This window comes from Hydrogenobacter subterraneus (assembly GCF_055390195.1).
This window is the reverse complement of the sequence record NZ_AP042473.1, coordinates 1,267,845-1,320,632: the sequence shown is the minus strand read 5'-3', so window position 1 is coordinate 1,320,632 and position 52,788 is coordinate 1,267,845. Positions and strand designations below refer to the sequence as shown.

The following is a 52,788-nucleotide window of genomic DNA, read 5'->3' as shown; positions in this document are numbered from 1 at the left end:
TTTGCTCTTCAAGCTCCTTTAGCCTTGAGACACGGACAAACAAAAGGAAGGAAGATACCACAAGGGCGATAAACCATGTCAAAGGTGCTTCAAGGACGGTGAGAAAGACAGGCAAGGCTTTGAGTAAGATAAAGGCTCCCACGGCTCCTGCGATGATAAGGATAAGAGTTTTGTTATTCATGGCCTTCCTCAAAAGATAGGTTTTAAAGGCTCCTGTGAAGGTCTTTTGGGCTCTTCCTGTGGTTGGACGATGATAGGCGCAGGGCGGTTAAGATACTGAGAAATCTTCCTCTGCTCCGCTATAGCTTTTGCGGACAGAAACATAAAAACCGTTCCTGAGATTAGCACAAACACGGAAAGGACAAGAGTTATGGCATCTACTCTTGCATACCTAAAAACATCTCTCACAAACTCCTTCATCCTTTGCACCTCCTTAGTTCCACAGGCACTCTAAAGACTTCTCCTTTCTTGAGAGTTAGGACATAAGCGCTTCTTGTGTGCAAGGCACTTATCGCCAAGGTTATAGGCGGTGTTTTTCCTTCATCAACGCCTTCAACGATAAGGTCTCCTCCAAGCACCCATAAAGTTTGGACGGAGTTTAGCTCAACCCTTGCGCCATTAACAGAGACCACATCACCATCAATCTTACCCCAGTCTTGGACTAACAAGATATTCTCCACATCTTCGCAAAGTATTAAAGGAGCCTTTCTGTCAGGAACAGGCAAACCCTCTGCGGTTGTAGTGGAGCTTGCAGACAGACTGCGCAAAGCTAAAAAGCCAAGCACAAGGCTTACAACTGCCACCAAAGCTACCTTCTTACTTTCCTTTAGCTCCCGCATTTTCATTTTTGTCCTCCAAAAGTTTTTCTTTTACAGGAGAAGGTTTTCCAGCGTACTTGTCGTAAAGCTTCTTCTCTACAAAGACTTGAGAGGGCACTTCAGGAGTAGATAATCCAAAGCCTACCTTCAAAGAAAGACGGTTAAGGAAGGCAAGATTGCCCAGTCGTTTCTCTGAAAGGAACCGGTCAACAGGATGAGAGCCAGTTATAAGCACTTGCACCTCGTGATAGCCTTTGGATACCGCTACCTTTCCTGATACAATACCGTCCCCTGTCCTTCCTAAACCTATGAGGGCTTTGTCCACATAAATAAAGACAGGAAAGTTTACTAAGGATGCGTATCCTTCTTCTATTGTGCCTTCCCACACATTCCACCCCATCTCTCGTAGCTCTTTGTAGGTTGGAATAGCCTTTGCACCTTCCACTATCACATTTAGCGTAGTGTCTTCTGGAGCGTAGACATAAAAGACAAGCCCCGCTATTTGATTTGACGAGCTTACCACCGCTTGTGGCACCTTAGGAAAGCGTCGCAGGTCTACAGGAGGAGACTGAGCCCATATCTCCACAGGCACAAAGTTATCGGGCGTTCCTGTGTAGGTTCCTGAGAAGGCTATCCACCCGGGCACAAGCTCAATAGTTTGCTGAGCTTGAGATATCCTTACTTCTGTTTGCGGTTGAGATATTTTGACTTCCGTTTGCGGTTGCTGTGGCTCTACCTGCATTTGACTTTGCACCTGCATAGGAGCCTGCTGTTTTTTCATGGTAAGGAAGCCTAAGACGGAAGCTCCTGCCGCACCTACCAAAAGCAAACCTAAGAACAAGCCCTTCTTCTTCATTTTTTACACCTCCTAACTCCTATTAGTGCATTTCCTTTCCAACTGTCTTAGAAAAGGAAAGACTTCATGCACCTTCTTGCGGTATCTCTCAAGCTTTAACCTAAGATGTAGATAATTCATGAGCATCCTTACCTGCTTACTGCTATAACTCTGCAAAGGAAACTCAGGCACATCGCCGTAAACACCTTGAAGAAGAAAGTTAACCGCCCTTAACTGCCTTTCAGTTGCAGAGCCCTTGCGCAAAAACCTGAGATAGTGGTATATCCTTCTCTTGGAAAGTGAAAGCTCTTGCGCTATCTCTTCCACACTCTTACCCGCCAACATAAGCTCTTCCACCTTCTTTAAAGTCTGCTTAGTTCCGTATCTCATGGCATTTATAAATAGTGCAAGGAAGGTGAAGTAAAAACTTGCACAAGAGATAGACCTTGAAGGAAAGTGCGATTAAATGATTTGATTAACCTCTAACCGCCAAAACCGTCAAAAAGGTAAAGGTGCAGTTGGACTTGAGTGTATCACACTCAACTACCGAAAAATCTCACATGGGAAAAATCGGTGAAATGAGAATTTTTCTCAATAAATAAAGCAGTTGGTAAAGAACTTTACCAACTACATAGAAGCCCGCCCGAGCCTGTTTTCTTTGGTTGGTAAAGACCTTTACCAACTCACCAAATCCTTATCTCAAGCCCATTTCCTTCAATTTAATGTGTGTGAGTGTGTGAGTGTGCGAGTGCGTGAGTGTGTGAGTGAAAGCGCTATAAAATTAGACCGCAGAGCCAGAATGAATTGCTTTGGTGAACTATGAAGGCTATATTTATATTAACTTTTAGGACGAGAGGAGATTTAGGTATGGGTATTGTAAAAGAAGAGAGCGTTTTTGATAGGGACAAAGCCAAGGAGGTTATTCAGTATATACTCTATCTCACAGGAAAAGCTCCAGCCAACTTTGGTAAAACTAAGCTCCATAAAATTCTATGGTTTTATGAGGGTCTTATGACGCTTGCTAAAGGAAGGAGGTCTATAGGTGGAAGGTTTGTAAAAAATAGATTTGGGCCTACACTAAAGGAGCTTGATGAGATAATTGAAGAGCTTGAGAAAAATGGGGTGCTAAAAACTAAAAAGGCAGTCAAGCGTGGTTTTAGTGAGTGGATATTTAGAGTTTCTCCTCCTGAGCTAAAACACTTAACAAAAGAAGAGATAGAGCTTATCAGTTTTCTTGTATACAAGTTTGGAAATTTGAGAGCAAAAGATTTGAGTAGATACACTCACACGCCTGCCTTTGAGATGAAGAAGGAATACGAAGAACTTAATCCACTAATGATACTTCATTACTTTGTTAGGAAGCCTACAGATAAAGAAGTAGAAGGTATGCGGAAATTTATTGAGCTTACTGAAAAAGGAGAGTATGAAAAAATAGTTGATGAGATAAAGACAGAGTTAAACCTGAAGTAGATGCACTGGAATGGCAGAATTTATGAATCGCATATCATCAGAGAGCTTGTGGAAACTTACGCTAATTATCTTACAAACATTCATAACATAGACAGCCTTTCCGCTTACAAGTTTATAGATGAGATTGTTATGACGCTCATAGATTACATAATAAGCAACCCACACGGGGGCAAGGCAGTATCCGCAGGAGCCTCCCAGAGATACATCGCAGTAATAAAACTTCCTAAAGCCATGAACCTATCTCCACTGTTTAAGGAAATTCAATTTGAGTGGACTGTGGACCAAAAAAATAAAACCATCGTCCTTGAATGGTTTAGGCTTGTTAGTTGGTAATAATGTTTTGGCGTAATTCTAAGGCCTGGTTGGTTGGTAAAGAACTTTACCAACTCCATAGTAGAATACTCTTCACAGCTTCTTACAAAAGGCTTTTAGCTCTTCAAAGCTTATGGGCTCTCCAAAAACTTTCACAAGCTCAAGTTTGTAGCCGTAAAGCTCTAACTCCTTTCTTGTCTCTTCAAACTCCTCTAAGGACACAGACACAAAAAATCTCCCCGCAAGCAAACGGGGGGCTCCATTAATTAGAAGGAAATACCTAAGCCCCATAAGGTTTTTGTTCTCGCAAGCATAAAACTTGTAGCAAGTGGGGTCTTCTGCATCCTTTACCGCTACAACCCTAATCCGCATCATGGTAGGCGTTCCTTTGTCTAATAGTGCAAGCGTCATGGCAACCACTCCTTTATTTAGTAGTGCAAGCGGTAAGCTTATGTTTGGAATAGCATGAGCCACGCAAGGAAAAACCTTACTCTCTCTTTGGGGTCTTTGATGGAGTAAAAAAACTCTTTAAAGCTTTCCCAGTCTATCAAGCCTAATTCTTCAAGCCTTTTTGCGTATTCTTCAGGAGAAAAGCTCTTGTGCAAAGTAAAGTCTTCAACTTCAGGTTTAGTGCTTACAGGTTTTTCTTGTCTGTTTGGGCTTCCTGCCTTTCTGCCTACACGGAGGAAATACTCTCCAAGCGGGTCTTCTTCTACCTGCAAAGCTTCCTTGACTTCTTTAAGTGTTATCTTCCTTTTCTCCTTCTCTGTCCGCAGGTCAGACTTGTCAAGTAGTTTTACATGCCGAGCGGTAAAAAATTACCGCTTTCGGTAAAAAATTACCGCTTGTGCACAGAAGATGATTACAGGTTTTCCGCCATGTCCACACGAAGTGATTACATGTCCACACGAAGTGATTACATGTCCATCTTCGCAAATCATTGATAGACAAGGCTTTGCGCTTTCAAGCGTGCCCCTATAGAGATTATTATTTTTTTAGAGACTTTATTTTTATAGAGGGAATACATCTTCTTACTTCGTAAGAAGATATTTTGCTTCGCTACGCTTCGCAAAATAATTACCTCCTCTAAGAAAGTTTCTAAAAACAGTAAAAGACAAAAAAGCACTATGGTGCAATCCACAGATAAAAGCTAAACGCAGTCTAATGCTTGAAGCACCACCTAATGTTTAAAACGCCTTACGGCGCTAAATACTCAGGGGGCGCAGGCGTGGTTGGTAAAGTTCTTTACCAACTGACTTTTAGAAATTTCCGCCAACCTTCCAAAATTCCCAAAAACGAGCCTTGATTTTCAACGCTTTGAAGGGGGTCAAAACGCAAATCCGCACCTTCCCCACGCCCCCCTTTTCTATGTTCATAGGAACAAATGGTTTGAGTAATGATTTGATTGTTTGTGCTTGTGATTGTGATTTGATTGGTTGGTTGTATGATTGAATGCCTGCGTGATTGTGCATAGTGGTTTGATTGCTAAGTTGGTTAAAAAACTCTTTATCAAGGTTGGTTGGAGTGTCTTATCCTACATCTCAAAATGTAGGATAAGAAATCTTTTTACTTAGCCAATTTATCAAGGTTGGTTGGCGGGGGTAAGCCTTTCCTACATACCTTCCATTCATACCTTTCATACTTCCTTCCAAATAGGTATGAATGAGAAAGTTATTGATATACAATCACTTGCAGACCTTTCATACTTTTCATACCTAAAAAATCTTTTTTTAGGAAAAAATAAACCTGTCCGCCCCCCCTATATATACTCCTGTATACCTTCTATATAAGTGTGAAAAATAGGTATGAAAGGTATGAAGGTATGCAAGCGCCTGTCTCTCAATGCTTTCCTTGTTCATACCTATCTATCCCACAAGTATGAAAGTATGGTATGAAACGGTATGAAACCCCCAACGCCCTACCTTACTTTCTTGAGAGTATTGGATACTAATAAGTGTGAAAAACAGGTATGAATTGGTATGAAAGTATGCATCTTATTGTCTCTCAATGCCTTCCTTGTTCATACCTATCCATCCACAAGTATGAAAGGTAGGTATGAAAAGGTGTGAAACAAGTATGTATGAATTGGTAGGTGGTGAAGCTTACTTGTTGGACTAAGAGCTGTGCTATATCGTAGATAAGTCAAACCCTATTCCAAGCTTTCTTTGGGCTCTTCAATGACCGCCTTAGAAATTCTCAAAAAGGTAGGTCAAAATCGTTCGCCATCTCTGCCAAGTCATCCACAAGTAGCCTTGCTATTGCTTTCACTTCTTCCTCTGTAGCGCTAATATGGAGTGTGTACTCTTCTCTAAGCCCGTCAAAGTTCAATGCAATGATGATAGAGTTCTCGTCCTTTGGCACAATCTCAAGCTCATATCCTCCTCTACTTTCTATCTCTTCCTTTGTTTCCACTGGCAGGTTGTGATAAAGCCTTTCTACTTCGTTCTTGAAGCTCTTCAATGTCTTCGTAAGGTCTTTATCCTGCTTGTTTTCCTGTTCTTGCTTTGCACTGTCAAAGTCAAAGGCCTCTTCTAAAAGCTTGTTTACCACACGAAGGTTAATATAGTAATGATAAGCTTGCCCTGCAGGCCCGTAAAGCCTTCCGTAAAGGTTCTTTCCAAACTTCCTTATTGCTCCTTGTTTACTAAGGAAGTTCCGAAAATCCCTTACGTCTATGTCTCTTTCTCTACAAAAGCTCCTAAAAGCTTCCGTTGTAATCATCAACCATCCGTCTTCAATGCGTCCTTTATAGCGGTCTGCTGGCATTGGTTCATCCACTGCGCCATTCTGTGTTCTCACCTCCCTCTTGCGCTCAAAATCACGGATATTAGCATTGACCCATGCCATAAGCTCGTTCAACCAACCAATCTCCCGCTTTCCAATCTTCTCTTCCACTTCTTCCTTGACGCCCTCAAAATACCTATCCAAGGCTTCCGTGTTTACTTCAAAGCCAAACTGTCTTAAGAGTACAGCAGTAGCATATAAGCTTTGCCCTATGGTCTCCAAACCGCCTATGAGCTTGTGCCTGTTTTCTCTCCATGCATGGTCAAAAGCTTCTCTTATCTCCGCCTCGTTGAGCCCACTCAAAAACCTTATCCACTCAAGCCCTACATGTCCTATATGCTCAAGCGCTTCAATCATCTCACCAAAATCCACTCCCCAATCCTGCTTGTCTTCTACTGCAATCTCCAAAGCCCGTCTATAGGCTCCAAGCTTCACCCTTTTGGTTTGTAGGTTCTGCTCTAAGGAGTGTTCGCCCGTAAGGAAAAGCACGCCCCTTAGGTTTGCTTGCTCTACCTCAAGTGTTGCTTTAGCTCTCCGTTTGCCCCGCCCACTGTGAAACATGTAAATTAGATGTGTGAAAAGGTTTTCGTCCTTCCTTAGCTCGTCCTCGTCAAACAGGATTGGTAGGTCTTTTATGGAGCTCAAAGTCCTTTCTAATGCGTTCACGGTAGCAAACAGTGTAATAGGTAGCTTGTTATCGTAAAACAGATTACAAGCCAGTTTGCATGCGGTAGTCTTACCCGTTCCTGTTTTACCTGAAACATAGACCACATAATTAGGCATGCCTGCAAGATACAACACAGGTGCGCTGAAGCTTGCGAGAAATAGCACATTCAACAGCCCTGAGCTTGCTAAGACATTCTTGACAAAATTCCATTGAGCTTGAGCATCTCCTAAGGTCGTAAAGCGCTCCGCTTCTGTGATGTAGTAGTAGCCGTCTTCTCTTAGGCTTGGATGCCTAAACCCCTGAGCGTCCCAACCAAGCCACTTGTAAAGCTTTAGTTTCTTTTGCGGTGTTTGATAGGACAACCACTCCATGTAGCCTGAAGGTTTCACCACTATTATGCCCGTATGTGCCTTGATGGTCTCAAGGTATTTGCTATCGTTGACAATGGAAGCTAAAAACTCCTCCCCATCGTGCAAGAAAAGGTTATAAGCTTCCCCGTCTCCTTTTATCGTAGCCACAAGCTCCACATAAGGACCTAAAGGTTTAGGGTCTTTACCTTCCTTGAGCTCATAGACAAGTCCGTCATTGCCTACACCGTAATACCTGCCCGTCCTCTTTATCACTATCACATGCCCTGCAATGGGTTCAAATATGTAGATATCCTGCCTTAAGAATGCTAAGACCTTGTCTATCTCATCTCGGTATTCAGGATGCTCTTTTAGGATGCTTTCAAGCTTGTGGATGAAAGAGCCAAGCCCCCGCACTTCTTGACCGCTTTCAAGCCTTACCTTCGCCCTGTTTATCATGTAGTCCGTGAGACTTTCTTGGTATTGCTCACCATAAATTACTTGCAAAGCAAACTTGATTTCCTTGTCTCCGTAGCCCAGTTGCAAGAGCCCCGTTAAGAATGCTGTGTCTATATCCTCATAGCCGTTTAACAAGCCTGCTCTGTAAAGCTGTCCTACCGCCTCCGCAATCTCTTGAAGGTATTTAAGGTCTCCTGCCTGTGGTTTTGGAGCCTTGAAGGTGTTATAAAGCCTTTCCTCTTTGGTAGGTGCAAACTTCCGTAAGACCTCTAAAAGCTCAGGTGGTGCTTTTTGTGGTTCTGTGTGATAGTCCTTGATGAATTCATAGGTGCCTATCTCCCCCTGTTTGTTTGGTAGAGTGGTAGGCTCTAAGTTCACAAGCCCGCCATCGCTTTTGATATCAAAGCCCTTTAGTTGGGTTGTCTTTATGCTTGGCTCGTATCGGAAGAAGAAGTGATAGCCCCCGCTTTTGGTTTTTGCATATAAGGTAAGCTTTTTTAGGTCTTCTACTTTTAGCCCCGTCCTTTGTTCAAAGTCCTCTACCTTGTCCACATCAAGCACAAAGACCCCGCTCTTTTGACCGCATACAAGAGCTATACCACAGGTAAGCCAGTTCCTTTTGCCTTTTTTCTCCACCTTTTTAGCCCGCCCGTAGTGGTCTGCCTCGTCCTTAGAAAGTTCTTTAACCCTCGTGTAGCCATACCATAGCTCTTTTAGCTCTTCCTTGCTCTTTACTTCTACCTCCGGCCAACCTTTGACCCCTGGAACCGCCTTTAAGCCTTGTCCATCGTCTTTAAGCACAAGCGGTATGGTTATCCACCTGTAGTCCTCATAGTAGTGCTCCGCCACTTTGTGCCACTCAATGCCCGCTATCCGTTCTGCAACCCTGAGCCAAAGCTCTTGTTCCTGCTTGTCAAGACTACCGTTTGATGCTATAATAATGTTGTCTCTTGGTTTCATCTTTTTTTTACCTCCTTTTTAAAGCCTTTCTTTTTAGTTTTTAGTGCAAGCGCCAAAGCCAATATGTGTTTGCAAATGCGGTTGCGTGCGCTTTTGCAAGTGCAAGAGAAAGTCAAGTAGTCTGCGTTAGAGTTCCACCTTATGCTTGCTTTGTGCATTCCTACTCTTCCTTCCAGAGCGTGCGGTTGGAGTTTCAAAGCCCTTATCTTTGGCAAGCCCTTAGGCAAACCTATGAGTTCCTTATAGTCTCGTAAAAACCTCCCTAAGTCTTGCATGTTCTCCTCCTCCTTTAGATAGTGCAAGAGAGAGTGCCTGCGGTCTCTCCTTTTTCCTTTCACAACTCTTCTCAAGAAGCGCTCCAAACCTTCTTCTTTGGTCTTGCCAGTGCTCTTCTATCTTCTTTTGCTCTTCTTGAGTGATTAGCTCTATGCCAAGCTTTTGTTGAAGGTCAAGGAGCTCTTTTAGTTTGCGCTCTCTAAACTTGAGAGAAAGCATGCCCATCCAACGACTAAAGCGCCTGCCCCTGTGTGTAAAAGGAAGCCTGTTCTGTGGCTCCTGAGCTTCTTCTTTAAAACTCTTGACAAACTGAAAGAGCTCTTTTAAGCCTTTGCCTTCAAGCTCTTTCTTTAGCTTCTTTTCTGAAATGACTGTGCAACACCAACACCCTGAGCGCCCCCCACAAAGAGAAAGCTTCTTAGCGGGCACATCTTCAAAGCCCAAAGCGTAAGGACACTCTCCGTTGGAGTAAAAATCTCTGTAAAACCTTGCAAGCTCTGTGTGTCCGTTTTCAAGCAAAAACTCCCAAACCTGCTCCGTGCTCCAGTCAAGAATAGGCGCATACTTGCCGTCCATGTAGAAAAGCTCTTGGTGTTTTGCTCTGTGAAGGCTCTCTTCCTGCCTTATGCCCACAACTTCAATGACCTTTCCTACGCTTTTTAGCTTTTCTCTGAACTTCTTTGCGCTCTCAATCTTGAAGCGTTGGCACCACCTGAACCTATCTCTTGGAAAGCCGTAGCCTTTACCAAGAATGCCTGTCCAGAAGGTTTCTTCTGATTGCACATCCACCACCTGTAGGTTTTTGTGTCTTTGCCGTAAAAACTCCGCCTGTTTTTTCAAAAAGCTTCTAAGCTCATGAAACTCCGCCCCACCAAAGTTTATGTGCAAAGCCACAACAGGCTTATCAGGAAGAGCCTGACACACAAGTTCCACACAAGCGGTGCTATCTTTGCCCCCGCTCCAACCAATAAGGATAAGGTCAAAGTCTTTTAGGTCTTGTTTGATTTTTTCTATGCGATGCATACCTCTTCCTCCACTGACAAGCGCCTTTCCGTGTCTTCCAAAAACTCTCCCCTGCTCCTTAGGATGTTCAAAAGCTCACTTTGAAGCTCGTCCTTTCCTTCATCTCCTCTTTTTGCTTTGATGTAAAACTCCAAAAGCGTGCAAAAACCAAGAGTAGCAAGCTCTTTACAAGCTTCTTCATAGTTTCCTTGCACTACTAAAGCCTGTAGCTGTTCTCTCTTTCTTGGGGCACCACCAAACCGTGAGAAACAGAGCCTTCTTGTCTGAAGCTTTGCTACCAAAAGACAAACATCCGTCCAAAGCCATCCAAGCCTATTCCTAATGTCTTGGGTTTCAGGAGATGTCCACCAACACTCTTCCAAAGCAGAAAGCACCAACACCTCTACAACCGCAGGAGTAAGTCCATTCCTTAGGAGCGGAGCGTATGCGCTTACAAACTTGCGAAGCTTAAGGTTTTTCTTGACAGAGCGAAAGCTATGTTTGACAGGTGTCTTCCCCTTCCCGCTTACGAGCTCTCGTTTCAGCATAAGGTTAAGTATATATCTATTCTGAGATATGTCAACTTATTGAGCTTACTGAGATATGTCAACTTAATGAGATATATCAGCTATTTTGAGATATGCCAATTTTTATGCATTTTGGGATTAAAATACTTATAGCTATGGCGGCTGAGAAAAAACCATTTGAAGAGATGAGCATAGGAGAACGCATCCGCTATCTGCGGGAAGAGATTTTGGGAATTGATAAAGCTACGATGGCAAGAGAAATAGGTATGGGCTGGTCTGCCTTACACTACATAGAACAGGAAAAGGTAAAGGTTACTAAACAAGCTATTAACAGGATAGTCAAAGCCTACAGTGTCAATCCTGAATGGCTCCTTACAGGGCGTGGTGAGATTTTCATCGTAGAAGACCTACCAGAAAAGAGAAATATCTTTACATACATACGCTGGATACTTAAAAATGTTCCTGTTATCTTGAGAAAGAACCGTATAAGAATTACTTCTGAAGACTTGAAGGAAGAGCTTTATCTTGCCGTACATGACCACTTTTTTCAAAAGTTCTTCAACAAAGAAATGAGCAAGGAAGAAGTAGAGGAGTTTATTATAAACTGGGCGAAAAAGAGGGGGCGGTGGGTATTATAATATAAAGTAGAAAGTAGTATGGTTGAAGGAGGGTAAAACCATGAAACAAAATGTAAAGCAAGCGTTGAGTAGGAGAATTCTTCGCTCCAGCCTGTGGACTTCTTCCCCAAAATTCTACCTGCACTTCTTCCTTCCTGCCATCTTACTCACTCTCGTAGGAAATATTGCGGTCTCTTTGGAAAACTCCTATCTTCTTACCTTTAGCGCTCTTTCTCTTTCGTCCATCTCTTTCTATCACTTCTTCAAGTTCGTAAGGTTAGCTCTTCCTTGAGTGCTCCTTCCAGGCCTCCTTGCTTGCACTAATAGTAAGTAGAAACCTTTAAGGAGGCCTGGCATGGAGAAGAGGCTTTTGACCGTTAGAGATGTGGCTCAGATGCTAAGCACTACAGAGAAAGCGGTTTATACTCTTGTCCAGAGAAGGCGCATTCCATACAGGAAGTTTGGTAAGCGCTTGGTTTTTCTCAGAGAAGACCTTGAAGAGTTTTTGAGGAGCTTGCCTAAGGAGGAGCCTTTTAGGTCTTAATGGCTAAAGGCGAAGGTTATCTTAGGCAAAGGGGCAAGGTTTGGTATTTTGAGTTTACCTACAGAGGTAGGCGCTACTACCATCGCATAGGAGCGGTTTCCAAGAGCGTTGCAAAGGAGATAGCAAGCCAGATAAGGGCTAAGATAATCAGGGGAGAATACATACCAGAGAGTAAGGACGACCTGCTTTTTGAGGAGATAGCAAGGTTTTATGAAAAGCTCTACCTTAGCACTTCTAAGGCAAAAGAGAAAACCAAGAAGGAGCAAATGAGGAAGCTCAAAATACTTCTTGCCTTTTTTGGTAAGCGTCCTATCAAGAACATAACCACAAGCCTGATAGAAGACTACAAGAACAAAAGACTATCTGAAGGCACTACGCCTTTGATGGTGGAGAGAGAGCTTCATCTTCTGAGGAGCGTGTTTAAAAAGGCACAGGAGTTTGGATTGTGTGAGCACATACCTAAGATACCTTTCTTTGGAGTGAAAGAAAGGCAGGTAGTGAGATACCTTACGGAAGAGCAAGCACAAAAGCTTATATCCGCCTGCCCTGATTACTTTAGACCTGCGGTTATATTTGCCCTCTATACAGGTCTGAGAGCAAGTGAGATATTCTCTCTGAAATGGGAGCAGGTAGATTTGGAAAACAAAGTCATAAGGCTTGAGCACACACAGACAAAAACCAAAGAATACTACACTGTCCACCTTACAGAACAACTTGTAGAGCTACTCAAAAGCCTGCCCAAGCACAAGCACGGTTATGTGTTTACCAACCACAAAGGAGAGCCTTACTCTACACAAGGCTATAAAAGAGCTTTTAAAACTGCTTGCAAGAAGGCAGGTATTGAAAACTTTCGCTTCCACGACCTTAGGCATACCTTTGCATCTTGGATAGCCATGAAGAGCAAAGACCTATACCTTGTCAAAGAGCTCCTTCACCACAAAGACCTAAGAAGCACTCAAAGGTATGCCCACCTGACGGAAGACTACAAAAAACAAGTTTTAGAGAGCTTACCAAATTTCGGCATTACTACGGAAGAGAAAAAAGAGAAGTAAAGAAAACCAAGTGGAGCGGAGGGGATTTGAACCCCCGACCTCCTACACGCCAAGCAGGCGCTCTCCCACTGAGCTACCGCCCCTACGGTAATTAATATTTTAATGCATTTTTTGCTTTGTGTCAAAGGCTTTTTTATAGATCTCCAGCCTAAGCCTTAGGGCTTTTCTCTTCTTTTCCCTCTCTTCTTTGAATACTTTAATAGCCTCCTTTTTAAGAGCTGTGTATAGGTCCAGCATGGCCATGTTTTACCTCCAAAAGCTCACATTCCATATTAAAAGGTTTGGAGTTTATCACCCTAACCTTTACTATGCTTCCAAGGAGGCTTTCATCTCCTTTTAGGCTTGCCCACCTGTTTGTCCTCGTCCTTCCAATGAGCCTTCCTTCTTCGTAGCTTTCAATAAGCACCTCCTGCTCTGTCCCTTCGTAGGACTTGGCTATCTCACCAAGTATTTTCTTTTGAAGCTCTAAGAGCCTTGTCATCCTTTGAGCTTTTATCTCATCTGGCACTTGCCCTTCCATGGAGTAGGCTGGTGTGTCTGGCCTTGGAGAGTATTTAAAGGAAAAGACCTGTTCAAACCTAACCTTTTCCAAAACATCAAGCGTATCCTCAAAGTCCTCTTCCGTTTCTGTAGGAAAGCCCACTATTATGTCTGTGGAGAAGGTTATACCCTTTACATAGTGCCTTAACATGTCTATCTTCTCAAGGTATTCTTCCTTTGTATAACCCCTGTCCATAAGCCTTAGTATCCTTGTAGAACCGGATTGCACAGGAAGGTGGATATGCTCGCACACTTGAGGGATTTCTCCCATAGCCTTTGCAATGTTTTCTGTTAGGTCCCTTGGATGTCCTGTGGTGAACCTTATCCTTTCCACTCCCGGCACTTCTGCCACCCTGTAAAGAAGTTCTTCAAAGGGTATGCCAAGGTCTTGGCCCCATGCGGTCACGTTTTGGCCAAGAAGATGTATCTCCTTTACGCCATCTTCTACAAGGAACTTTACCTCAGAAAGGATACTTTCCAAGCTTCTTGACCTCTGCCTCCCTCTTGTCTTTGGCACCACGCAATAGGTGCAGTTCTTATCACAACCTTTCATAACGGTCACATAAGCACAAAACTGGTTATCTCTTACAGTAGGATATTCCCAAAGCTTATCCTCATCCTCCGGTGGGTTTTCCAAAATGGCTATTGCCTTGTAGCCAGCTTGAGCCTGATGGATAAGCTCTGGAAGCTGGTGCATGTTAAAGCTGGAAAACATTATGTCTACCATAGGAGCCTTTTGAATAAGCTCCTCTCCCATCCTTTGGGCAAGGCACCCACATACACCAATAAGGGCGTTGGGGTTTCTTTCTTTTATCTTTTTATATTCACCCAAATGAGAATAGACCTTTTGGTCTGGCTTTTCTCTAATGGTGCATGTGTTTATAAGGATTAGGTCAGCTTCTTCCCAGCTTTTGGCAGGCTCATAGCCCATGCTTTGGAGTATGCCCCTAAGCCTTTCCGAGTCGTTAAAGTTCATCTGGCATCCAAAGGTCTTTATGTAGTACTTCATAGTGATAAAATTTATCACATGGAAGAGAGAAAACCAGAGGTAGTGGAAGAGAGCATATGGGTGGCAGGAGAAGCTATAAAGAAGGCTCCAAAGCTTTATGGTGTGCCAACGGGCGTGGAAGGTTTGGATGACCTGTTTTTTACTTCAGACATCCAAGATGGAAAGCCTGTAAGAAAAAGCCTTGGTGGCATTCCAGCCTACTCGGTGGTAAACATAACGGGCGTCTCCGATACGGGCAAAAGTCTAATGGTGGAACAGTACGCCATAAAGCAGGCAAGCAGGGGTGAGGCGGTAGCTTTTATAACGGTGGAGGCACCAGCCCACTTTGTGGTGACGGGCCTTAGAGAAAGGGCAAAGGCCATGGGCATAGAGTTTGAAAATGTAGAGAACAACATAATCCTTATAGATGCGGCAAGCCACGGAAGGCTAAGGGACAATATACCAGACCTTTTGGCCACCCTTGCCCACGTTATAAAGACCTATAAGGTAAGGCACACCATCATAGACTCTGTAACCGGCCTTTATGAGGCAAGAGAGATGCAGGCAAGGGTGGTAGTCAGACAGCTTTTTAACTTTATGAAAAAGTGGTATCAGACTGCCCTCTTTGTATCTCAAAAGAGAAGCGGGCATGAGGAGCTAACGGCGGAAGCGGCAGGTGGCTATGCCATAAGCCACATAGTGGATTGTTCTATGGTGCTTTCTAAGGACCTTATCCTTACGCCCACTCAATCAAAGCTTTACAAAAAGCCCATAGGTGAGATAGTTAGGCTTTTTAGGATAGATGGTTGTAGGCTTTGCGGGCATGACACAAGAACGCATTTTATGGAGATAACAGAGCTTGGCCTTGTTAAAATTGGACCACCCCTTTCTGCATAAAGGAGGATAGAATGGACTACCATGTGAAGGACCTAAGCCTTGCCGAACTTGGGAAAAACAGGATAGAATGGGCCCAGAGGGACATGCCAGTCCTCACAAGCATAAGAGAAAGGTTTTCAAAGGAAAAGCCCTTTAAAGGCATACGCATATCCGCCTGTTTGCATGTGACCACGGAGACGGCAAACCTTGTTATTACCCTAAAGGAAGGTGGTGCAGAGGTCTATCTTACCGCTTCTAACCCCCTTTCCACACAGGACGATGTGGCCTCCGCCCTTGTAAAGTACTTTAATATTCCAGTCTTTGCCATAAAAGGGGAAGACACGGAAACCTATTACATGCATCTGAGAGAGGTAATAAGAAGAGAGCCGCACATAGTCATAGACGATGGCGCAGACCTCATATCCACCTTACATAAGGAATTTCCTACCTTGGCTGAGAAGGTCCTGGGTGGTATGGAGGAGACCACCACGGGAGTTATAAGGCTTAGAGCCATGGCGGACCAAGGAGTTTTAAAGTTCCCTATAATTGCGGTCAACGACGCCTACACAAAGCATATGTTTGACAACCGGTATGGCACAGGCCAATCCACCATAGATGCCATCATGAGGGCAACCAACAGGCTCATAGCGGGCTCTTACTTTGTGGTGGCTGGCTATGGCTGGTGTGGGAAGGGTGTGGCCCAGAGGGCAAGGGGTATGGGTGCCACCGTTATAGTATGCGAGGTGGACCCCATAAAGGCCCTTGAGGCAAAGATGGACGGCTTTTTGGTAATGCCCATGATAGAGGCTTGCAAGCTTGGAGACTTCTTTGTGACTGTGACAGGAAACACATCGGTTATAAGAAGGGAACACTTTGAGGCAATGAAGGATGGAGCCATCATATCCAACTCAGGACACTTTAACGTGGAGATAGATATAGAAGCTTTGGAAGAGCTAAGCGTTAGCAAAAGGGAAATAAGGCCCTTTGTGGAAGAATACACCTTAAGGGATGGCAAAAAGATATACCTATTGGCTCAGGGAAGGCTTGTAAACTTGGCCGCCGCCGAAGGCCACCCTGCTTCCGTCATGGATATGAGCTTTGCAAACCAAGCCCTCTCTGCAGAATACATACTCAAAAACCACCAAAGCTTGGAAAAGAGGGTGTATAAGGTGCCAGATGAGATAGACAGAGAGGTGGCAAGCTTAAAGCTAAAAAGCATGGGAGTAGAGATAGATGAGCTAACACCAGAGCAGATAAAATACCTTACCTCTTGGGAGTTTGGCACATAATGTTAAGCTTTGAGGACCTTTTGAAAAAGAAGGAAAGTTTATGCGTAGTGTGGCTTGGTTATGTAGGTCTTCCATTGGCAGTAGCCTTTGCCAAACATTTTAGAGTTATAGGCTTTGATAAAAATACCAAAAGGGTGCAAGAGCTAAAAGAGGGTATAGACAGAACTGGACAGGTACCAAAAGAGGAGTTAAAGGAAGTAGATATTAAATTTACCAGCGACGAGAAAGATATAGGAGAGGCAAGGTTTATAGTGATCGCGGTTCCTACACCGGTTGATAAACTAAAGGACCCAGACCTTTCCTTTCTTAAGCTGGCTTCTGCCACCGTTGGAAGGAATATGAAAAGGGGGTCTGTGGTTGTGTATGAATCTACCGTATATCCGGGTGCTACAGAAGAGGTGTGCGTACCCATACTGGAAAAGGAAAGTGGGCTTGTTTGGAAAAAAGATTTCTTCGTAGGCTACTCACCAGAAAGGATAAACCCCGGAGACAAGGAGCATACTTTGGAAAAGATAGTAAAGGTGGTGGCTGGAGATACTCCAGAAACCTTAGAACTTTTGGCTTCTGTGTATGGTAAGATTATAAGCGTAGGAATTTACAAAGCCAAGGATATTAGAACTGCCGAGGCTGCCAAGGTAATAGAGAATATACAAAGGGATATAAACATAGCTTTGATGAATGAGCTTGCCATGCTTTTTGAAAAGCTTGGCCTTGATACAAAGAGCGTTTTGGAAGCTGCATCCACCAAATGGAACTTCTTAAGGTTTGAACCCGGGCTTGTGGGTGGCCACTGCATTCCAGTAGACCCTTACTATTTAGCTCACAAGGCCCAACAGGTAGGCTATATACCAAGGCTTATACTTGCAGGAATGGGAATAAACGAGGAAGTGCCTTCCTTTATTGCCAAGCAAACCATAAAAATGCTAACTAAGGCTGGTAAGATGAAGGTAGGGGCAAAGGCCATAATCTTTGGTTTGGCTTTTAAAGAAAACGTGCCAGATATAAGGAACAGCAAGGTTTATGACCTATACAGAGAGCTAAAAGATTTTGGCTTGGATGTGTACATATACGACCCTCTTGTAGACCCGGAAGAAGCTTATGAAGAATACGGCCTTGAGGTTCTCAAGAACCCAAGGGAAAAGGCTCCCTACCATGTAGCCATTTTGGCAGTCAAACACAAGGTGTTTTTGGAAAAGCCTGTGGAATGGTATAAAGAACTCATCACGGAACCATGTGTTTTTATAGATGTAAAGGGCGTTTATCCAATGGAAGGCAAATGCCTATATTGGAGGCTTTAGATTATCTAAACCTTGCCAGTATGGCAAAAAAGGACCAAAGGTCTTTTGGAACGGTTATCCTTGGTAAAAGATAAGGATCATCACCTTGTTTTATCGTTCTTTTTTCTGTGGTAAAGGCAGAGAGGAAGCTTTTGGAAACTTCTTCCTTAAAAACTTTGTCGTAATCTCCAAAAGGATATGCAGAATGATAGATTTTTCCTCCGATTAACTCTTCAAGTTCCTTCTTAGCCTCTTCTATTTCCTTCTTTACCCTTTTTAACCTTTCCTCCTCGCTTTCAAAATCAAGAAATCGCTCAAAATGCTTAAAAAGCTCCTCTTTAAGGTCCTTTTTCCATTCTTTCCTTTCAAAAAAGGACCTTGGCAGGGAATTTATAAAGTCTTTTACCTCTTTCCTTAGCTTTCCTACTCTTATAGATAGAGAACCCTTCATGGGAAATATTGGAAAGCCAAGCTTTGGTTCTTCTCCATAAGCATGCATAAGGGACCAATGACCTTTACCATCATAAAAGCCCAATAAATCCTCAGAGTAAAAATCCTTGGTATGGTGCTTAGAATGCCAGCCTATATCAAAAACGTCTTGCATGGCTCTTAGCTCTTCTTGAGTTAAGAAATCTTGGCTTATTCCATCCTTTAAAAACTCCAAGTTTGCCTCGTGCATACTTTTGGGACCATAGAGTTCTCTAAGGGATGCCTTACCATTCCAGTAGTCTTCTAAGCTTTTTCTTTTGTAATCTTCTCTTATTATCCTTGAGGAAGCAACAAAGATCGTTGCCCTAAGTCCATGCTTTTTGAGAAGAGGATAGGCATATATGTAGTTGTCCGCATATCCATCGTCAAAGGTTATTGCTACAGTTCTTTTTGGAATATCCTTTCCAGAATTTAGAATTTCTATGACTTCATCCAAGGAAATTACACGGAAAAACCTTTTTAAAATGCCCAATTCTACGTCAAAGGTTTTCCACCAAAGGTCAAAGGAAGGGTATTTTATTACCTTATGATAAAGGAGGACTATCATTTTATAAGCTCCTCAAAAAGTTCTAAGTATTTTTTGGCTGTGGATTGAATGGAGAATTTTTGAGCTGTTTGAATAGCTTTCTCTGATATATTGTTATAATCTTCTTCCGATAGATGGAGTGCTATCTTCATTTTTTCCAACATGGCTTGGAAATTACCCACCGGCACTGTAAATCCATTTACACCATCTACTAAAAAGCTTCCAACTCCGCCCGCAAGGGTGGATATTACTACAAGGCCACAGGCCATGGCCTGAAGAAGAGCGTTAGGAAGTCCTTCAAGGAAGGAGGAAAGGACAAAAAAATCCGATGCATTGAGCAAGTCTTACACATCCTCTCTAAATCCAAGGCCCAAAACACCCTTTTCTGGTATTGACTTGTCCTGAGTATCCAGCCCTACCAAAAGCAAAAAGCAATCCTTACAATCAAGCTTTAAAAAGGTCTCTATTAGCTTGTCTTGGCCCTTGACCGGTGGGTTCCAATTGGCCACATTTATAAACACCTTTGAGTTTAGAGGTATGCCAAGCTCTTGTCTTTTGGCAGTCCTCACTGCCCTATTTTTCCTAAACCTATCTGTATCTATACCACTTGGTATAACCCTTAACTTCTCCGGAGGAAAGCCCGCATTGAGCATTACCTCTGCTACCTTTTCCGATACGGCCACAAGCCTATCAACCCTGCCATACTTAAACCGAAGGGAGAGGGGGTTTGGCAATCTTGCAGACCTTTTTACTGCCACAAGCTTGGGCCTTTTGGTAAGAAAGGGATATACCAAGCTAACAAAGTCCAGGGCATGGGGAGAGTTGGCAATCACTATATTAAAGGATCCATCTTTTATTATCTTCCAGAGCCTATAATAGTTCATAGGGTTTAGCCGGTTGTACTTATTATGGTGTTCAAAAAAGTGAAAACTTATTTTGTAAGGTGATAGTTTTTGCACCATTTGGGTGTATTCAAAGGACAAGGCAAGGTGGAAATCCACATGGTTGGATAGCTCACGGGCAAGAAGGAAAACCTGTTCTTTTGTTCCACCCCAACCTATGCCATCTACCACAGAAAGTAAGCGCATTCTAATATAATAACAAGGTATAGAGAAGGGAGGTAAGCTATGGAACAAAGTCTTCAAGAGCTTAGAACTCTACTCAAAAGAATAGAACTAATCATAGCCCAGCATATAAACTATGTGGATAGGTTAAAAAAGAGCTTGAGGAGTGGCGAGGCCTTTCCTCACAAGAAATGTACCGAATGCGCCTTTGGTAAGCTTCTCTATTCTGAGGTATGGCCCAACAAGGACCAATATACGTTGGAGATTGCCAACCTTTTGGAAAACATAGAAAGGCTTCATTGCGATTTTCACCAAAAGGCCTTTGAGATAGAATCGGTGGCCACTCAAGAGGAGAAATTGAAAATATTAAAGGAAGTGGAAGAGTATTCCATGAGTTTGCTTAATCCTCTCTTATCCCTGAGGGGTAAGTTAAAAAGGCTATTCAACGAAGGTTAAACAGTGTGTTTCAAAAGGGCCGAACCGTAGGTAGAGTGGCCTTTTGATATTCCCCTCAAAAGATTCTTGACATTTTATAATATCGGACTAAAATTAATTTATGTAAAAACACTTAAAAGGAGGTGAGAGCCATGAGAAGAGGACTTATGCTATGGAGCCCGTTTGCAGAAATTGAACGCATAAGGAGAGAGTTTGATAGGCTTATGGAAGAGCTAATGCCAAGGGAAGAAGGTGAAAGGGTATTTGCCCCTGTGGTGGATGTATATGAGACAGACCAAGAGCTTGTTGTAAAGGCAGAACTTCCCGGCGTTAAGAAGGAGAATGTGGAAGTTACCATCAGAGACAACGCACTACATATAAGGGGAGAAAAGAAAGAAGAAAAGGAAGAGAAAACAGAAACCTACCACAGGGTTGAAAGGGTATACGGAAAGTTTGAAAGGGTTATACCTCTTCCTACCGATGTAAAGGTGGAAGCTGCAAAGGCAGAGTTTAAGGATGGCGTTTTGGAAATAAGGATACCAAAGGCTGAAAGCTCCAAAGAAAAGAAGATTGAAATAAGCTAAGACTCTCTTATGGGCAACCTCTCTATGGTTGCCCCAAGCTCTTTTAACTTTTTTTCAAGCCTTTCGTAGCCTCTGTCTAAGTGGTATATATCCCTTACCAAGGTATTCCCCTCTGCTACAAGCCCAGCCAAAACAAGGCTTGCGGAAGCTCTAAGGTCTGTGGAATAAACCTCTGCTCCATAAAGCCTTTCCACTCCCCTTACTATGGCAATCCTGTCTTTTACATGTATGTCTGCGCCCATCCTCTGAAGCTCTGCCACATGTTGAAATCGGTTTTCAAAGATATTCTCCCTTATTTCAGATACACCATCGGCAAGACAGCACAGGACCATAAATTGGGCCTGCATATCTGTAGGAAAGCCGGGGTATTCCATGGTAGATATGCTAAGTGGTTTTATATCTTTGCCACCCTTTACCCTCACTCTATCAAGGCTTAGGATTTCAAGGTCTGCGCCAGCTTCTCTTAACTTTTCCATAACGCTTCCAAGGTGTTCAACCCTTATGTCTTCAAGTACAATATCCCCACCTGTTATAAAGCCTGCCACCATGAGGGTCCCAGCCTCTATCCTGTCTGGTATAACTCTATGACTAAAGCCTCTAAGGTATGGATTTCCCCTTATAATGGCAGTTCTGTCTTCTATCTCTATCTCCGCTCCCATCTTTCTCAATACCTCTACAAGGTCCATAACTTCTGGTTCAAGGGCTATGTTCCTTAAAATACTTCTCTTTTCAAGCCTACTTAGGAAAAGAAGTGCGTTCTCAGTGCCAGTGACCGTTATTACCTCAAAGGTGTACTCTACTGGTTTTATTTCTTTTAACTCAAGGTGTATATAGCCATGCTTGATTTCTATATGGGCTCCTGCCCTTTCAAAGACTTTAAGATGTTGGTCTATGGACCTTACTCCTATGGAGCATCCTCCAGGCATAGAAACGACAGCTTTTCCAAACCTTGCCAAAAGTGGACCCATGACAAGCACGGAAGCCCTCATACGCCTTACCATTTCATCTGGAGCTTCATAACTCCTAAGGTATTTTGCGTTTAAACTTACCCTTCCTTCCTTGAACTCTGCTTCCACTCCCAAGTTCTGCAAAAGCTCAAGAGTTGTCCTTGTATCAAGTAAATCTGGAACGTTTTCTATTTGGCAAGTTTGGTCTGTGAGTATGCTTGCCATAAGTATGGGAAGGGATGCGTTCTTTGACCCAGAGACTCTTACTTTGCCCCTTAAGGGCCTTCCACCCTCAACCAAAAAGGCCTCAGAAGTATATAATATGGTGTTTTTCATCTTTGTTTATTATTATCTTTACCACATCGCCCTTCTTGGAGTAAAAAATCTCAACTCCATCATCCTCTTCTTTGTGTACTGCAGGCTCTTCCGAATATATAACCACAATCCTTTTTTCCTCTTCCACTACCAAAGGAAGATCTCTCATATCCTTACTACTACACAGGTAAGTGCCTCTTTTACTCCCTCCAAGGAGGGTATTTTGTTTATAACAAGCCTACCAAGCTCATCTTGATTCCTTAGTTCTGCAAAGACTATTATGTCGTAGGGTCCTGTTACCACATCCGCTGTCTTTATACCCTCAAAGGTTGAAAGGGCAAGCATAATGGATGGTATCTCCCTTGGGTCAGCCTTTATGAGTATGTAAGCCTTTATAGAGTACTCGCTTTCAAGCTCCATTAGCTCTGTTATGGACATAGGATAGTTTTCGCCCTGTGTTTGCATCTTCTACCTCCTGCAGGAATATTTTAACCAACTTTTCGGCCAAGGATGGGTCTTTTCTTATCTCTTCTATGGCTTTATGGATTAATCTTTTCAACATAGGGTTGTTGTCTTGCATGAAGCTCCAACTTTCCTTAATTCTTATTATTATGTCTTCCACTTCCAGCACCTGTAGCCATTTCATAAACTTTCCCACCTCATCCCAAACTATTATCTCACCCTTTTCCTTTTCCTTTAGTCTTTCCTTTAGGTTCTTTTCTGCCACATCCTGAAGGTCGTCAATATCATAAAGAAATACTTCATCAATTTGACTTATGGCAGGGTCTACATTCCTTGGTACAGAAATATCTATGAAGAATATGGGCTTGTAGCCCCTTTTCTTTATGGCTTTTTTTACCATTTGATAGTCTATGATGTACTTTTTACTTCCCGTAGAAACTATAACTATATCAAACTCATGAAGGTAGTCCGCAAGTTCTTCAAACCTAAGCACATTTCCTTCCAGCTCCTTAGCAAGCTCCACAGCCCTCTCATAAGTTCTATTGGTTATAAAGAGATGAGCTTTTAGCTTTTTTAAGTACTTGGCAGAAAGCTCTGCCATTTCACCCGCACCTACCAAAAGCACCTTTACATTGGCGAGATTACCGAATATCCTTTTGGCAAGTTCCACTGCCACATAGCTTACAGATATGGCATTCCTCCCTATACCCGTCTCCGTCCTAACCCTCTTGGCTGTCCTCAGAGCCTTTTCATAAAGTCTGTTTAATACCTTTCCTGTACAGCCAAGCTCTTTTGCTATTCGGTAAGCTTCCTTAAATTGGCTTACTATCTGAGTTTCTCCCACCACCATAGATTCCAAACCGCTTGCCACCCTAAAAACATGGGCAACAGCCTTATCTCCCTCCAAAAAGAAGGAATTTTTTCTAATTTTTACATCTGCACCCTTTAGTCTTATAAGTTCAAGGACAAGCTTATCTATGGCTTCATAATTCTCTGCAACGCCGTAGACCTCCACCCTATTGCATGTGGATAAGAGCATAAGCTCCTTAATACCATCTATGGTTTTTAAAGGTGGAAGAAGATAGTATGCATCATCTCTACTACAGGCGAGAAGCTCTCTATCTTCTACTGGGGCAGTTTTAAAATTTACGCCCCATGCAAATATGCGATTCATCATGTATAAATATATTACTCCACCATAGGCCAGAAGTATAATTTATCTTTATGCCAGAATTTCAGAGCGTAAGAGGCTTTCATGACCTTTTTGGAGAAGAGCTTAAAAGGTTTAGGTATGTTTCAAACCTCATAAGAGAAAAGCTAAGGCTTTATAACTTTGAGGAGATAATACTTCCTGTGGTGGAATACCTTGAGGTCTTTCAAAGGAGCATAGGTGAAGCCACAGATATAGTGCAAAAGGAGATGTTTGCCTTTCAGGACAGAAAAGGCAGATGGCTTGCCTTAAGGCCCGAAGGCACCGCAGGTGCAGTAAGAGCCTATGTGCAAAACAGGCTGTATGCTCTAAAGCCTTACGTAAAGCTCTTTTATGAAGGTCCCATGTTCCGTTATGAGCGCCCACAGGCTGGTAGATACAGACAGTTTCACCAAATCGGTGCAGAGGTCTTTGGTTCCTTGGACCCCCATGTGGATGCGGAAATAATCCAGCTTGTTTATGAGATTTTGTCGGAGTTAAAGGTGGAAGTTATCATAGAGATAAACTCCATAGGTTGTAAGGTTTGCAGGCCAGCATACAGGGAGGCTTTAATAAACTACCTTAACACGGTTGAGGGTGGTCTCTGTGAAGTTTGTCTTGATAGAAAGGATAGGAACCCCCTTAGGGTGCTTGATTGTAAGGTCCCCACCTGTAAGGAGGCGGTTAAAGAAGCTCCAAAGATGGTAGATTTTCTTTGTGAGGAATGTTCTCAGCATTATTCAAAGCTAAAGGAATATTTAACAGTTCTTTCCATACCATATAGAGAAAATCCAAACTTGGTAAGAGGTCTGGACTATTACACAAAAACTGTATTTGAAGCAGTTTCTACAGAACTTGATATAACTGTCATAGCAGGTGGAAGGTATGATTACCTTGTAGAGGAGTTTGGAGGACCACCCACGCCTGCCATAGGCTTTGCTGTGGGTGTAGAAAGGCTTTCTATGCTTGTAAAAGACCTTCCATTGGAGGAACCTCTATACGTGGTTGTGCCTTTTGGTGATGTTATGGACTATGCCCTTATGGTGGCCAAAAGCCTCAGGTCAGAAGGGAAGAGGGTAGAGGTTTCTTACAGAAAGGGAGGCCTCAAAAAACAGCTTGAGTTTGCCCATAAGATAGGCGCCCAGTATGCGGTTATAGTGGGTGAGGAGGAAAAGGCAGGAGGCTTTTACACACTAAAGAATATGGAAACGGGAGAGCAGGTAAGGGTGGAACTTAGCCCTATCTTTTAGCAAAGCTAAGGAAAACCGTATAGCCTTTTTTTATCCTTACATTCAAGCTAAAACCATATCTTTTAACCACTTCTTTTGTTAATTCAAAGCCCAAACCCATGCCGGAGTTTTCCACATGGCTTACATCATTTCTTATTATCAAAGCACCAACCTTAGGACATATTTTGATATGCACCATGCTTTTTGAGTGTTTTATTGCATTGCTAATCAAGTTATAAAGCACATCATCAAGGTCTGCCCTGTTCATAAAAACCTGCATGTCCTTTAAGTGAAGTATTAACCTCTTTCTTTTAAGCTCCTCATCAAAGTAAGATAAACTTTCCAATATAAGCTCTTTTACATTGAGGAAATCCTTCTCCAGTTTTATGTTTTCTCTTGCCAAGTTGGTGAATATACTAAAATCCCTTTGAGCTTTTAATACACTTTTTTCTATCCTTTGTATATTTCTATCCTCTGGGTATGATTTTTTTAGCAAAGCGATCAGAACCTTTTGAGTGGATATGAAGTTTCCCAATCGGTGAGTTAAGGCAAGCATTAGTCTTTTTATCCATTCTTCCTTCTCTTTAAGCCTTTTTATATAACCTTCTACCACCGTTTGATATAAGAAAACAAGGGCCAAAACCAAGAAAAACTCCACTATAAGAAGCCTTTTCATAAGCTGGTTTATCCTCTCGTTAAGATATTCCTTTTTAATGCCTACCTTTACACTTTTAAAGGGGTCTAAGGGGTTATCAAAGACATAAACTCTATATAGTTCTTCTGGAAATGGGTTTATTACCACCCTTTCATCGCCTTTATACTCCTTGTTGTGTAGATAGATGGTAAAACTTTGATAGGCAAGTCTATATATATGCTCTTCCTCTATCTTTTTTACCTCAAGGAATACGGTAAGGTTTATAAGGCTTAGGCCCAAAACCAACAAAAGGAATAGGGAAATATAAAGCCAAAGCTTTTCAAGGTTCAACTCTGTATCCCCAGCCCTTCTTTGATGTTATAAAGCCTTCCGGCAGGACCTTTCTCAAGTTCTTTATGTGGGTTCTAACCACCTCATCACCCACCACCTCATCACCCCAAACGTAGTTAAGTAGCTCTTGTGTAGGTACATACCTTCCCCTGTTTTCCACCAAGTACTTTAACAAAAGCCAATCCTTTTTAGCAAGGTTTACTTCTCTGCCATCCACACAAACCCGACCTGCCTCAAGGTCTATCTCCACTCTGCCAAGGCGTAGCTTTTCCTGCCTTACCACCCTTCTGTGTAAGGCTTTTATCCTTAGGAGCAGTTCCTTTGGTTCAAAGGGCTTTGTAAGATAGTCGTCCGCACCAAGAGAAAAGCACCTTTCCTTATCCTCAAGCCTTCCCTTTGCCGTAAGTATAAGCACGGGCGTATTGTTCCCCCTTTTTCTTAGCTCCTTTAAAAGATCTTCTCCACTCACATGTGGCATCATAAGGTCCAACACTATCACATCATAACAAGACACTTCAAGCAAATCAAAAAACTCCCTACTGTCCTCTATCCAATCCACCACAAGCCCTTCCGAGTTTAAATATTCCTTTAAAGACTCCCCCAAAAGCTTGTCATCTTCTACCAACAGAACCTTCACAAGTTTAAATTATAAGTTCAATCGCATCCCTTATATGCCCTACTGGAAAGATTTCTGCCCCATCTATCTCCACCACTGCACCCTTTGGCACTATGGCCTTTTTATAGCCAAAGCGTAGCCCTTCTTTTATTCTTTCCTCCGCGAAATGCACAGACCTTACCTCACCAGATAGACCAAGCTCCCCAAAGACTATAAAATCACCCACAGGCTTATCCTTTACAGAGCTAACTACTGCCAAGGCTACTGCAAGGTCTATGGCTGGCTCTTCCACCCTTACCCCGCCCACTATATTTACAAACACATCCCTATCCCTTGTAAATACCTTTGCCTCCTTTTCAAGCACGGCAAGTATTAAAGATAGCCTGTTTGGGTCAAAGCCTTGAGTTCTTCTCTGTGGAGTGGTATAGAGTGCGTGAATGGTAAGCGCCTGAACCTCAAGAAGAACGGGCCTGCTTCCTTCTGTGTGTGGGAAGATAACGCTACCGGGAGAACCAACCCTTTCCTGAAGGAAGAAGGCGGAAGGCTCCAAAACTTCCTCAAGCCCATAACTGGACATTTTAAAGACTGCCACATTACCGCTTGCACCAAATCGGTTTTTTACCACCTTTACCACCCTGTAGAAGTTAAACCTTTCTCCTTCAAAGTAAAGCACCGTATCCACAAGGTGTTCAAGCACCTTTGGACCAGCCAATAGGCCTTCTTTGTTTACCTGACCAACAATAAACAAAGGAATACCCAAGGACTTACAAGCTTCCGCCAGCCTAAAGGCACACTCCCTTACCTGCGCCACAGAACCCGGAGAAGACTCAAGGCTTGAACTATACATGGTCTGTATAGAATCAACCACAAGCAGAGAAGGCTCTTCTACTTTGATTGTCTCCAAAAGGTTTTCAAGGTTTGTCTCTGGAAAGGTCAAAAGCTTGTCTGAACCCACGCTTAGCCTTTTGGCCCTTATGGCGATCTGGGAGGGTGATTCTTCGCCGGAGACATATAAAACCCTTCCATATCTTTTTGAAAATCTATCTGAAAGCTGTAAAAGTAAGGTAGACTTGCCTATGCCAGGCTCTCCAGCCAAAAGGACCACCTGGCCCTTTACAATGCCACCACCAAGGGCCTCATCAAGATTTGAAAAGCCTGTGGTTAATCTGGTTGGTAGGTCTTCCACCCAGCTGAGGACGGGCTGAGGTGGTTTGTATGGAGTGGCTAAGCTTGAAGTCTTGGGCAGGTTCTTCTCTTCTACCATACTGTTCCAAGCACCACAAGAAGGGCACTTTCCCATCCACTTAGGGCTTGAATATCCACACTCTTGACAAACAAAGTAGCTTTTTTCTTTTTTCATTCTATGGTCGTGCTTCTTTCATAAGCTTTGCTGTTTTTGTAGCCATACAAGGCATAGACCACCATGCCTATGGCGTTCCAAACTACAAACCTTATCCATGTCTCTTTTGGAAGTCCAGCCATGATAAATAGCAAGAATATTAAATTAATAGGAAGGAGAAGCTTGGCAAGAGGCACCTTAAAAGTGGCCGTAGATTCATCGCTTATCCTTAAAAGTATAACTCCAACACCTACCATAAAATAGGCAAAGAGAGTTCCTATATTTACCAACTCCGCCAGAGTTTTTAAAGGTACAAAGCCAGCCAAAAGGGATATGACTATACCACCCACAAGGGTGGCCATATATGGTGTTTTAAAGGTAGGATGGACTGCCGATAGTTTGTCTGGTAAAAGGCCATCCCTAGAAAGTGCAAAGATAATGCGTGTAAAGCCCAAACCCATAACTATAAGCACGCTTGTAATCGTGATTACTGCTCCTGTGGTTATTATGTTTGCCACCCACTTTTCTCCCACCTTATACATGGCATAGGCCAGTGGATACTCCACATTAAGCTCTTTATAATTTACCATGCCCACAAGCACAAAGGCCACAGACATATAAAATAGCGTGCTTATAATCAAAGAACCTATAAGGCCTATTGGCACATTCCTTGTAGGATTTTTTGTCTCCTCTGCCACCGTAGAAACAGCGTCAAAGCCCAAATAGGCAAAAACTATGAGAGAAGCAGCATGCCAAACACCTTGCCAGCCGTAAGGAAGAAAATCCTTAAGTATGTTTTCCATGTTTATGTGTTTTATGCCAAAGATGATAAACAAGGAAAGGACCGTTAGTTTAATTAGAACAATGAATGTATTCACTCTTGCGCTTTCCTTTATTCCTAAGGTCAAAAGTCCAAAGACCAAAAGAACAACAAGAAAGGCAAAAAGGTCCATATAGGTCCCCTTGGAAGGGTCAAAGGCACCTGAAAGAGCTTTTGGAAGCTCAAGGCCAAAGTTTTGGTGCAAAAAGGTGCGCACATATCCAGACCAACCCGTAGCTACAGCAGCTACCGCAATACCATACTCAACCAGAAGGTTCCACCCTACCAACCAAGCCATTATTTCTCCAACGGTAGCATAGGTATAGCTATAGGCACTTCCAGATATGGGATAGGCAGAGCTTAGCTCGGCATAAACCAAAGCGCTTATACCTATGGCAACGGCGCACAAAAGAAAGGAAAATACGATGGCAGGCCCAGCATAAAGGGCGGAAGCCTGACCAGCTATGACGAATATACCCGCACCTATAATGGCACCTATGCCCAAGAAGATAAGGTCAAAAACCCCAAGTTTTCTTGGAAACCTCCCTTCATCTACTACGTAGCATTTTTTTCTCAATACTTCTTTAAACATAACATCTTAAATTATAGTTCAACGATATACGATGAAAAATCTGCTTGTCTAAAATTAGCAACCTCAGAACTTTATTTTGCACCTTCTCCTTTGTTTTGAGCTATCAAACTCCAGATAAGATAAGCCACAGGTTCTGGTACTATTACGGTTTTCCTATTAGAGCTTTGGCTAAGTATTTCATGAAGTTCCGTTCTTATAACAGCATTGCCTGTGAGTTCAAAAAGCACATCTATGGAATCTTCCAAAGCTCTAAGCATATCCCTTGCATCCCTAAAATAGGCTATGCCTCTTTCCTTAGCCAGCTTAACGCTTTCAAGCTCTTCTCTTGGCTCTGCTACCGCTATGATTTTGACATTTTCAGAGTTTACACTCAGTAAAGCTTGCAAAAACTGGCTTCCTACCTTTCCGAGACCGGCTATGGCAACGTTTATACGCCTCAATGTTAAACCTCCTTGTAGTCTTGTAAATATATTGTATAATTTATCCTTAGCCGGAGTGGCGGAACTGGCAGACGCAGGGGATTCAAAATCCCCCGCCCGCAAGGGCGTGCGGGTTCGACTCCCGCCTCCGGCACCAAAGATGAAAAGAGTTATAGTTTTACTTTCTGGTGGAATGGATAGCGCCACCCTCTTGTGGCTGTGCAAAAGGGAGTTTGAAGAGGTCTATGCTCTCTCTTTTGACTATGGTCAGAGGCATAAGGTAGAGTTAAAATACGCCAAGGAACTGGCAAGGCTTGCTGGTGTCAAAGAACACATTATAGTAGAAGTACCACACTACAGACTTATAAAAGGCTCGGCCCTCTTGGAAGGTGGCCCACAAGTGCCGGAGGGGCCTTATGGTGAAGAAGTTCCCCCCACCAACGTACCCATGAGAAACCTCGTATTTCTTGCCATTGCAGGCTCCTTTGCAGACAGCTATGAGATTAACCATATAGCCATAGGAGTGCATGCCCTTGACACTCCCTATCCAGACTGTAGGGTGGAGTTTATAACCGCCATGGAATCCGCCATAAACTCTGCCTCAGCCTATGTGGCAAGGACAAAAAGAAGGATAAGCCTGTATGCTCCCTTTTTGGGAATGAGCAAAACGGATATTGCAAGACTTGGAAAAGAACTTGGAGTACCTTTTGAAAAGACCTACTCTTGTTATATGGGAACGGAGCCTCCCTGTGGTGTATGCGCCACATGCTTACAAAGGCAAGAGGCACTAAGAAGTATTGGCCTTATGTGATCCTAAGGAGTATCTCTTCCACCTTCTTTATTGGGTTTTCTGCCCTTAATACACTCCTCCCCATTACAAGGATATCTGCACCAGCCTCAAGGGCCTCTTCAATGCTTACCACTCTTTTTTGATCTTCCGTAGGCTCTCCCTCCAGCCTTATGCCCGGCACCACTATGAGAAAGCTTCCCTGTACCCTTTCCCTTATCATCTTAGCCTCAAGCCCGGAGCATACCACACCATCCATACCCAGCTCCACACCATTTTTTACAAGGTTTATCACATACTCCTCCCTTCCTAAGCATACCCCCATCTCTTTTAGGTCCTCTTCTTGAAGGCTTGTAAGTAAGCTAACACCAAGGAGCTTTAACTTTCCCTTTGAGCTTACCGCTTGACTTAGTGCTTCTTTTCCGGAACTTAAATGCACAGTAAGATAATCCGCTCCCAGGTCCTTTGCAGAGAGAACACCCTCTTTTACCGTGTTTGGTATGTCGTGAAGCTTTAGGTCCAGAAAAAGCTCAAAGCCGTTTTCTTTTACCTTGTCCGTTATTGCCCTATGATGGCTTATAAATAGTCTGTAGCCCACCTTGAAGATTAAAGGATAACCTCTTAAAGATTTGACAAGCTCTATTGCTTGCAAAAAGTTTGTGTCAAGGGCTACGCAAAGCTTAGCCATACACCCTCCTTCTGAAGTTTTCAAGGATTTTAAGGCCTACCTTTTGACTTTTTTCTGGGTGGAACTGCACTGCAAAGATGTTTTCATATTCTATGGAAGATACAAAGTCTATGCCATAGTCGGTCGTGGTAAGGATAATGTCTTTTTTCTTTGGTACCACATGGTAAGAATGGACAAAATAAACGTATTCTCCATCCTTTATACCTTCAAGCAAAGAAGATGGCTTTTTCTTCCAAAGTTGGTTCCAACCTATGTGTGGCACCTTAACGCTTGTGGGAAGAAGCACCACCTCACCTTCTACCACACCAAAGCCTTTAGCTTCTCCAAACTCATAGCTTTTTTCAAAAAGAAGTTGCAAACCAAGGCATATACCAAAATAAGGCTTTCCCCTTTCAATATGCCTTATTATCTCTCCATAAAGTCCCATCCTCCTTAGGTTTTCAACCGCATCCTTGAAAGCTCCCACACCGGGCAAAGCTATAGCATTGGCCTTTTTTACATCTTCTGGGTCTGAACTAACCTTAACCCTAAAGCCTACCTTTTCAAGAGCCTTTGAAACACTCCTTAAGTTCCCCATTCCATAATCTACTATAAGGATATCCAAGGTCTATCCTCCAAGGATGGCAGATATTTCGGCCAGCTTGCCAGTGGTTATCAAAAAGCCAAGCAAGATAAGAAGAAAGCCACCAACTATTTCCACCAATCCAAAGAACTTGCTAAACTTGCGCACAAAGCCGAGGAAGGCAGAAAGAAGACCACCGGCTATCAAAAAGGGTATGCCAAGTCCAAGGGAGTAGGCAAAGAGCAAGGTGGCACCCTGAAGGGCAGTTTCTTGCTGACTTGCATAAAGGAGTATGGACCCAAGCACAGGACCTATACAAGGACTCCAACCAAAGGCAAAGAACATACCCATGAAAAGGGCCCCTATACCCGCTATATTTCCTTTCACTTCCTTCCTCATCTGCCTGTATAGAATCTCATGCAAGCCAAAGAGGTAGAGGAAGGCAACCATTAATATTATGCCAAGGATGTCAAAAAGAAGTTTTTGAGAAATAACACCAAAGAAAAATAGAGCTATAAAGAGAGAAGCAATTCCCAAAAGCTCCTTTAAAAAGTTTTGCCTCAACATAAGGCCAGCAAAGTGTAGGCCAAAAAAGACAACCAAACTACCACCCACTTTGGCTATATAAATTTGATATTCTCTGAGTAATCCGCCAATTCCTGTGGCGGTGGCCCCCATAAGTGTAAAGATTATGGAAAAGCCTATTACAAAGAGAAGGGAAGCACTAAAAACCTTCCAATTAAAACTTCCACCTTCCTTGGCTTCTTGCGCCCCCACACCGGATATGTATGAAAGATAACCAGGTATTATAGGCAAAACACACGGAGAAAGAAAGGAAAGGATACCCGCACTAAAGGCTATCAAAAGCGATATTTCACCCATTGCGTACCTCCATGTGATTAATATATTACTTCAAAACGCCAGGTAAGGAATTTATCCCTGTTCGTCCCATTTTATTGTTCAATTAATTTTTTACCTCACCTTTTGTTTTAATATTATTCCTATGAAAGTTAAGGAATTCCTAAAGGAGAACAACCTTAGCATAGGCGACAACTTTTACTTGCTATTAAATAAGCTTGGGCTTGAAAAAGAAGAATACATAAGGGCTTTGGAGACAAGGATTGGAGAATCTGCCAAGATGTCCAAGTCAAAGGGCAACACGGTGGACCCAGAAGAAGCCATAAATAGGTATGGTGCGGACACCATAAGGCTTTACATACTCTTTGCAGGCCCTGTAGAAAAGGATTTTGAATGGACAGAGGAAGGAGTCCAAGGAGCCTTTAGATTTCTAAAAAGGCTGTGGAACTTTTTTCATAACCACCTTGATAAGATAAAAGACATCTCTTACACAAGGGAAGACTTTTTGGACCTATCGGGCAAGCCAAAAGAGATAAGACACAAGACCCACCAAACTTTAAAGAAATATCTTGCAAGCATGGAGGACCTTTCCTTCAATACGGCCATAGCCGGTATAATGGAGCTTCTAAATAGCCTCCAAGATTTTGAAGTCTCTTCCACCACAGATTGCAAGGTTTTAAAAGAATCCATTGAGATAATCCTCTTTATGCTATACCCCATCACACCCCACCTGTGCGAAGAACTATGGCAAAGGCTTGGCTATGAAAGGCTTATGCCCTATTATCCTTTCCCTATGCCAGATGAAAAGGCCCTTGCCCTTGAAGAGATAGACCTACCGGTGCAGGTAAACGGAAAGTTAAGGGCAGTCATAAGAGTGCCGGTGGATGCGGAAGAAAGCATAGTAAAGGAAATAGCCCTAAGGGACCAAAGGGTAAGCCAGTGGATAAACGGCAAAGAGTTAAAGAAGGTCATATATATCAAAAACAAGCTTCTTAACCTGGTGGTTTAAGATGGAGAACCTTATAAACTTGCTGATATTTTTTGCAAAGCTTTTGCTTGTGATGTTCTTAGTAGGTGCCCCCCTCCTTCTTATAATCATCTTTATAGCGGATAAAGTATATAAGAAGATTGAATCAAGGTATGAGGAGCTGAGGGAAAAAAGAATAAGGGAGCTTGAAGAGAAGGAGAAGGAAGAAAAAGGATGATTTTTATCATACTATTTCCCCCTTGACACTCCTTAAGCTCATGCTAATTTTTTAATAACCTACTTTTAAGGAGGTAAGGCATGCCAATGGAAGTTTTGCCAGGCCCATCTGGATACATACCAACCCCTGCAGCCTTTGAGGGTGTGGAACTACCACCACCGGGAAAGGCCTTGCTTTATGGAAAGATAGTGGATGAAGAAGTAGCCATGAGAGAGGCCGCAAAGGCTATGCTCACAAGGAGAAATCCTACCATATTCCCTGGTCCACTGGTTCTCTGGGGTTGGAACGCCAGCGCCATGGAAAAGGCAAAGGCAGTGCTTGAGCTGGCCATGGAGATACCAAACTGTAGGATCATACCCATGCCAGACTACAGGCCCAAATATCCCAAGATAGACCCGGAGGCTGAGATAAACCCCAACCATCCAAACCTTACCATTCTTCACAATAAGATAGAAGCCTGTATTTTTGTAGGCGTGCATTGCCACTACGCCAACCTATCCCTTAGGATGATAAGGGCTGGAACAAATTGCTTTACCATAGCCCTTTGTGCAGAGATGGGCCATGAAGATGCTATGGTATCTCTGAGGGATGTGCATGCCGACGAGATAAGAAGATTTAAAGACGTACTTATACAAGTTAGGGAAGAGCTTGGAATAAAGTGGGAGCCAAAGCTTCCACCGGAGAACCCATCCCTACCCAAAGAAGAATATCAAACTCTGTCAGTCCTTGACTATGGTGAGTATTCTTATCTTTTGATCCCCAGAAGGGGAGAACAAGTTACAGAAAGCGAATAAAAGCGGAGGTAATGCCATGCCAGAACAAAAGGTTGTAGATGCAGATTATCTTCTTTTAGAGGCACCAAGGGAAAGAAAGTTTATAACTGGTGCCCAAGCAATGGCAGAGGCCGTAAAGCGTGCCAATGTAGATATAGCCATAGCCTACCCCATCACGCCCCAGTCTGAAGTTATGCACCTTGTGGGAGACCTATGGGCGCAGGGCTATCTTAAGGACTACTATAGGGCAGAGGAAGAATACGGCGCCATGTCCGCCATAGCTGGAGCCGTTAGGGGTGGTGCAAGGGCCTTTTCTGCCACATCTGGTCCAGGTCTTTTGAGAGGTCTTGAAGCCATAGTTTCTTGGCCAGGCCATAGAATACCTGCAGTTCTTGGTGTACTCACCAGAGTTGTAAATGCTCCCCTTTCCATACAGCCGGATAATGTGGAGATCGCATACCTCTTGCATTCTGGTATTGTGGTCTTGCATGCCGAAAACCAGCAGGATGTTTTTGATTTTACCCTTGCAAGCTTTGTAATATCGGAAAAGGTTGATGTTTATATCCCTATAGCAGTATGCACAGAGGGATTCTTTGTTACCCACGCCAAAGGCTATGTAAATATGACACCAGAGGATATGAAGCTTCCACCAAGGGACCCATACAAAGCACCCGTTCCGCCTACCGACTGTGAAATACCACCCGCAAGGATACAAAGGGATGCCCCAGTGCAAAAGTCCAACTTTATGAGCTACCTTATACACGCCGTATGGCAACAAGAGGTTTGGGCTTCCAACATAAGGGCTATGAAATACATATACAAGTACCTTGGAGGGCCCATAGAGGTGGTAAATCCAGACGCAGAGGTCTTTGTGGTAGCCTCTGGCTGTGCGGCAGCCCAAGGAAGGGAGGCCGTAAGGTATGCCCAGATGGAAGGGCTAAACGTTGGCCTTGTAAAGGTAAAGTCCATAAGACCCTTCCCAGAGAAGGAGATAAGGCAGGTCCTTTCCAAGGCAAAGGCGGTGATAATACCCGAGCATAACATAGTAGGTTGGCTTGCCAAGGAAGTAAAGGCAAGCATACCAGACAACGATAAGGTTATAGGTGGCCCAAGGGTCTACGGTGGCATGACCTTGCCCGTAGAACTTATCATGGAAAAGATATACCAAGTTCTTGGTATAAAGAAGGAAAGAAAGGTCGTTGTATAAAAACTTTAAGGAGGTGTAAAGATGGGCTTGGAATATGTAAGGATTTCACCAGGCTTTGAGAAATATATGCCCAAGGACTATGTGGACTTGGTCCAGTATGGGCAGTTTGGCAAGCAGATAGATGTTCAACAGCTCGGCCAGTTCAAAGAGCTTGTGGAAGAGCATCCCATGTGTGCCGGATGTTTTATGGCATACTTCATAAGGGTCTTCTACGCAGCCCTTCCCAATCCAGAAGACACCATAGTGATAGGAACTGCAGGGTGCGCAAGGCTTGCCCTTTCTCAGGCAGCTGTGCCTTTCATATATGGAAACTACGGAGATACAAACGCTGTAGCCTCTGGCCTAAAGAGGGCTTTGAGCATCAGGTTCCCAGACAAGGTAAAGGATGTGGTGGTTATAGCTGGAGACGGTGGCCTTATAGACATAGGCTTTGGTATGACCATGCATTCTTGGTTTAGAAGAGAGAAATTCACCACCATAATGGTGGATAACGAGGTTTATGGAAACACTGGAGGCCAAGAGAGCGGTATGTCCCCCAAGGGCGTTCAGCTCAAGATGGCTCCGAAGGGTAAGCAGTTTGATAAGATAAACGCAGTGGAGCTTGCCAAGACGGCTGGTTGTGTGTATGTGGCAAAGCTTGCACCCACAAACCCCAAAAGGATAGCCAAAACAATAAGGAGAGCCATCCTTGCCGCAAGGCATTTTGGCCCCACCTTTATACACGCCTACACTTCTTGCAACATAGAATACTCCATACCTACAGAAAAGGTGCTTGAAGATGCCAGAAAGAGGGAAAAGCAAGACTTCGCATTCTATGAGTGGATGACGGACGAGGTAAAGGAATTCTTTGAAGAGCTTGAGAGGAAGCAAGAGGAGGTAAAGGCATGAGCATGAAAAGGTATAACATCAGAATAGCTGGTGTTGGTGGGCAGGGGGTGGTGACCTCCGCCCACATCCTTGGTAATGCCATGTCCGCCGCAGGCAAGTATGCCACCCTTGTGCCTTTCTTCGGTTCCGAAAAGAGGATGGCTCCTGTGGAAGCTTATGTGAGGGTTTCAGACCAACCCATATACGAAGTGGGTGAGGTGGTCTATCCAAACGTGATAATGATATACCATCCCCAAGTTATAACCCATGGAAAGTCTTACACCATGCCCTTCTACTCTGGCCTTAAGGAAAATGGTATTGTCATAATCAACACGGAAGTGGATATAATCCCACCAGAAGACTGGGCAGTTCTAAAAGAGCTAAACACAAGGGTGTATATGTTCCCAGCTACAAAGGTGGCCCTTGAGATAGCCGGCACAGAGCTTGCCACAAACATGGCCATGATAGGCCTCTTCTTTGGAATAACCAGGTTGGTAGGCTTTGAACACATAGAGCAGGCAGTAAGAGAGAGGTTCTTAGGTAATACCTTTGTGGCCTCCGGTGGTACCACAGCCCTTGACAGTGCCATAGAAAAGAAGTTCAAGAAGAAGATGGAACTCCTTGAGAAGAACATGCAGGTTATAAGAGAGGCCTTTAAGATAGCGGAGGAAAGGGGCTGGGTAGAAGAGGAAGCTTTAACAAGCTAAAATATTTTTAGGAGGCAAGGCGGATATGTACTATGTGGCTGATGTGAAGGAGTCTGATTGTGCAAAGTATAACTGTAAGCAGTGTGTGCTTTTCTGCCCAGAGCCGAATACCCTTATGTATCATGATTCAAAGCATGTGGCATGGGTAAACTACTCAAGGTGTAAGGGCTGTGCCATATGCGTCTATGTTTGCTCTGACCTTCTAAAGAGGAACTGCATACAGATGGTTATGATGACGCCGGGAGAGTAAAGGGAGGTATTTGGATGAACTTGGAGGAAAAGTTTAGGCTCCTATCGGAAGAAGTGATGAAAAACATGGCCAATCCAGACTTGGACCTGGAGCTATGCTTCCCAGATGAGATGGAGGAAGGCTGTGAGGTAAGGAAGTATCCTTACCTACGGGTGAGGTATGTGGTGGAAGGCCATGATGTATACGAGAAGGAGATAGACATAGACCCTGAGTATTGGGAAAAGGATGTAAAGGACCTTGCAAGCTTTGTATCTTTTCAAATCCAGCAATTCATGGAGGAGATAGACTCGGTAGAATACGGAGGTGAGTAATGCTACCCGCCCTTGTAATTACGGGCTTTTTGGGAAGTGGTAAGACTACCCTTTTGATAAACTCTGCCAGGGAGTATTTTAGGGATAAGAAGGTAGCTATTATAGTAAATGAGCTTGGAGAGGTAGGAGTAGACGGGAAAGTATTAAAAAACGCCTATTCGGAAGTTCTGGAATTGCCAGAGGGTTGTATATGTTGTACTCTGCACGCGGAGTTTGAAAAAGCCATTGGGGAGATAAAAGAAAAGTACAATCCAGAGCTTTTACTTGTGGAAACCTCTGGCGGAGCGGTGCCTTTCCCTGTAATGCTTAGTCTACAAGCCTTGGGCTGTTCTGTGGATGGTGTTATATGCCTTGTGGACTGCGCCAATTTTGAAAAATACAAAGAAGACAACACTGCCAAATACCAAATAGGAAGCTCTAATGTGATCGTCTTAAACAAAATTGACTTGGTGGATGAAGACAAAATAAAGAAGGTTGAAGAAGAAGTAAGGGAAATATGGCAATTATACAGGCCTGTGAACGCCTTTACCGGCGAGCCTTACTATACAAAGGTAAGGATATACAGAACGCAGTATGGAAAGTTGCCACAGGAAGTCTTTGAAGGGCTTTATACGATCCCAGAGCTAAAGGACCTTCCCCACCATCACAACCATAACTACAAACAAAGGGTAATAAACCTTATAGAACCACTTGATTACGATGAGCTTGAGAAGAGGCTTAAAAGCCTACCGGAAAACATAATAAGGGCAAAGGGTATTGTTAGGCTAAAGCATTATCCCAAGCCTGTTGTAATAAATTATGCCTTTGGCTACTTAGACTATCCCATAGAAATATCGGACTACGACGGGCCCTCCTTTTTAGTCTTGATTGAAGGAGGATAAGTATGGGCCTTGACCTACTTTTACAGAATATATTGAACCCACCAGTGCTTATGTTTTTGCTTGGATTGGGTTCTGTGCTTTTGAGGACCGAGCTTGAGGTGCCACAGCCTTTGCCTAAGCTTTTCTCTCTATACCTTCTAATAGCCATAGGCCTTCATGGAGGTTATGAGCTTTCAAAGAGTGGTATAACCCTTGATGTCCTTAAGGTGCTTTTTCTTGCCTTATTTATGGCGATTATAGTTCCCATATATGCCTTCTTTATCCTTAGGCTTAAGCTTGATGTATACAATGCGGTAGCCATTGCTGCCACCTATGGTTCAATAAGCGCAGTTACCTTTATAACAGCTGGTTCTTTTCTAAACAGCTTGGGGCAAAATTATGGTGGTTATATGGTGGCTGCCATGACCCTTATGGAGTCGCCCGCCATAGTGATAGGCCTTATCCTTTTGACCCTTTTTGCCAAAAGGAACAACAACTCTCATATAGAATGGAAGGAGGTGTTTAGGGAATCCTTCCTTAATCCATCTGTCTACATACTCATGGGAACTCTCCTTATAGGCTTTATAACTGGAGAAAAGGGTTGGAAGGCTATGGACCCACTTTTTGGAGTGCTTTTTAAAGGCATGCTTGCCTTCTTTCTCTTAGACATGGGTATAGTGGCAGGTCGCAGGATAGGAGAAATAAAAAAGGTGGGGGTATTCCTTGTGGCCTTCGGCATCCTTCTCCCTATTTTTAATGCCCTTTTGGGTATATTCCTTGCCAAGCTTTTTGGGCTTTCTAAGGGTGATGCCTTTATGTTTTCCATACTTTGCGCCAGCGCTTCCTATATAGCCGTTCCTGCGGCCATGAGGCTTTCTGTGCCGGAGGCAAACCCAAGCCTTTATGTAACCATGTCCTTAGCAATTACTTTCCCCTTTAACATCTCCGTAGGAATACCACTATACTACTTTTTTATAAACTGGCTATGGGGGTAATAAGATGGAGCCTATGAAAAAGGTAGAGGTGGTTGTGGATAGCGTACATCTTAATAAGGTGCTTGAGGTTATGGAAAAACATGGTGTATCTGGCTATACGGTTATAAGGGACGTTTTGGGTAAGGGTGAAAGGGGTATGATGGCGGGGGACGAGCTTACAGATGTGTTTAGAAATAGTTATGTTTTTACTGTATGTTCGGAAGAAACTGCGAAAAAGATCGCAGAAAGCTTAAGGCCTATTCTTAGTAGGGTGGGTGGAATTTGTATAATTTCAGACGTGCTTTGGCTTACTCACTAAATATAAGGGAAACTTATAATCTCTATCATAATTATTAATGGCACTTAATATATAAGGTGCTTATAATATGTGGATAATCTTAGACAGGAGGTGATTAAAATGGCAACTATAACACCCGACAAAACCCTTGATGCCTCTGGACTCAATTGTCCTTTGCCTGTCTTGAAAACAAAGAAGGCCATTGAGGAACTGCAATCTGGGCAAATTCTGGAAGTTATAACCACAGACCCAGGTGCAAAGGCAGACATACCCGCCTTTTGCAACAGGACAGGCCACCAGCTTTTGGAAACAGTAGAGGAAGGAGGAAAGATCATCTTTTATATTAGGAAAAAATAGGGAGGGATAAAAAATGGCTACAGAAAGACTTGCCATAATAGCCACAAAAGGAACACTTGATATGGCCTATCCGCCGCTTATACTTGCTTCTACCGCCGCTTCTCTCGGCATAGAAACGGCTGTGTTCTTTACCTTTTATGGTCTAAACATAATCCACAAAAAGAAGATGCACGAGCTCAAGATAGCACCCATCGGAAACCCTGCCATGCCTATGGCCTTCCCACCCTCTATGCAAAACCAGGTAACTAATCTCATATCTTCCATCCTGCCAGGTCCTCCACAAATACTGGGAATCATCCCCGGGATGACAGACCTTATGAGCTTTATGATGAAAAAGACCATAAAGGAGCATGGGGTTGCAAGCATACCAGAACTTTTAGAAGCTTGCAAAGAGGCCGATGTAAAGCTTATACCATGCCAGATGACCATGGAGCTTTTTGGATATAAGTATGAGGACCTCATAGATGGTCTTGAGCCACCCGCAGGTGCAGCCACCTTTATAAACTATGTAATTGAGGCAGACAAACCTATGATAATCTTTGTTTAAGGAGGATAGATATGGCCTATGAAAAGGTGCTATTTTATATCCTAACCGTGCCTTTCTTTGAAAGAGCCGAGCCAACCACCGGCGAGCTTATCAACCCACAGGCTGGAGCCCCCTTCTTTTTGGCCACAGCCGCTACCACAATGGACTATGAGGTGGAAATGGTTATAACCTCTGAGGCTGGCTTTCTCCTTATGAGAGACAACGCAAAAAAGGTAAAGGTAAGGCCCGGCGTGGAACAGACGGTTTATGACTTTATAAAGATGGCAAAGGATGCTGGCGTAAAGATATACCTGTGTGTGCCTTCTTTGGACCTCACAGAAATATACAAAAAGGAAGATGTGAATCCTGAACTCTGCGATGGCATAATAGGTGGTGCTGCCTTCCTTGATAAATTGATGAGTGGCGAGTATGCGGTCATCACTCTTTAACCCTTTTTTTGTCTATCCTGTTATAAGTATATGCTTAAATTTGCATAAGAAAAATTTAATTGACTTTGGTCAAGTTTGTAATACTTTAATTAAAAGAACTCAAAAGGAGGTTTAGAAATGGATGGACATCCTTATGGATACAACCTCCCCATATCGGAGAAGACCAAGGCTGTGCCTTGGGAAGAAAAGGTCCGTATAGTAGAAGAGGTAAAATCGGACTTTCGCTTTAAGGAATACATCTTTGGCTGTCTTAACTGCGGTGTTTGCACCGCTTCCTGCCCTTCCAACAGGTTCTTTGACTACTCTCCCAGAGAGATAGTGCAAAGATTTCTGGAAGAGGATGTGGAAGTCCTCTATGACATGATGCATGAGTATATATGGGCCTGTTCTCAGTGTTTTACCTGTTGGATAAGGTGTCCTTTTGTTAACAACCCGGGTGGCCTTGTGGCCATAATGAGGGAAGTGGCCGTTAGAAATGCCTTTGAAGCCACAAAGGACCTCCTCAAACCCTACGGAAGGGTTCTCCTTAAGGTTATGACCACAGGAAACCAGCTTTCTGCGGACATGCTCCAGCCCGACTTCTTTCCAGACTGGGGTCCCAAGATGGCGGACAACATGGAAAACCTAAGGGCCAAAAGGCTTGCCATACCCTTTGATGTAGGAAAATCTGTGAAAACCGCTTGGGAAGTATCTCTGGAAACTGCCATAGAGATGTATACCATCTGGAGAGAGACGGGCATCTTTGAAATGCTTGAAAAGCTTGACCCCAACCTCTACAACGTCATAATGGATATAGTGGAAGAAAATGAAGAAAGGTATGAGGAACTCTATGAGGAAGAGGAGTAAGCTAACAAAAGGGGCTAATACCCCAAAAAACTTTAAGGAGGTGTAATCATGGCACACGGGCATGGTTTTGGACATAACAGCCCAGGAGGGCTTTTGAGGTATCCAGAAAAGCCGCCTTTCCCGCTCAAGGAGTATAACGCTCACTACGACCACATCTTTGAAATGATGGAAGAGCTTGAGGCAAAGGGCGAAATTCTCATACATAGAATCACCGAGGAACATCAACCTGTAGAGGTCTACACAAGAACTGGAAGGATAAAGCTTATACCCACCAACAAGCTTTGGCACCACAAGTCTTGTGGTCAGTGTGGAAACATACCAGGATACCCAGCTTCTATCTTTTGGTTTATGAACAAGTTTGGCCTTGACTATCTCAATGAACCACATCAAACCTCTTGTACCGCATGGAACTATCACGGCTCTGGCACATCCAACCCTGTAGCCCTTGCAGCAGTTTGGCTCAGGAATATGCACCAAGCTTGGAAGACAGGCTACTATCCTCTAATCCACTGTGGAACCTCTTTTGGTTCTTATAAGGAGACAAGGGAACAGCTCATTATGAACAAGGAACTAAGGGATGCGGTAAAGCCCATCCTCAAAAAGCTCGGAAGGCTTACAGAGGATGGAAGGATAGTAATACCACAAGAGATAGTTCACTACTCCGAGTGGGTCCATGCTATGAGGTATAGGATCGCCGAACTCTATCAAAAGGAAGGAAAGCCCAAGGGCATAGATGTTTCCAACGTAAGGGTTGCTATACACAACGCTTGCCACACATACAAGATGATAGCTGACGACTATCCTTATGACCCAGAGGTCTTTAACGGCCAAAGGCCTGCCGCTTCCACCGCTGTAGTCAAGGCTCTTGGCGCCCAAGTGGTGGATTACTCCACCTGGTATGACTGCTGTGGCTTTGGCTTTAGACACATACTAACAGAAAGGGAATTTACCAGGTCTTTTGCCATACAAAGGAAGCTAAAGGTTATAGCCGAAGAAGTAAAGGCAGACCTTATAGTTACTCACGACACTGGTTGCACCACCACCTTTGAAAAGAACCAGTGGATAGGAAAGGCTCATGGTATGTACCATCCTGTAGCCGTTATGTCCGATGTTATGTTTGCAGCTTTGGCATGTGGCGCCCATCCCTTCAAAGTGGTCCAGCTCTACTGGAACTGCTCCAACTATGAGCCACTCCTTGAGAAGATGGGTATTACCAACTGGAGAGAGCTAAGGAAAGAATGGGAAGACACGGTCAAGTACATAGCTGAGCTTGAAAAGGCGGGCAAATACGACGAGCTTATGGAGTTCTTCAAGGAGTATGACCTTTATGAGCCTTACAGCAGAACGTCCACAGGAAAGCCAAGGGCTTCTGCAACGGCCAATATGCCTCTGTTTAAGTCCTAAGCTTTCGTGGGGGCTTTGCCCCCTTAAATCCTATAAGGAGGTTAAAAATGGCTAAAAGTGTGTTGGTAATCGGAGGTGGTCCTGCTGGACTTTCAGCAGCAAGGGCTTTGGGAAGGCTTGGTGTTCCCACCATACTGGTGGAAAAGGATGGCCAGCTTGGTGGAAACCCCATCAAAAACCACTACCACACCCTCATTCCAAGGAAGCTAAAGCCCTCTCAAGTGATAGGCCCCTACATAAAGGAGGTGGAGAGCAACCCCAACATTAAAGTGCTTCTTAATACGGAGCTTACCGCTTGTGAGGGTGAGGCAGGTTCCTTTAAAGTGACCCTTTCCAACGGAGAAAAGCATGAGGTAGGTGCTATCATAGTGGCCACAGGCTTTGAACACTTTGACCCAAGAAGGAAGGGAGAGCTTGGCTATGGCCTCTATCCCGACGTTATAACAAACCTTGAGCTTGAAAGGATGTTCTCTCAAGAAGGAAGGCTATACAGACCTTCCAACGGGCAGTTGCCCAAGAGGGTTGCTTTTGTCTTCTGCGTTGGTTCCAGGGACAGACAGCTTGGAGTTACCAACGTACACTGCTGTAGGTATGGTTGCGCCCTCTCTGGCCTTCAAGGAATGGAGATAAGAGAACATTATCCAGATGTGGATGTTTTCTGCTACTACATGGATGTAAGAACCTACGGCACATGGGAATATCCCTTCTACTGGGCGCCACAGGAGAAGTACGGCGTTAGGTATGTAAGGGGTAGGATAGCGGAAATAACCTACAGCCCTGCCGATGGTAGGCTAAGGGTAAAGCATGAAGATACCATAGTGCAAAGGCCTTCTGAAGTTCCTATGGACCTTGTGGTGCTTGTGCTTGGTATGGAGCCATCCCCAGGAACAAAGAAGGTGGCCAAAATCCTTGGCCTTGCCCAGGACCCAGACAGCCAATTCCTCATACCTTCCGATGAATCTGGTTCCAACATCATATCCAACAAGCCCGGCATATTCATAGCTGGAGCCTGTAAGGGACCCATAGACATAGAGTCTTCCTTCTCCGAAGGCGAAGCCGCAGCCGCAGAAGCTGCAGCCTTTATAGGCGCAAAGGTGACCGTATGAAGAAGCCAGTTATACTTGATGACTTTCTTGTAAGGGACTATCTGATAAAGATACTGGGAGAAGGCGAGGAGTTTGTGCAAGAGTTTTATAAAGACCTCCTCGCCAAGTCCCTCCTATTTCAACAGGCTTTTAGCAAAGAAAAACTTGCCTCTCTTACCCAAGAGGATTTGGACCTCATACTTGAAAAGATCTTTGCAGCAAGGAGAAGAAGACAAAAGATTTTGGAAGAGACAGGAGTGGACAGGCTAAAAAGAGCCATAAGCGACCTGCTTTATGGAAAGGCTAAAAGCTGGGAAGAAAGGGTGGAGAGGTTTGTAAAGGAGATAAGGGGCGTAGATAGAAAGATGGCAAGGGATATAGCCAGTGAAATACTCCACTTTACCTTTCCAGAGGAGTATGTGCTTTGGACCAGTTGGATATGGGACCCGGAAAGCGAAAGCGGTGCCATCGTCTTTTTAAAGGAAGAGCCTCCCAAAAAGAGCCTATACGGAGAGACCTACGAGGAGTTTGAACCCATTTACAAACAGATTCAGGAGAAGCTACTTGACTTTGGTATAAAGGTAAAGGGCTATCTTTTTGTGGATATATTCCTTGCCATGATATACGCCACCTATGTGGACTATATGACCTTATCCACCATGCATAGCGCCAAGGGCTTTTTCCCGCCTGCGGGTGTTATGGCAAGAAGGCTCCTTGGCGTTATTAGAAAGGAAGACCTTTTGGAGGTATAAACCATGGCAATACACGAAAGAAGCCTTGTAGAGCCAGAGAGAATCCTAAGAAAAGAGAGGCTTGTAATTGATGGTGTGGATGTATCTGGGGACTGGAACCTTATCATACTCCCCAGGGTTATAAGCGACTATGACCTTGACTTTGCCAAGGAGATCATAAACTCTCCCGACGGCAAGACCATAAACCAATGCTACCAATGTTCTTACTGTACAGCCTCATGCCCAGTCCATAACTACTGGGATGAAAGGTACAATCCAAGGCACTTTATCTACCTTGCCAGGCTTGGCCTCATAGATGAGCTTCAAAAAAGAGCGGATGTAATGTGGAGGTGCGTCTCTTGCCACAAATGCACCCACAGATGCCCAAAGGGTGTTTTGGTGGAAGAGGTGCTAAAGGTTATCCTAAGGACTATGGCCAAGAAGGGTCTAATAGAGGAATATCCTTCCAAGAAGTTTGACAAGTTCTTTACCGAGTCTGTGCTTGAGTATGGAAGGATAGAGGATGGTGAGCTTCTCTTTGGATGGATAGAAAAGCAAGGCTACAAGGTCTTCAAAGACCCCATACTCAAAAAGCCTGTGCCTTTTATAGGAGAAACACCCGAGTGGCTAAAACAGCTTACCCTAAAACCAATAAAGTCTATGAACATAGACTTCCTAATACTAAACGCCAAGCACATGCTCTTCCACCCCAGAACCAAAAACTGGAGCAAGTTCAAACAGGTTTTGCGTAAAGTTATGCAAGAAGAAGGAGCATTACATTAAGGAGGTTAAGAAATGGGTGTGATAGGAAAAAGAGTGGCATACTACCCAGGCTGTTCCCTTGAGGGTGCAGCAAGGGCTTATGATGTTTCCACCAGAATAGTGGCTAAGGAGCTTGGCCTTGAGCTTGACTACCTTGAGGACTACAACTGCTGTGGTGCCATGGAGTCCAAAAATGTGACCTTTATGGGCACCATGCTATTAAACGCCAGAAATATGTCCCTGGCAAGGAAGCAAGGACACAACGTAATAGTGGCACCCTGTAATGGATGTTCCTTTTCCCTACAGAGGGCCGAATACTTCTTGGAAACAGACAGGGCTGTTTATGAAAAGGTGAATGCCCTCCTTAGAGAAGGTGGTGTGGACCCCTTAGACCAAATACCCCATACCTACCATATCCTTGAGTGGTTCTACCATGAGGCAGGGCCTCAAAAGGTCAAGGAAAAGACCAGAAAGCCCTTAAGAGGCCTAAAGGTGGCCAACTACTATGGATGCCTATACACAAGGCCACACTTCTACGCTAGAACCTACGCTCACGCGGGTGGTCAAGACGAAGAGGCAAGGCCAAGAAGAAGGGAAACGGCGGACGATGATGAACATCCTTACTACATGAACGCCCTCCTTGAGGCAGCTGGAGCAACCAGCGTAGAGTTTGAACCTATGCATACCCAATGCTGTGGTGGTCCACACTCCCTATCGGATGAGATGGTATCCGAGAAGTTTGTTATGATGATACTACAGACTGCCAAAAGGAACGGCGCGGATATTATAGCTACCGAATGTCCTCTTTGCCATGCCTCCCTTGAAATGTACAGGCATAGGCTAATGATGAAAGGTGTACCCGATGTGGATGTGCCCGCAGCCTACTTTACACAACTTCTTGGGCTAGCCTTTGGCTACAGTGCCAACGATGTTAAGTTAAAGGACAACCTTTCTGATCCTCTGCCAGCTCTCAAAAGATTAGGATTGGCATAGGAGGACGGCATGGGATTGGTGCAGGAGCCCCAAAGTGCCAATGAATGGGAATACAACGGATGTATAATTCCCCTTGACCTATACTATGAAATAGAAACCCAAACTTGGCTCAAGGTAAATGAGGATGGAACGGTGGTTATGGGTCTTACAGATGTAGGTCAGGTTAGGGCTGGGAGGCTCCTGCACGCAAGGATAAAGGACAAGGGTAAGGTTATAAAAAAGGGAAAGCCTGTGGCATCTTTGGAAAGTGGTAAGTGGGCAGGTCCTATAAATGCCCTTGTGGAAGGCGAAGTGCTTGAAAGGAACGAAAAGGTCTTAGAACAGCCCGATATAATAAACTATGACCCTTATGGCGAAGGCTGGATAGTTAAGATGAAGCCCTTTGACTTAGAAAGGGACCTAAAGGACTTGCTCTACGGCAAAGATGCCATAGAGGAGATGAGAAAGTATATTGATGAGTGGGATATAATCTGTATGAGGTGTACATGATGGCGGCAAAGGACAAGCATGTAATATTGCTTGTTTCTCAATGGTGTGCCACATGTCCAGATGCAGATGCCTTATGGAGAAAATTGCAAGCAGAATACGGCTTTAAGTATGAGGTTTTGGACGTGGCACAGCCAGAGGGTAGGATGTGGGCAAAGAAGCTAATTGTTAGAGCGGTACCTTCCACCATAATAGACGGGAAGCTTGCTTTCGTTGGCGTGCCAGAGGAATCCGAAGCCAGGAGGGCGATAGAGTCGTGAAGGTTATCATCCTTATGACCAGCGGACCAAGGACGCCTTGGCGTTGTGCCTCACCCTTCTACATTGCTGCCCTTATGGCTGCCAACGAGGCTGAGGTGGAGATGTTCTTTAACATGGATGGAACAAGACTCCTCAAAAAAGGTGTAGCAGAAAGAATAATCCCGGGCGAGCCTAACTGCCTTTCACCCAACGGTAAAAAGTTAAAAACGGTTTATGATTTTATGAAGGATGCTAAGCAAGCTGGAGTTAAATTTTACTCCTGCAAACAAGCCATAGATTCCTTGGGCTACAAGCCTGAGGACTTAATACCAGAATTGGATGGTGTTTATCCAGCCAGTGAGTTTGCCCTTAGGGCTATGGAGGCTGATAAGGTGCTAACTTTTTAAATTTCTATAAAGGAGGGTAAAACATGGCAACAGTCAATGGGTGCAACATACCCGAAGACCTTTTATACGATGTGGACCCAGAAGCCAACGCCTTTACCTGGGCAAAGGACAACGGCGATGGCACCTACACAGTAGGGCTTACCTCTGTAGCAGCCGCCATGGCTGGTAGGCTTGTGGCATACACACCCAAAAAGCCCGGAAAGGTCATAGAAAGGCGCAAGAGCATAGCTACCATAGAAAGCGGTAAGTGGGTTGGACCAGTGCCTACACCTCTAACCGGAGAAATAGTGGAAATAAACGAGGCTCTGAAGGGAAATCCTGCACTTGTAAACGATGACCCTTACGGCGCTGGATGGATAGCCAAGATAAAGCCTACAAACCCAGAAGAAGTAAACAATCTTCTAAAGGGCCAAGCTGCCGTTGATGCTCTTACCAAGGTAATAAACGAAAAGGGCATAAAATGCGGATAATAGACCTAAGGGGTGGTTTGTCCCACCCCTCCTTAGAAGATATTGAGCTTGATAAGGAGCTTCTTGAGGAGCTAAAGGAAGGCTTTGAGATAAGGTTAAAGAACTTTGGCAAAGATATACACTTTCATAGTCCGGGCTTTAAGCACTATGAAGTGGATGATTTTTCCATAAAAAGTGGTCCGAAGTTTGTGGATATATCCATAACCGGTAAAAATTGCGAGCTTATGTGCGACCATTGCGCTTCCAAAATCCTCTGGCATATGATACCAGCTACAACGCCAGAAGAGCTTTGGAAGGTGGCCAATGAGTTAAAGGCCAAGGGAATAGATGGTGTTTTAATATCCGGGGGTTCCAATAAGGATGGTGTGGTGGAACTATACCCCTTTTTGGATGTAATGAGAAGGATAAAGGAAGAGCTTGGTATGTTTGTTAGCTGTCATGTGGGCCTTGTGGACAAAAGGCTCTCTGAAGGCCTAAAAGAAGCAAAGGTGGATGCAGTGCTTTTGGATATAATAGGCGATGACCAGACCATTGCAGAAGTTTATAAACTGCCTCACAAAAGCACAAAGGATTATGAAGAATCTCTTAGACTTTTAAAAGAAGTAGGACACAATATAGTCCCCCATGTGATAATAGGACTTTATTACGGGCAGATAAGGGGTGAGTACAACGCCATAGATATGATAGCCCAGTTTGACCCTTCCGCCTTGGTTATGGTGGTGGTTATGCCCTACTACGGAAAGGCACGCTTCCAGCTTTTACCCCCACCAAAGCCAGAGGATAGTGCAAGGGTTATCTTGCATGCAAGGAAATCCTTACCTAAAAGGCCTGTGGTTATAGGGTGTGCAAGACCTGCAGGTCCAGAGAGGATAAGGTTTGACCTTTATTCTCTGTATGCGGGTGTAAACGGCATAACTTTCCCGGCGGAAGGCATTTTTACCCACGCCAAAAGCCTTGGTCTAAACCCAATAATCTCACCCAACTGTTGTTCAACCGTATTTTTGCATTAAATGTTATTGCTCTACAAGCTCAACCCTTCTATTTTTTGCCCTTCCTTCTTCTGTTGAGTTTGGAGCCACTGGTGCAAGCGGACCTACTCCAAAGGCTTTTAACCTGTCTTGTCTAATTCCGTATATTTCCACCAGTTCTTTCACTACTGCCTCTGCCCTTTTCTTAGAAAGCTCCATGTTATATTCTAACTTTCCTACATTATCAGTATGCCCAACCACATAGACTTTTATTTCGGGATGTTCTTTTAGAAATCTGGCTATTTCCTCAATGGTTGGTTTGGACTCTGGTTTTATTTCCGCTTTGTTAAAGTCAAAATAAATTCCATAGATGGCAACTTTTCCTTCACTTTTTATTGTCTTATATATATCTTCAGCCCTAATTAAACCTTTCTCCATTTCCTTTTTTTCAACTATTCCTAAAAAGACTTTGGGACCATCAAAGCTTGGTAAAATGCCTAAAGCCAAAACTATATTTTTACTTTTGTTTCTTGCAGATAAGTAAAAGAAGTTTTTCTCGTCATCTGCTGTAGCGTATACATTCCAAAAGTAAGGATAAAGGAATCTTCTTAATCCTGCAATTTCCCTTCCTCTTGCTGAATAAATAACCTCAAATCCAGCTTTTTTAAGCGCTTCTTCATAATTCTTGAATACTTCAAGAGGTGATCTGTTTTGTGGGCACTGATATTGGATCTTAGTGATCTTACCTTCTAATTTTTCCTTTTTTGCAAGTTGCATATCTCTATCGGAAGAACCTTTTATAGGTCCAAGGAGTATTTCAAACTCATCAAATTCTTTCTGTTCGTAATGATAAATAAAAGAGCCAGGATATCTTGAAATAATTGGGTGATCTTTGCTTCCAGGAACATCTTGTTGTGAAAAGGCAGGCGTAATACATATAAGCAAAAGCATGAGTTGTAAAATAATATTAATCTTTGACATTTTACCGCCTCCTATACAATTCTATAGTACCATCCTGCAAAATAATTAATAGGTATGTCCAATCTTTTGTTAAAATTGCTGGTGGATAAATATGGCGAAATCCTGCGGAAATTGTATGCAACATCTTTCCTTCATCTGTTCCTATTCTCTGAAGGATTCTTTTATTATGGATATCCCAAATGAAAAGCGTAGCCCATCCGTTGATGCGTTCTTTACCATATAAGACTGCAGCATACCTCCCATCAGGAGAAATGCCCGCAAGACTTTGGAAGTAGAAGCTGGATCCAGCTGGTAAGATATATTCATCTAAAAGTGAAAAGTTGTAAGGATCAATTACAAAAAAATCCACGAGCACTCGCTATATAAAGTAACCTACCATCTAATGAAAAGGCTACGCCATAGATAACACTGTTAGGAGAACCACCTATACGCCTTAGCATTTTTATATTTGGTTGTCTAATAGAACCATCTGATAGACTGTAAAGACAAAGTGTATCTCTACCACTAACAACGAAGAACTCATCTGAAATTGCAGCTGCCCTAATAAAGGGCGATTTTATATTGCAAGAAGTTGATTTGAGATCAACTTTTGCTAACTCCTTTAAACTTTGCATTTCATACACAATAAAGGAGCTTTCATCTAAACTTTTTATAAACATAAAACGATCATTTAAAGACCAACCAATGGGTGATTGTCCTTGAATTTTTGCTATTGGTATAAAGTTTCCATCTTTTATTTTAAACAGTAGAAGAAACTTATCCTTTGTTTCAAGTACCCAGAAACCTCCATTAGGTGATGCTCTTAGGTTAATATCCTCTGTAGGTATACGTGCCCATGACTCTTGGCCATAGAATTTTTCAAGGTCTAATTGAACATTCTTTTCATCCCCATTAGGATAGTGGATTATTAAGCCAGATTTTACAACAACTGGTTGGTTGATAAAGTGCTCGCGAGCAAGTGGATAACCGATTTCCATTGCTTGCCTCATTAGCATGGGCATACCGCGAGCTACTGCAGATAAGAAGGGTTTTACTGTCTTTTCAATAAGTGGTAATTTAGAATGCCATTTGTCCAATTCTTTTGCAATTTCTCTTGTATTCTCTTCTATTTTAGGAATTCCCCTTTTTTCTGCACTCTTGCGAAATTTTTCCCATTGTTTATCAAACCACTCAGCACGAAGTCGCTTTTCCTCCTCTGTAGGTGGGCGAGTTTGCTCCCAAAAATAAATTACCTCCCCTTTGGGAAGCAAAAAAGCCTTGTTAGCATGACCGTTCTTAATCTTGATATCTCCTATTTTTGAAAACAGGTCATTACCATGCGATTGTTCTGTTAGTATTATCAATAAAAGGCATATAAATATCATTTCTATCTCCTTAGTCTTTGCGTACAGATATTGTTAATACACTTTATTTCAAACTGTCCTCCAATGCCAGAGCAGAAATCTGGACATTGTTTGGAAGTATCAATGAAATTTCTATTACCAAAAGCACATTTTCCTGTTTCTTTATCTACACCACAAACGCAATCCGTATCATGTTGGCAGAATTTTTTTTGAAATTTCAGGTTGTATATTTGGATGTAATTGAGAAAAATCAGATACTTCTGCATTGCAGGCATTTACATCTTTATCAGTAAATAGGGGTAAACCACCCTCCATACCAAAATTAACCAAGGTAATTGAACGACTTTTATCTCCAATTGTTTCTTTGTTTAGCACCAAATATGTGGGTATTTCGGAAGAAAGCCAAAGATCTCTGGTAATTTTTGCCCCTTGAAGCATACCTCCCATCCTAAACTTAAAAACTTCAATATTCTTTCCAGAATTTAGCCTTAGATTTTCCTTGCCAATAAATTTCCAAATTGTTAAATCAACTTCATATTCTTGTTCTATGCTTTTCTTATCAAACAGTTCAGGCACGTCTTCATAATAAGGAGGAGGTTGGCTCATGCATATGGTTGGAGACCTATTGATTTTTGCCAGATAATAGCTATTTTTGTTATACTTTTCAAATAATTGTGCGAATATAGACTTTTCAAAAGGCGCAGATTCTTTGTTATCCATTTCAATTCCAATATATTCCTTTC

The 52,788-nt window shown here is 43.3% G+C and carries 69 protein-coding genes and 2 tRNA genes (2 of these 71 running past the window's edge); 38 read left to right on the top strand and 33 right to left on the bottom strand.

The annotated features are described in order from the left end of the window. The 5 genes in view from ACZ5GB_RS07290 to ACZ5GB_RS07270 are tightly spaced (at most 12 nt apart) and all read right to left on the bottom strand, a layout consistent with a single transcriptional unit that may run on beyond the window. Positions 1–181, bottom strand: partial view of an AAA family ATPase gene (locus ACZ5GB_RS07290; RefSeq protein ID WP_464326567.1) — the 5' portion only. The gene continues 1,028 nt to the left of window position 1, outside the view; only the first 181 of its 1,209 coding nucleotides appear in the window; the start codon lies at positions 179–181; its stop codon lies beyond the left edge, outside the window. A gap of 8 nt (positions 182–189) precedes the next feature. After that, positions 190–420 (bottom strand): hypothetical protein, encoded by a 231-nt coding sequence (locus ACZ5GB_RS07285; protein WP_464326566.1) that lies wholly within the window; start codon positions 418–420, stop codon positions 190–192. Next, positions 417–845 (bottom strand): hypothetical protein, encoded by a 429-nt coding sequence (locus ACZ5GB_RS07280; RefSeq protein WP_464326565.1) that lies wholly within the window; start codon positions 843–845, stop codon positions 417–419. Before ACZ5GB_RS07280 ends, ACZ5GB_RS07285 begins: the two co-directional genes overlap by 4 nt. Further along, the gene (locus ACZ5GB_RS07275) at positions 817–1,674 is read right to left on the bottom strand and encodes a hypothetical protein (protein ID WP_464326564.1); all 858 of its coding nucleotides are present in this window, start codon (positions 1,672–1,674) and stop codon (positions 817–819) included. The genes ACZ5GB_RS07280 and ACZ5GB_RS07275 overlap by 29 nt, the downstream gene beginning before the upstream one ends. A 12-nt stretch (positions 1,675–1,686) precedes the next feature. Then, positions 1,687–2,043: an ECF-type sigma factor gene (locus ACZ5GB_RS07270; protein ID WP_464326563.1), complete on the bottom strand. Its 357-nt coding sequence runs from the start codon at positions 2,041–2,043 to the stop codon at positions 1,687–1,689. Positions 2,044–2,520: 477 nt separating this feature from the next. Here ACZ5GB_RS07270 and ACZ5GB_RS07265 point away from each other — a divergent pair, with 477 nt between their 5' ends. Beyond that, positions 2,521–3,123, top strand: a complete 603-nt coding sequence (locus ACZ5GB_RS07265; RefSeq protein WP_464326562.1) for a type II toxin-antitoxin system antitoxin SocA domain-containing protein — start codon at positions 2,521–2,523, stop codon at positions 3,121–3,123. Next, positions 3,124–3,456 carry a hypothetical protein gene (locus ACZ5GB_RS07260; protein WP_464326561.1) on the top strand — a complete coding sequence of 111 codons (333 nt, stop codon included), beginning with the start codon at positions 3,124–3,126 and terminating at the stop codon, positions 3,454–3,456. It abuts the gene before it with no gap. A gap of 72 nt (positions 3,457–3,528) precedes the next feature. On the opposite strand, the gene ACZ5GB_RS07255 is transcribed toward ACZ5GB_RS07260, so the two are convergent. From ACZ5GB_RS07255 to ACZ5GB_RS07230, 6 genes are all read right to left on the bottom strand, one after another. Beyond that, entirely contained in the window at positions 3,529–3,846 is a 318-nt protein-coding gene (locus tag ACZ5GB_RS07255; protein WP_464326560.1) for a hypothetical protein, read from the bottom strand. A 38-nt stretch (positions 3,847–3,884) separates the two neighbouring features. Next, positions 3,885–4,157, bottom strand: coding sequence for a hypothetical protein (locus ACZ5GB_RS07250; protein WP_464326559.1), 273 nt, complete (start codon positions 4,155–4,157; stop codon positions 3,885–3,887). Positions 4,158–5,631: 1,474 nt separating this feature from the next. Beyond that, positions 5,632–8,652: a bifunctional DNA primase/polymerase gene (locus tag ACZ5GB_RS07245; protein ID WP_464326558.1), complete on the bottom strand. Its 3,021-nt coding sequence runs from the start codon at positions 8,650–8,652 to the stop codon at positions 5,632–5,634. After that, entirely contained in the window at positions 8,649–8,927 is a 279-nt protein-coding gene (locus tag ACZ5GB_RS07240) for an SWIM zinc finger family protein (RefSeq protein ID WP_464326557.1), read from the bottom strand. The genes ACZ5GB_RS07245 and ACZ5GB_RS07240 overlap by 4 nt, the downstream gene beginning before the upstream one ends. Then, positions 8,893–9,951, bottom strand: coding sequence for a phosphoadenosine phosphosulfate reductase domain-containing protein (locus tag ACZ5GB_RS07235; protein ID WP_464326556.1), 1,059 nt, complete (start codon positions 9,949–9,951; stop codon positions 8,893–8,895). The genes ACZ5GB_RS07240 and ACZ5GB_RS07235 overlap by 35 nt, the downstream gene beginning before the upstream one ends. Beyond that, on the bottom strand, positions 9,939–10,478 hold the full coding sequence (locus ACZ5GB_RS07230) for a hypothetical protein (RefSeq protein WP_464326555.1): 540 nt from the start codon (positions 10,476–10,478) through the stop codon (positions 9,939–9,941). Before ACZ5GB_RS07230 ends, ACZ5GB_RS07235 begins: the two co-directional genes overlap by 13 nt. 92 nt (positions 10,479–10,570) lie before the next feature. Between ACZ5GB_RS07230 and ACZ5GB_RS07225 the strand changes: the two genes are divergently transcribed. The 3 genes from ACZ5GB_RS07225 to ACZ5GB_RS07215 all read left to right on the top strand — a co-directional run bounded on the left by ACZ5GB_RS07225 (position 10,571) and on the right by ACZ5GB_RS07215 (position 12,670). Beyond that, the gene (locus ACZ5GB_RS07225; protein WP_464326554.1) at positions 10,571–11,095 is read left to right on the top strand and encodes a helix-turn-helix domain-containing protein; all 525 of its coding nucleotides are present in this window, start codon (positions 10,571–10,573) and stop codon (positions 11,093–11,095) included. A 334-nt stretch (positions 11,096–11,429) separates the two neighbouring features. Further along, positions 11,430–11,618, top strand: a complete 189-nt coding sequence (locus ACZ5GB_RS07220) for a helix-turn-helix domain-containing protein (RefSeq protein WP_464326553.1) — start codon at positions 11,430–11,432, stop codon at positions 11,616–11,618. Beyond that, positions 11,618–12,670, top strand: coding sequence for a tyrosine-type recombinase/integrase (locus tag ACZ5GB_RS07215; protein ID WP_464326552.1), 1,053 nt, complete (start codon positions 11,618–11,620; stop codon positions 12,668–12,670). Before ACZ5GB_RS07220 ends, ACZ5GB_RS07215 begins: the two co-directional genes overlap by 1 nt. Positions 12,671–12,681: 11 nt before the next feature. Here ACZ5GB_RS07215 and ACZ5GB_RS07210 read toward each other — a convergent pair. The 3 genes from ACZ5GB_RS07210 to miaB form a co-directional block, all read right to left on the bottom strand. Further along, positions 12,682–12,753 (bottom strand) — tRNA-Ala (locus ACZ5GB_RS07210). A 16-nt stretch (positions 12,754–12,769) separates the two neighbouring features. Then, positions 12,770–12,913 (bottom strand): hypothetical protein, encoded by a 144-nt coding sequence (locus ACZ5GB_RS07205; RefSeq protein WP_464326551.1) that lies wholly within the window; start codon positions 12,911–12,913, stop codon positions 12,770–12,772. After that, a complete protein-coding gene (gene miaB, locus ACZ5GB_RS07200) occupies positions 12,882–14,219 on the bottom strand; it encodes a tRNA (N6-isopentenyl adenosine(37)-C2)-methylthiotransferase MiaB (RefSeq protein WP_464326550.1) in 1,338 nt (445 codons plus the stop codon). Before miaB ends, ACZ5GB_RS07205 begins: the two co-directional genes overlap by 32 nt. An 18-nt stretch (positions 14,220–14,237) precedes the next feature. Between miaB and ACZ5GB_RS07195 the strand changes: the two genes are divergently transcribed. The 3 genes from ACZ5GB_RS07195 to ACZ5GB_RS07185 are packed head-to-tail and all read left to right on the top strand — an operon-like array spanning position 14,238 to position 17,661. Beyond that, positions 14,238–15,095, top strand: a complete 858-nt coding sequence (locus tag ACZ5GB_RS07195) for a KaiC domain-containing protein (protein ID WP_464326549.1) — start codon at positions 14,238–14,240, stop codon at positions 15,093–15,095. A gap of 11 nt (positions 15,096–15,106) precedes the next feature. Then, the gene (ahcY, locus tag ACZ5GB_RS07190; protein WP_464326548.1) at positions 15,107–16,363 is read left to right on the top strand and encodes an adenosylhomocysteinase; all 1,257 of its coding nucleotides are present in this window, start codon (positions 15,107–15,109) and stop codon (positions 16,361–16,363) included. Beyond that, positions 16,363–17,661 carry a nucleotide sugar dehydrogenase gene (locus ACZ5GB_RS07185; protein WP_464326547.1) on the top strand — a complete coding sequence of 433 codons (1,299 nt, stop codon included), beginning with the start codon at positions 16,363–16,365 and terminating at the stop codon, positions 17,659–17,661. Before ahcY ends, ACZ5GB_RS07185 begins: the two co-directional genes overlap by 1 nt. Before the next feature lies 1 nt (position 17,662). Here ACZ5GB_RS07185 and ACZ5GB_RS07180 read toward each other — a convergent pair whose 3' ends face one another. The 3 genes from ACZ5GB_RS07180 to ACZ5GB_RS07170 are packed head-to-tail and all read right to left on the bottom strand — an operon-like array spanning position 17,663 to position 19,743. Beyond that, entirely contained in the window at positions 17,663–18,676 is a 1,014-nt protein-coding gene (locus tag ACZ5GB_RS07180; protein WP_464326546.1) for a polysaccharide deacetylase family protein, read from the bottom strand. Next, on the bottom strand, positions 18,673–18,996 hold the full coding sequence (locus ACZ5GB_RS07175; RefSeq protein WP_464326545.1) for a glycosyltransferase: 324 nt from the start codon (positions 18,994–18,996) through the stop codon (positions 18,673–18,675). Before ACZ5GB_RS07175 ends, ACZ5GB_RS07180 begins: the two co-directional genes overlap by 4 nt. A 3-nt stretch (positions 18,997–18,999) precedes the next feature. Continuing rightward, positions 19,000–19,743 carry a glycosyltransferase gene (locus ACZ5GB_RS07170; RefSeq protein WP_464326544.1) on the bottom strand — a complete coding sequence of 248 codons (744 nt, stop codon included), beginning with the start codon at positions 19,741–19,743 and terminating at the stop codon, positions 19,000–19,002. A 39-nt stretch (positions 19,744–19,782) separates the two neighbouring features. Between ACZ5GB_RS07170 and ACZ5GB_RS07165 the strand changes: the two genes are divergently transcribed. Beyond that, positions 19,783–20,175, top strand: coding sequence for a CZB domain-containing protein (locus tag ACZ5GB_RS07165; RefSeq protein ID WP_464326543.1), 393 nt, complete (start codon positions 19,783–19,785; stop codon positions 20,173–20,175). Between the two features lie 131 nt (positions 20,176–20,306). Continuing rightward, complete coding sequence (locus tag ACZ5GB_RS07160) at positions 20,307–20,738, top strand: Hsp20/alpha crystallin family protein (RefSeq protein ID WP_464326542.1); 432 nt, start codon at positions 20,307–20,309, stop codon at positions 20,736–20,738. On the opposite strand, the gene murA is transcribed toward ACZ5GB_RS07160, so the two are convergent. Genes murA through hemA form a run of 4 tightly spaced genes read right to left on the bottom strand, consistent with a single transcriptional unit; the run spans position 20,735 to position 23,639 of the window. Then, positions 20,735–22,021 (bottom strand): UDP-N-acetylglucosamine 1-carboxyvinyltransferase, encoded by a 1,287-nt coding sequence (gene murA / locus ACZ5GB_RS07155; RefSeq protein ID WP_464326541.1) that lies wholly within the window; start codon positions 22,019–22,021, stop codon positions 20,735–20,737. The genes ACZ5GB_RS07160 and murA overlap by 4 nt on opposite strands. Then, positions 21,993–22,169: a hypothetical protein gene (locus ACZ5GB_RS07150; RefSeq protein ID WP_464326540.1), complete on the bottom strand. Its 177-nt coding sequence runs from the start codon at positions 22,167–22,169 to the stop codon at positions 21,993–21,995. The genes murA and ACZ5GB_RS07150 overlap by 29 nt, the downstream gene beginning before the upstream one ends. Then, on the bottom strand, positions 22,166–22,465 hold the full coding sequence (locus ACZ5GB_RS07145) for an Lrp/AsnC ligand binding domain-containing protein (protein WP_464326539.1): 300 nt from the start codon (positions 22,463–22,465) through the stop codon (positions 22,166–22,168). Before ACZ5GB_RS07145 ends, ACZ5GB_RS07150 begins: the two co-directional genes overlap by 4 nt. Beyond that, a complete protein-coding gene (hemA, locus tag ACZ5GB_RS07140; RefSeq protein WP_464326538.1) occupies positions 22,410–23,639 on the bottom strand; it encodes a glutamyl-tRNA reductase in 1,230 nt (409 codons plus the stop codon). Before hemA ends, ACZ5GB_RS07145 begins: the two co-directional genes overlap by 56 nt. Before the next feature lie 47 nt (positions 23,640–23,686). On the opposite strand from hemA, the gene hisS reads away from it, so the two are divergent. Further along, positions 23,687–24,901: a histidine--tRNA ligase gene (gene hisS / locus ACZ5GB_RS07135; protein WP_464326537.1), complete on the top strand. Its 1,215-nt coding sequence runs from the start codon at positions 23,687–23,689 to the stop codon at positions 24,899–24,901. Here hisS and ACZ5GB_RS07130 read toward each other — a convergent pair. From ACZ5GB_RS07130 to ACZ5GB_RS07110, 5 genes are all read right to left on the bottom strand, one after another. Continuing rightward, complete coding sequence (locus ACZ5GB_RS07130) at positions 24,891–25,865, bottom strand: sensor histidine kinase (protein ID WP_464326536.1); 975 nt, start codon at positions 25,863–25,865, stop codon at positions 24,891–24,893. The genes hisS and ACZ5GB_RS07130 overlap by 11 nt on opposite strands. Beyond that, positions 25,855–26,502 carry a response regulator transcription factor gene (locus ACZ5GB_RS07125; protein WP_464326535.1) on the bottom strand — a complete coding sequence of 216 codons (648 nt, stop codon included), beginning with the start codon at positions 26,500–26,502 and terminating at the stop codon, positions 25,855–25,857. The genes ACZ5GB_RS07130 and ACZ5GB_RS07125 overlap by 11 nt, the downstream gene beginning before the upstream one ends. 4 nt (positions 26,503–26,506) lie before the next feature. Next, positions 26,507–27,841, bottom strand: coding sequence for a DNA repair protein RadA (gene radA / locus ACZ5GB_RS07120; RefSeq protein ID WP_464326534.1), 1,335 nt, complete (start codon positions 27,839–27,841; stop codon positions 26,507–26,509). After that, on the bottom strand, positions 27,838–29,232 hold the full coding sequence (locus ACZ5GB_RS07115) for an amino acid permease (RefSeq protein ID WP_464326533.1): 1,395 nt from the start codon (positions 29,230–29,232) through the stop codon (positions 27,838–27,840). The genes radA and ACZ5GB_RS07115 overlap by 4 nt, the downstream gene beginning before the upstream one ends. Before the next feature lie 71 nt (positions 29,233–29,303). Beyond that, a complete protein-coding gene (locus ACZ5GB_RS07110; protein WP_464326532.1) occupies positions 29,304–29,672 on the bottom strand; it encodes a serine kinase in 369 nt (122 codons plus the stop codon). 49 nt (positions 29,673–29,721) lie between these two features. Between ACZ5GB_RS07110 and ACZ5GB_RS07105 the strand changes: the two genes are divergently transcribed. Together ACZ5GB_RS07105 and queC are read left to right on the top strand one after the other, a co-directional pair. Further along, positions 29,722–29,808 (top strand) — tRNA-Leu (locus ACZ5GB_RS07105). A 3-nt stretch (positions 29,809–29,811) separates the two neighbouring features. Beyond that, the gene (gene queC, locus ACZ5GB_RS07100) at positions 29,812–30,462 is read left to right on the top strand and encodes a 7-cyano-7-deazaguanine synthase QueC (RefSeq protein WP_464326531.1); all 651 of its coding nucleotides are present in this window, start codon (positions 29,812–29,814) and stop codon (positions 30,460–30,462) included. On the opposite strand, the gene pyrF is transcribed toward queC, so the two are convergent. From pyrF to ACZ5GB_RS07085, 3 genes are read right to left on the bottom strand one after another with little or no spacing between them, the layout of a single operon-like run. Continuing rightward, positions 30,455–31,126: an orotidine-5'-phosphate decarboxylase gene (gene pyrF, locus ACZ5GB_RS07095; protein ID WP_464326530.1), complete on the bottom strand. Its 672-nt coding sequence runs from the start codon at positions 31,124–31,126 to the stop codon at positions 30,455–30,457. The genes queC and pyrF overlap by 8 nt on opposite strands. Further along, entirely contained in the window at positions 31,119–31,730 is a 612-nt protein-coding gene (gene hisH / locus ACZ5GB_RS07090) for an imidazole glycerol phosphate synthase subunit HisH (protein WP_464326529.1), read from the bottom strand. Before hisH ends, pyrF begins: the two co-directional genes overlap by 8 nt. Positions 31,731–31,733: 3 nt before the next feature. Then, a complete protein-coding gene (locus ACZ5GB_RS07085; protein WP_464326528.1) occupies positions 31,734–32,570 on the bottom strand; it encodes a cytochrome c biogenesis CcdA family protein in 837 nt (278 codons plus the stop codon). A 121-nt stretch (positions 32,571–32,691) separates the two neighbouring features. Here ACZ5GB_RS07085 and ACZ5GB_RS07080 point away from each other — a divergent pair, with 121 nt between their 5' ends. The 25 genes from ACZ5GB_RS07080 to ACZ5GB_RS06960 all read left to right on the top strand — a co-directional run bounded on the left by ACZ5GB_RS07080 (position 32,692) and on the right by ACZ5GB_RS06960 (position 49,763). Continuing rightward, positions 32,692–33,555 carry a class I tRNA ligase family protein gene (locus tag ACZ5GB_RS07080; RefSeq protein ID WP_464326527.1) on the top strand — a complete coding sequence of 288 codons (864 nt, stop codon included), beginning with the start codon at positions 32,692–32,694 and terminating at the stop codon, positions 33,553–33,555. Position 33,556: 1 nt separating this feature from the next. Beyond that, a complete protein-coding gene (locus tag ACZ5GB_RS07075; RefSeq protein WP_464326526.1) occupies positions 33,557–33,751 on the top strand; it encodes a hypothetical protein in 195 nt (64 codons plus the stop codon). A gap of 80 nt (positions 33,752–33,831) precedes the next feature. Continuing rightward, on the top strand, positions 33,832–34,545 hold the full coding sequence (locus tag ACZ5GB_RS07070; protein ID WP_464326525.1) for a carbon monoxide dehydrogenase beta subunit family protein: 714 nt from the start codon (positions 33,832–33,834) through the stop codon (positions 34,543–34,545). A gap of 16 nt (positions 34,546–34,561) precedes the next feature. Further along, the gene (locus ACZ5GB_RS07065; RefSeq protein ID WP_464326524.1) at positions 34,562–35,731 is read left to right on the top strand and encodes a transketolase C-terminal domain-containing protein; all 1,170 of its coding nucleotides are present in this window, start codon (positions 34,562–34,564) and stop codon (positions 35,729–35,731) included. Positions 35,732–35,752: 21 nt separating this feature from the next. Continuing rightward, the gene (locus tag ACZ5GB_RS07060) at positions 35,753–36,619 is read left to right on the top strand and encodes a thiamine pyrophosphate-dependent enzyme (protein ID WP_464326523.1); all 867 of its coding nucleotides are present in this window, start codon (positions 35,753–35,755) and stop codon (positions 36,617–36,619) included. Between the two features lie 2 nt (positions 36,620–36,621). Further along, the gene (locus ACZ5GB_RS07055; RefSeq protein WP_464327824.1) at positions 36,622–37,305 is read left to right on the top strand and encodes a 2-oxoacid:acceptor oxidoreductase family protein; all 684 of its coding nucleotides are present in this window, start codon (positions 36,622–36,624) and stop codon (positions 37,303–37,305) included. Positions 37,306–37,330: 25 nt separating this feature from the next. Then, positions 37,331–37,555: a ferredoxin oxidoreductase gene (locus tag ACZ5GB_RS07050; protein WP_464326522.1), complete on the top strand. Its 225-nt coding sequence runs from the start codon at positions 37,331–37,333 to the stop codon at positions 37,553–37,555. Positions 37,556–37,569: 14 nt separating this feature from the next. Next, positions 37,570–37,866, top strand: coding sequence for a hypothetical protein (locus ACZ5GB_RS07045; protein WP_464326521.1), 297 nt, complete (start codon positions 37,570–37,572; stop codon positions 37,864–37,866). Then, positions 37,866–38,747, top strand: coding sequence for a CobW family GTP-binding protein (locus ACZ5GB_RS07040; RefSeq protein ID WP_464326520.1), 882 nt, complete (start codon positions 37,866–37,868; stop codon positions 38,745–38,747). The genes ACZ5GB_RS07045 and ACZ5GB_RS07040 overlap by 1 nt, the downstream gene beginning before the upstream one ends. Before the next feature lie 2 nt (positions 38,748–38,749). Then, a complete protein-coding gene (locus ACZ5GB_RS07035; protein WP_464326519.1) occupies positions 38,750–39,721 on the top strand; it encodes a sodium-dependent bicarbonate transport family permease in 972 nt (323 codons plus the stop codon). 13 nt (positions 39,722–39,734) lie between these two features. Then, complete coding sequence (locus tag ACZ5GB_RS07030) at positions 39,735–40,019, top strand: P-II family nitrogen regulator (protein WP_464326518.1); 285 nt, start codon at positions 39,735–39,737, stop codon at positions 40,017–40,019. Between the two features lie 99 nt (positions 40,020–40,118). After that, a complete protein-coding gene (locus ACZ5GB_RS07025; protein ID WP_464326517.1) occupies positions 40,119–40,355 on the top strand; it encodes a sulfurtransferase TusA family protein in 237 nt (78 codons plus the stop codon). A gap of 13 nt (positions 40,356–40,368) precedes the next feature. Then, positions 40,369–40,902, top strand: coding sequence for a DsrE/DsrF/DrsH-like family protein (locus ACZ5GB_RS07020; protein WP_464326516.1), 534 nt, complete (start codon positions 40,369–40,371; stop codon positions 40,900–40,902). A gap of 11 nt (positions 40,903–40,913) precedes the next feature. Beyond that, the gene (locus ACZ5GB_RS07015; protein WP_464326515.1) at positions 40,914–41,330 is read left to right on the top strand and encodes a DsrE family protein; all 417 of its coding nucleotides are present in this window, start codon (positions 40,914–40,916) and stop codon (positions 41,328–41,330) included. 117 nt (positions 41,331–41,447) lie between these two features. Then, positions 41,448–42,176: a 4Fe-4S dicluster domain-containing protein gene (locus ACZ5GB_RS07010; protein ID WP_464326514.1), complete on the top strand. Its 729-nt coding sequence runs from the start codon at positions 41,448–41,450 to the stop codon at positions 42,174–42,176. Between the two features lie 48 nt (positions 42,177–42,224). Beyond that, complete coding sequence (locus tag ACZ5GB_RS07005) at positions 42,225–43,580, top strand: heterodisulfide reductase-related iron-sulfur binding cluster (RefSeq protein WP_464326513.1); 1,356 nt, start codon at positions 42,225–42,227, stop codon at positions 43,578–43,580. Positions 43,581–43,627: 47 nt separating this feature from the next. Then, positions 43,628–44,686, top strand: coding sequence for a CoB--CoM heterodisulfide reductase iron-sulfur subunit A family protein (locus tag ACZ5GB_RS07000; protein ID WP_464326512.1), 1,059 nt, complete (start codon positions 43,628–43,630; stop codon positions 44,684–44,686). Then, the gene (locus tag ACZ5GB_RS06995) at positions 44,683–45,417 is read left to right on the top strand and encodes a hypothetical protein (RefSeq protein WP_464326511.1); all 735 of its coding nucleotides are present in this window, start codon (positions 44,683–44,685) and stop codon (positions 45,415–45,417) included. Before ACZ5GB_RS07000 ends, ACZ5GB_RS06995 begins: the two co-directional genes overlap by 4 nt. A 3-nt stretch (positions 45,418–45,420) precedes the next feature. After that, positions 45,421–46,179, top strand: a complete 759-nt coding sequence (locus ACZ5GB_RS06990) for a 4Fe-4S dicluster domain-containing protein (protein ID WP_464326510.1) — start codon at positions 45,421–45,423, stop codon at positions 46,177–46,179. Between the two features lie 12 nt (positions 46,180–46,191). Next, the gene (locus ACZ5GB_RS06985; protein ID WP_464326509.1) at positions 46,192–47,151 is read left to right on the top strand and encodes a CoB--CoM heterodisulfide reductase iron-sulfur subunit B family protein; all 960 of its coding nucleotides are present in this window, start codon (positions 46,192–46,194) and stop codon (positions 47,149–47,151) included. Between the two features lie 9 nt (positions 47,152–47,160). After that, complete coding sequence (gene gcvH / locus ACZ5GB_RS06980; protein ID WP_464326508.1) at positions 47,161–47,640, top strand: glycine cleavage system protein GcvH; 480 nt, start codon at positions 47,161–47,163, stop codon at positions 47,638–47,640. Beyond that, the gene (locus ACZ5GB_RS06975; protein ID WP_464327823.1) at positions 47,640–47,897 is read left to right on the top strand and encodes a thioredoxin family protein; all 258 of its coding nucleotides are present in this window, start codon (positions 47,640–47,642) and stop codon (positions 47,895–47,897) included. The genes gcvH (ACZ5GB_RS06980) and ACZ5GB_RS06975 overlap by 1 nt, the downstream gene beginning before the upstream one ends. After that, entirely contained in the window at positions 47,894–48,283 is a 390-nt protein-coding gene (locus tag ACZ5GB_RS06970; RefSeq protein WP_464326507.1) for a DsrE family protein, read from the top strand. The genes ACZ5GB_RS06975 and ACZ5GB_RS06970 overlap by 4 nt, the downstream gene beginning before the upstream one ends. Before the next feature lie 23 nt (positions 48,284–48,306). Next, positions 48,307–48,753, top strand: coding sequence for a glycine cleavage system protein GcvH (gene gcvH, locus ACZ5GB_RS06965; protein ID WP_464326506.1), 447 nt, complete (start codon positions 48,307–48,309; stop codon positions 48,751–48,753). After that, positions 48,744–49,763, top strand: coding sequence for a radical SAM protein (locus ACZ5GB_RS06960; protein WP_464326505.1), 1,020 nt, complete (start codon positions 48,744–48,746; stop codon positions 49,761–49,763). The genes gcvH (ACZ5GB_RS06965) and ACZ5GB_RS06960 overlap by 10 nt, the downstream gene beginning before the upstream one ends. A 3-nt stretch (positions 49,764–49,766) precedes the next feature. Here the strand turns inward: ACZ5GB_RS06960 and ACZ5GB_RS06955 are convergent, their stop codons facing one another. The 4 genes from ACZ5GB_RS06955 to ACZ5GB_RS06940 form a co-directional block, all read right to left on the bottom strand. After that, entirely contained in the window at positions 49,767–50,702 is a 936-nt protein-coding gene (locus ACZ5GB_RS06955; protein ID WP_464326504.1) for an OmpA family protein, read from the bottom strand. 1 nt (position 50,703) lies between these two features. Continuing rightward, the gene (locus tag ACZ5GB_RS06950) at positions 50,704–51,051 is read right to left on the bottom strand and encodes a hypothetical protein (protein WP_464326503.1); all 348 of its coding nucleotides are present in this window, start codon (positions 51,049–51,051) and stop codon (positions 50,704–50,706) included. Further along, positions 51,032–52,066 carry a hypothetical protein gene (locus tag ACZ5GB_RS06945; RefSeq protein WP_464326502.1) on the bottom strand — a complete coding sequence of 345 codons (1,035 nt, stop codon included), beginning with the start codon at positions 52,064–52,066 and terminating at the stop codon, positions 51,032–51,034. Before ACZ5GB_RS06945 ends, ACZ5GB_RS06950 begins: the two co-directional genes overlap by 20 nt. A gap of 168 nt (positions 52,067–52,234) precedes the next feature. Beyond that, positions 52,235–52,788, bottom strand: the 3' portion of a protein-coding gene (locus ACZ5GB_RS06940) for a hypothetical protein (RefSeq protein ID WP_464326501.1). The gene runs 217 nt beyond the window's last position; 554 of the gene's 771 nt are visible here — the last part of the coding sequence; the start codon falls outside the window, past its right edge; the stop codon is at positions 52,235–52,237.

Bases quoted from the DNA above. Each gene is read 5' to 3' on its own strand.
- ACZ5GB_RS07285 (WP_464326566.1), bottom strand. From the start codon at position 420: ATGAAGGAGTTTGTGAGAGATGTTTTTAGGTATGCAAGAGTAGATGCC.
- ACZ5GB_RS07280 (WP_464326565.1), bottom strand. From the start codon at position 845: ATGAAAATGCGGGAGCTAAAGGAAAGTAAGAAGGTAGCTTTGGTGGCA.
- ACZ5GB_RS07275 (WP_464326564.1), bottom strand. From the start codon at position 1,674: ATGAAGAAGAAGGGCTTGTTCTTAGGTTTGCTTTTGGTAGGTGCGGCA.
- ACZ5GB_RS07270 (WP_464326563.1), bottom strand. From the start codon at position 2,043: ATGAGATACGGAACTAAGCAGACTTTAAAGAAGGTGGAAGAGCTTATG.
- ACZ5GB_RS07265 (WP_464326562.1), top strand. From the start codon at position 2,521: ATGGGTATTGTAAAAGAAGAGAGCGTTTTTGATAGGGACAAAGCCAAG.
- ACZ5GB_RS07260 (WP_464326561.1), top strand. From the start codon at position 3,124: ATGCACTGGAATGGCAGAATTTATGAATCGCATATCATCAGAGAGCTT.
- ACZ5GB_RS07255 (WP_464326560.1), bottom strand. From the start codon at position 3,846: ATGACGCTTGCACTATTAGACAAAGGAACGCCTACCATGATGCGGATT.
- ACZ5GB_RS07245 (WP_464326558.1), bottom strand. From the start codon at position 8,652: ATGAAACCAAGAGACAACATTATTATAGCATCAAACGGTAGTCTTGAC.
- ACZ5GB_RS07240 (WP_464326557.1), bottom strand. From the start codon at position 8,927: ATGCAAGACTTAGGGAGGTTTTTACGAGACTATAAGGAACTCATAGGT.
- ACZ5GB_RS07235 (WP_464326556.1), bottom strand. From the start codon at position 9,951: ATGCATCGCATAGAAAAAATCAAACAAGACCTAAAAGACTTTGACCTT.
- ACZ5GB_RS07230 (WP_464326555.1), bottom strand. From the start codon at position 10,478: ATGCTGAAACGAGAGCTCGTAAGCGGGAAGGGGAAGACACCTGTCAAA.
- ACZ5GB_RS07225 (WP_464326554.1), top strand. From the start codon at position 10,571: ATGCCAATTTTTATGCATTTTGGGATTAAAATACTTATAGCTATGGCG.
- ACZ5GB_RS07220 (WP_464326553.1), top strand. From the start codon at position 11,430: ATGGAGAAGAGGCTTTTGACCGTTAGAGATGTGGCTCAGATGCTAAGC.
- ACZ5GB_RS07215 (WP_464326552.1), top strand. From the start codon at position 11,618: ATGGCTAAAGGCGAAGGTTATCTTAGGCAAAGGGGCAAGGTTTGGTAT.
- ACZ5GB_RS07205 (WP_464326551.1), bottom strand. From the start codon at position 12,913: ATGGCCATGCTGGACCTATACACAGCTCTTAAAAAGGAGGCTATTAAA.
- miaB (WP_464326550.1), bottom strand. From the start codon at position 14,219: ATGAAGTACTACATAAAGACCTTTGGATGCCAGATGAACTTTAACGAC.
- ACZ5GB_RS07195 (WP_464326549.1), top strand. From the start codon at position 14,238: ATGGAAGAGAGAAAACCAGAGGTAGTGGAAGAGAGCATATGGGTGGCA.
- ahcY (WP_464326548.1), top strand. From the start codon at position 15,107: ATGGACTACCATGTGAAGGACCTAAGCCTTGCCGAACTTGGGAAAAAC.
- ACZ5GB_RS07185 (WP_464326547.1), top strand. From the start codon at position 16,363: ATGTTAAGCTTTGAGGACCTTTTGAAAAAGAAGGAAAGTTTATGCGTA.
- ACZ5GB_RS07180 (WP_464326546.1), bottom strand. From the start codon at position 18,676: ATGATAGTCCTCCTTTATCATAAGGTAATAAAATACCCTTCCTTTGAC.
- ACZ5GB_RS07170 (WP_464326544.1), bottom strand. From the start codon at position 19,743: ATGCGCTTACTTTCTGTGGTAGATGGCATAGGTTGGGGTGGAACAAAA.
- ACZ5GB_RS07165 (WP_464326543.1), top strand. From the start codon at position 19,783: ATGGAACAAAGTCTTCAAGAGCTTAGAACTCTACTCAAAAGAATAGAA.
- ACZ5GB_RS07160 (WP_464326542.1), top strand. From the start codon at position 20,307: ATGAGAAGAGGACTTATGCTATGGAGCCCGTTTGCAGAAATTGAACGC.
- murA (WP_464326541.1), bottom strand. From the start codon at position 22,021: ATGAAAAACACCATATTATATACTTCTGAGGCCTTTTTGGTTGAGGGT.
- ACZ5GB_RS07150 (WP_464326540.1), bottom strand. From the start codon at position 22,169: ATGAGAGATCTTCCTTTGGTAGTGGAAGAGGAAAAAAGGATTGTGGTT.
- ACZ5GB_RS07145 (WP_464326539.1), bottom strand. From the start codon at position 22,465: ATGCAAACACAGGGCGAAAACTATCCTATGTCCATAACAGAGCTAATG.
- hemA (WP_464326538.1), bottom strand. From the start codon at position 23,639: ATGATGAATCGCATATTTGCATGGGGCGTAAATTTTAAAACTGCCCCA.
- hisS (WP_464326537.1), top strand. From the start codon at position 23,687: ATGCCAGAATTTCAGAGCGTAAGAGGCTTTCATGACCTTTTTGGAGAA.
- radA (WP_464326534.1), bottom strand. From the start codon at position 27,841: ATGAAAAAAGAAAAAAGCTACTTTGTTTGTCAAGAGTGTGGATATTCA.
- ACZ5GB_RS07115 (WP_464326533.1), bottom strand. From the start codon at position 29,232: ATGTTTAAAGAAGTATTGAGAAAAAAATGCTACGTAGTAGATGAAGGG.
- queC (WP_464326531.1), top strand. From the start codon at position 29,812: ATGAAAAGAGTTATAGTTTTACTTTCTGGTGGAATGGATAGCGCCACC.
- pyrF (WP_464326530.1), bottom strand. From the start codon at position 31,126: ATGGCTAAGCTTTGCGTAGCCCTTGACACAAACTTTTTGCAAGCAATA.
- ACZ5GB_RS07085 (WP_464326528.1), bottom strand. From the start codon at position 32,570: ATGGGTGAAATATCGCTTTTGATAGCCTTTAGTGCGGGTATCCTTTCC.
- ACZ5GB_RS07080 (WP_464326527.1), top strand. From the start codon at position 32,692: ATGAAAGTTAAGGAATTCCTAAAGGAGAACAACCTTAGCATAGGCGAC.
- ACZ5GB_RS07075 (WP_464326526.1), top strand. From the start codon at position 33,557: ATGGAGAACCTTATAAACTTGCTGATATTTTTTGCAAAGCTTTTGCTT.
- ACZ5GB_RS07070 (WP_464326525.1), top strand. From the start codon at position 33,832: ATGCCAATGGAAGTTTTGCCAGGCCCATCTGGATACATACCAACCCCT.
- ACZ5GB_RS07065 (WP_464326524.1), top strand. From the start codon at position 34,562: ATGCCAGAACAAAAGGTTGTAGATGCAGATTATCTTCTTTTAGAGGCA.
- ACZ5GB_RS07060 (WP_464326523.1), top strand. From the start codon at position 35,753: ATGGGCTTGGAATATGTAAGGATTTCACCAGGCTTTGAGAAATATATG.
- ACZ5GB_RS07055 (WP_464327824.1), top strand. From the start codon at position 36,622: ATGAAAAGGTATAACATCAGAATAGCTGGTGTTGGTGGGCAGGGGGTG.
- ACZ5GB_RS07050 (WP_464326522.1), top strand. From the start codon at position 37,331: ATGTACTATGTGGCTGATGTGAAGGAGTCTGATTGTGCAAAGTATAAC.
- ACZ5GB_RS07045 (WP_464326521.1), top strand. From the start codon at position 37,570: ATGAACTTGGAGGAAAAGTTTAGGCTCCTATCGGAAGAAGTGATGAAA.
- ACZ5GB_RS07040 (WP_464326520.1), top strand. From the start codon at position 37,866: ATGCTACCCGCCCTTGTAATTACGGGCTTTTTGGGAAGTGGTAAGACT.
- ACZ5GB_RS07035 (WP_464326519.1), top strand. From the start codon at position 38,750: ATGGGCCTTGACCTACTTTTACAGAATATATTGAACCCACCAGTGCTT.
- ACZ5GB_RS07030 (WP_464326518.1), top strand. From the start codon at position 39,735: ATGAAAAAGGTAGAGGTGGTTGTGGATAGCGTACATCTTAATAAGGTG.
- ACZ5GB_RS07025 (WP_464326517.1), top strand. From the start codon at position 40,119: ATGGCAACTATAACACCCGACAAAACCCTTGATGCCTCTGGACTCAAT.
- ACZ5GB_RS07020 (WP_464326516.1), top strand. From the start codon at position 40,369: ATGGCTACAGAAAGACTTGCCATAATAGCCACAAAAGGAACACTTGAT.
- ACZ5GB_RS07015 (WP_464326515.1), top strand. From the start codon at position 40,914: ATGGCCTATGAAAAGGTGCTATTTTATATCCTAACCGTGCCTTTCTTT.
- ACZ5GB_RS07010 (WP_464326514.1), top strand. From the start codon at position 41,448: ATGGATGGACATCCTTATGGATACAACCTCCCCATATCGGAGAAGACC.
- ACZ5GB_RS07005 (WP_464326513.1), top strand. From the start codon at position 42,225: ATGGCACACGGGCATGGTTTTGGACATAACAGCCCAGGAGGGCTTTTG.
- ACZ5GB_RS07000 (WP_464326512.1), top strand. From the start codon at position 43,628: ATGGCTAAAAGTGTGTTGGTAATCGGAGGTGGTCCTGCTGGACTTTCA.
- ACZ5GB_RS06995 (WP_464326511.1), top strand. From the start codon at position 44,683: ATGAAGAAGCCAGTTATACTTGATGACTTTCTTGTAAGGGACTATCTG.
- ACZ5GB_RS06990 (WP_464326510.1), top strand. From the start codon at position 45,421: ATGGCAATACACGAAAGAAGCCTTGTAGAGCCAGAGAGAATCCTAAGA.
- ACZ5GB_RS06985 (WP_464326509.1), top strand. From the start codon at position 46,192: ATGGGTGTGATAGGAAAAAGAGTGGCATACTACCCAGGCTGTTCCCTT.
- gcvH (WP_464326508.1), top strand. From the start codon at position 47,161: ATGGGATTGGTGCAGGAGCCCCAAAGTGCCAATGAATGGGAATACAAC.
- ACZ5GB_RS06975 (WP_464327823.1), top strand. From the start codon at position 47,640: ATGGCGGCAAAGGACAAGCATGTAATATTGCTTGTTTCTCAATGGTGT.
- gcvH (WP_464326506.1), top strand. From the start codon at position 48,307: ATGGCAACAGTCAATGGGTGCAACATACCCGAAGACCTTTTATACGAT.
- ACZ5GB_RS06960 (WP_464326505.1), top strand. From the start codon at position 48,744: ATGCGGATAATAGACCTAAGGGGTGGTTTGTCCCACCCCTCCTTAGAA.
- ACZ5GB_RS06955 (WP_464326504.1), bottom strand. From the start codon at position 50,702: ATGTCAAAGATTAATATTATTTTACAACTCATGCTTTTGCTTATATGT.
- ACZ5GB_RS06945 (WP_464326502.1), bottom strand. From the start codon at position 52,066: ATGATATTTATATGCCTTTTATTGATAATACTAACAGAACAATCGCAT.